Below are 50401 nucleotides of genomic sequence, written 5' to 3' on the forward strand. Positions count from 1 at the left end.
GCGGGGGCCAGCCGGGGGCGGGCGGCGGCGGGGGCGCGGGCGGCGGCCAGGGCGGCGCGGCCGATCGCGCGGGCGGTCAGGGCGCGGTCGCCGACCTCGGCGGCGGCGCACTCGTCGGCCCAGCGCTCCAGGTGGTAGCCGAGGGCGGGGCGCAGCGGCCGCAGTGCGGGGTGGCAGACGGCGGCGTACTCGGCGGCGGCCAGCAGCAGGTGGTGGCGTCCGGTCAGGTGGGCGCGCTCGTGGGCGAGCAGGGCGGCGCGTTCGGGGCCGGTGAGGGCGGCGAGCATGCCGGTGGTGGCGACGATCCGGGGCGGGCGGCCGGGCAGGGCGTACGCGTCGGCCCGGTCGTCGGTGAGGACGGTCAGGGCGGGGACGGCCGGGCCGGGGCAGCGGACCAGGGCGCGCAGCCCGGCCGGGCCGTCGCCGGTGGCGGCGCGGGCGCGGCGCAGGTCGGCGTACTGGTGGCGGGCGGTGCGGGCGGCCGCCGCGGCGACGGCCGGCAGGGCGGTCGCGGCGAGGACGGCGGTGGGCGCCCACTCCGGGCCGGAGAGGCCGCCGGGGTGCCAGTGCGCGGGGGAGAGGTGGGCCGCCGCGGCGCCGAGGGGCAGGTGCAGCAGGCCGGTGCCGGCGAGCAGGGCCAGCGAGGCCAGGGTGGCGGCGCCGAGCGCGACGGCGGTGGCGGCCAGGGTGAGGGCGGCGGCGCGCGGGGCGAGCTGCCCGGCGAGCCGGCGGGCGAGCGGGGCGGCCGGCAGCGGCAGCAGCAGCGGCGCCCAGACGGCGATCGTCACGCCTGCTCCCCGAGCAGGCCGCGCAGCAGGCGCTCGTCCTCGTCGGAGAGGTCGGAGACGAAGCGGGCCAGGACGGTGGAGCGGTCGCGGCCGCGTTCGAGCTCGGTGCGCATCCGGCGGGCGGCGAGGCCGTCGGCGTCCTGGACGGTGGGGGTGTAGGCGAAGGCGCGGCCCGCCCTGGTGCGGGCGAGGGTGCCCTTCTCGTGCAGCCTGGCGAGGATGGTGGCGACCGTGGTGCGGGCGAGGTCGGCGGTGATGGCCGGCTGCACCTGCTGCGGGGTGAGCGGGCGGTCGGCGGCCCAGAGGGCGGCCAGGACCTGGGCCTCCAGCTCCCCCGCGGGGCGGCGGCCGGGCGGGCCCGCCGTGCCGTCCGCCGCGCCGTCCGCGCCGTCCGCCGTGCCGTCCGCCGCGCTGTCCGCGCCGTCCGCCGCGCCCTCGGTGCTGTCGTCCGTGCTGTCGTCCGTCATGTCGCGCGGACCTCCGGGTTTCGTCTACAGTCCTGTCGACGTCTACAGCACTGTAGACGTTGGGGCGCGCCCCCGTGCGGACGCCCCAACGTAACGGGAGGTCCGCCAGCCTTGCCCCTGACCCCGCTCCCCGGAGCCGCGAGCGAACCGATCGCCTCGCCCGTTCTGGTACACGTTGTCCCTGTGATCCCGAATGTTCATCCCCCCGCCCGCCCGCTCGCCTACGACGGCAGCGGCATCGACGGCGGCCTCTACACCCGGGTCACCGGGTGGGCCGAGTCCGCCCCGCACTGGCTCGACCAGCTCGTCAAGGAGTGGTCCGCGTTCGGCCTCGCGGTGTTCGCGCTGCTGATGGTGTGGGCCTGGTGGCGGGCCCGGGCCGCCGACTCGGCGGTGATGGCCCGGGTGCTGGCCGCGCCGCTGGTCGTGGTGGCCGCGTACCTGGTCAACTCGGTGCTGAAGTCGCTGGTGGAGGAGGTCCGGCCGTGCCAGCAGCTCCCCGCCACGGTGCCGCTGGAGGCCTGCCCGCCGCCCGGCGACTGGTCGTTCCCGAGCAACCACACGGTGGCCGCGTTCGCCGCCGCCACCGCGCTCTGGTACGCCGACCGCAGGCTCGGCTGGATCGCGCTGCTCGCCGCCGTGCTGATGGGCGCCTCCCGGGTCTGGGTCGGCGCGCACTACCCGCACGACGTGCTGGCCGCCGCACTGGTCGGCGTCCTGGTCGCGGCCCCGCTCGCGCTGCTGGCCGGACGGGCCGCGCCGTTGGTCGACCGGCTGCGCACCGGGCCGCTCGGCCCCGTGCTGGGGGCCGGAACGGCCTGAGCGGGCGGGGCCGACCGGCCTCTTGTGCGGCCGCGCCGGGCAGGGGGAGCATGTGAGCCGGGCAGGGGTGGACCCCCGCCCGGCTCGCTTTTTCCTGCAGCTCCGCGGAGGGACGCGCCATGCCGTACCGACTCGACGTCATCCAGGGGAACTGGCCCGCGGACGAGCTCGGGAAGGGGGTGGAGGGCCTGCTCGCGGACAGCACGGTGCTCAGCCTCGCCACCGCCGGGCACGAGCGCGGACCGCACGCCAACCTGGCCTTCTACGCGTTCGACGCCGACCTGGTGCTGTACTTCGTCAGCGAGCGCTCCACCCGGCACAGCCTGCACCTGGCCGAGGAGGCCAGGGCCGCCGCCACCGTCCACCTGCCGCCGCCCGCGTACGGCGAGCAGCTGCGCGGCATCCAGCTCACCGGCAGCGCGGGCGAGGCCTGGGGACGGCAGGCCGAGGCGGCGCTGGAGGCCTACCGCGGCCGCTACCCGGCGTTCGCCGCGGACCCCGAGGTGGCCGCCCAGTTCCTGGCGGGGCGGGGTGCGGCCGCGCTGTACCGCTTTCAGGTGGAGGAGCTGACCGCGGTGGACGAGCCGCGGTTCGGGCGGCGCGAGTACCTGCACGCGCGCGTCCTGCGCTGAGGCGCGTCCTGCGCTGAGGCGCGCCCGGGGTGTCGGCGGCGCCGGGGCGGCCAGGTTGTATGGACAACTCTTGCGGGCGGTTCACCTCCGCGACGGGAGTCCGACGACCGGCGGCCACCTCGGCGCCCCAGCCTGTCCGCATGAGAGTCATCGTCGTAGGAGCGGGCGTGCTGGGCACCATGCACGCCTGGCAGGCCGTCGAACGCGGCCACGAGGTCGTCCACCTGGAGCGCGAGGGCGAGGCCCGCGGCGCCTCCGTCCGCAACTTCGGCCTGGTCTGGGTCGGCGGACGGGCCGCCGGGCCGGAACTGGACGTCGCCCTGCGCGCCCGCGAACTCTGGGAGCGGATCGGCGCCCGCGTCCCCGCCCTGGGCTTCCGGCCCAACGGCTCCCTCACCCTGGCCCGCACCGCCGCCGAACTCGCCGTCGCCGAGGCCGCGCTGAAGCTCCCCGACGCCGGGGCCCGCGGCTACCGGCTGCTCGACCCCGACGAGGTCCGCGCCCTCAACCCCGCCCTGCGCGGCAGCTACCTGGCCGGACTGCACTGCGCCCGCGACGCCGCCGTCGAACCCCGCACCGCCCAGCCCGCCCTGCGCGCCGCCCTGGAGGCCACCGGCCGCTACGCCTTCCTGCCCGGCCGCGAAGTCCGCGACCTGGTCGGCGGCCGCGCCGTCCGCGACGACCACGGGCAGCTGCACGAGGGCGACCTCGTCCTGCTGTGCACCGGCGCCTGGCTCGGCGGGCTCGTCCGCGAACTCGCCCCCGACCTGCCGGTGCGCCGCGTCCGCCTCCAGATGATGCAGACCGACCCGCTCGGCGAGACCCTCACCACCTCCGTCGCCGACAGCGACTCCTTCCGCTACTACCCCGCCTACGCCGGCCCCGAACTGGACGCCCTGCGGGCCGGGCAGCCGCAGCCGCCGACCGCCGAGCAGCACCGGATCCAACTGCTCATGGTGCAGCGGCGGGACGGCGGACTCACCCTCGGCGACACCCACGAGTACGACCAGCCCTTCGGCTTCGACGTGGTCGAGGACCCGTACGACCACCTCGCCGACGTCGCCGCGGGCCTGCTCGGCCGCCCGCTGCCCCGCGTCCGCCGCCGCTGGTCCGGCGTCTACGCCCAGTGCACCGACCCGGCGCTGGTCGTCCACCGGCAGCAACTCGCCGACGCCGCCTGGCTGGTGACCGGGCCGGGCGGGCGCGGGATGACCTGCGCGCCCGCGATCGCGGTGGACACGGCGGACGCCGCGGGGCTGTGAGACGGCTGCGGCCCGCCAGGGGCACGAAGCAGCACGGGCCCTCCGGCGGGTCCGACCGGCAGCGGCCCGGCCCCGCCGTTCCCCGGGCCCCCGACGGGGCCCACGACGCATTCCACTTCCACTGATCACGAGGACGGACATGACCACGCACGAGGTGACCCTGGTGGTGCTCGACATGGCGGGCACCACCGTCGTCGACGACGGGCTGGTGGAGCTGGCCTTCGCCGCCGCCGCCCGCTCGCAGGGAGTGGAGACCGGGAGCCCGGAGCACGCCGGGATGCTGGCGCACGTCCGGGCCACCATGGGGGAGTCGAAGATCTCGGTCTTCCGGCACCTGTTCGGGGACGAGGACCGCGCGCAGCGAGCCAACGCGGCCTTCGAGGCGGCGTACGAGGAGCAGGTCGACCAGGGGCGCTGCGCGGCGCTGCCCGGGGCGGCCGGGGCGATCGCCGAACTGCGCGGGCAGGGACGGAAGGTGGTGCTGACCACCGGGTTCGCGCGCAGCACGCAGGACCGGATCCTGGACGCGCTCGGCTGGCGGGACGTCGCCGACCTGACGCTCTGCCCCGCCGACGCGGGCCGCGGCCGCCCCTACCCCGACCTGGCGCTCACCGCGCTGCTGCGCACCGGAACCGACTCGGTGCGGCAGGTCGCGGTGGCCGGGGACACCGGCTACGACATGCTCACCGGCGTCCGGGCCGGGGCCTCGGTGGTGGCCGGGGTGCTGACCGGTGCGCACGACGAGGCCCGGCTGCGGGCGGACGGCGCGACCCACGTGCTGGCCTCGGTCGCCGAGCTGCCCGGACTGCTGTCCGCCCGCTGACCGGGCCCGTCCTGCGGCCCCGGCGACGCCCCGGGGCCGCAGGGTACTGGTCCGTGCGGCTTTTGCGTGCTTATCTGATGGCATGTTGCGGTCACTGCGTTCGCTCGGAGTGCTCACCCTCGGCCTGACGCTGCTCACCGGCTGCGGCTCCTCCGGCAACGGCGGCAGCGCCCCGTCCGGCACCGCCGGGACGACCGGCGGCAGCGCCGAGCCCGGCAGCCCGTCGCCGAGCCCGTCACCGAGCCCGTCGCCGACCCCCAGCCCCACGCCGACGCCGAGCCCCACCCCGACGCCCGCGCCGAGCAGCGCCACCCCGACCACCGGCCCGAGCGACGCCCAGCTCGCCGGGCAGCGGATCGTCTACTCGTACCCCGGCACCGCCGTCCCCGACGCGCTGCTCCAGCGGGTGCGCCAGGGGCGGGTCGCCGGGGTGATCTTCTTCGCCGACAACGTCGGCACCGACGCGACCGCGCTGCGCACCGCCGTCACCCGGCTGCGCGAGGCCGAGCAGCAGAGCCCCAGCCCGCGCCCGCTGCTGCTGATGACCGACCAGGAGGGCGGGCTCGTCCGGCGGGTGCCCGGCGGACCGGTGCAGTCCGCCAAGGACGTCGGCCGCTCCGCCGACCCGGTCGCCGCCGCGACCCGCACCGGCGGCGAGGCCGCCGCCGCGCTCCAGAAGTACGGCCTGAACCTCAACCTCGCGCCCGTGCTGGACGTCTACCGCACCCCCGGCGACTTCGCCGACTCCGCGCAGCGCTCCTACAGCACCGACCCCGCCGTCGTCGGCAAGCTCGGCTCCGCCTTCCTCAAGGCCCAGCAGGGCGCCGGGGTCGCCGCCACCGTCAAGCACTTCCCCGGCTTGGGCAGCGCCCCCGCGGGCGCCAACACCGACGAGCGGCCCGTCACCCTGGACATCTCCCTGGACAAGCTGCGCAGCATCGACGAACGCCCCTACCGGGACGCGATCGCCGCGGGCACCGACCTGGTGATGTTCTCGTGGGCGGTCTACCCCGCGCTCGACCCGGGCACCCCCGCCGGGATGTCCGGCAAGATCGTCCGCGACGAACTCCGCGCCCGCTTCGGCTACGACGGCGTCACCATCACCGACGCGCTGGAGGCCAAGGCGCTCGACCCCGTCGGCGGCACCGCGAAGCGCGCCCTCGCCGTCGCCCACGCGGGCGTCGACCTGGTGCTCTGCTCCGGCCGCGACGTCGCCCAGGGCGACACCGCCGCGGCGGCGCTCACCTCGGCGCTGGCCTCCGGCGAGCTCGACCGGGCGGACTTCACCGCCTCCGCGAACCGGGTCGACGCGCTGCGCGCCTCGCTCAAGTAGCTTCCGGCGCAGGCGAGTCGGGGCCCCGGCTCAGACGTTCCCGCAGTTCGGCGAGCGCCCGGTCCTCCTCCCAGGGGGAGCGCCCCTCCGGGCGCAGCCGCACCGCCGCGTCCCTGCGGTGCTCGGGCCAGTCGGGGGCGGTGCCGGTGGCCTCCCAGTACAGGCCGGCCAGGCGGCGGCGGGCCGTCCGGGTGGGCGGCGGGTTGTGCGCCGGGTCGGGCCAGAACAGCAGGGCCAGCCGCCGGGCCGGGTCGCGGAAGCACTGCTCGAAGGCCCCGAGTTCCCAGAAGCTCAGCGATTCGTCCAGGTAGTTCCAGCGCCCGGCCTGCTCCGGGTGCTGGATCCGCTGGTACGCGTCCGCGAAGCGGCGCCGGAGCGCCAGGTCGGTCGGGTGGCTCGACAGCAGGCCGCGCAGCCGCAGCCGGGCCTGCCGGTGCTGGTTCGCCCGCAGCTCCGCCGCGACCTTCGCCAGGGTGGACTCCACGCTCATGCGCCGGATCGTCGCCGCCCGGCCGACGGGGCGTCAAGTGGGCGGGCGCACCGCCGCCGCGAGCAGGGACGGCGCCCCGGAGAGCACCGGGGCGGGCCGCAACGCCGAGCGGTGCGCCGGGAGTTCGGGCGCGCGGCCGTAGCCGGGCCCGCGGGGCGGGCCGGGGCGGGGTCAGTGGGCCGTTCCGGCCGGGGCGGCCGCCAGGTGGGCGGTGAGGAAGCGGGCGGCGCGGTCCAGGGCGGCGTCGGCCTCGTCGAGGCGGCCGAACTGCTGCTGGAAGACGTGCGGGACGCCGGACTCCACTTCGAGGGTGACCGTGACGTCCTGCTCGGCCGCGCGGGCGGCCAGCCGGAGCGCGTCGTCGAGGAGCAGCTCGTTCGTCCCGACCTGGACGAGGAGCGGGGGCAGCCCGGCGAGGTCGGCGAACAGCGGGCTGGCCAGGGGGTTCGCCCGGTCGCCGGTGCCCAGGTAGTGGTCGGCGTAGGCGCGGATGTCGGCCTCGGTGAAGATCGGGTCGGCCTCCTTCCGGGAGCGGTAGCTCGCCCCGGTGAGGGTGAGGTCGACCCAGGGGGAGAAGACCGCCGCGGCGGCGGGCAGCGGCAGCCCGGCGGCCCGGGCGGCGAGCAGGGTGGCGAGGACCAGGCCGCCACCGGCGGAGTCGCCGGCCAGGACGAGGCGCCGCGGGTCGGTGCCCGACTCCAGCAGTTCGCGGTAGGCCGCGAGCCCGTCGTCGAGGGCGGCGGGGAAGGGGTGCTCGGGGGCCAGCCGGTAGTCCGGCGAGAGTGCGCGCAGCCCGGCGCGGCGGGCCAGTTCGCCGACCAGCCCGGCGTGGGTGTCCGGCGAGCCCACCAGGTAGCCGCCGCCGTGCAGGTAGAGCAGTCGGCCGTGCTCGGAGGCGTCGGCGGGCTCCAGCTCCAGGGCCGGGCGGCCGCCCATGACGGTCCGGCGGACGGCCACGCCCTCCGGGGCGGGGCGGCCGACGGCGGCGGCGAACCCGGTGCGCTGCTCCTCGGGGGTGGGCGGGGTCGCGGGGCGGGGGGCGGAACGGAGCTGGGCGTCCAGGGCTTCGCGCTGCTGACGGGACACGGGGGCCTCCACGGGTCGGTGTGCGAGGATGGATTCCTAGGAATGCATCTGTCCGGTCCCAACCGTATTCCAGGGAAGATGATTCCTGGGAATCAATTGGAGCACATGTGAGCCACGTCACCCCGGCCTTCGTCGACCTGGTCCGCGTCGAGACCCGGCTCTACGGCGCGGTGAACGCCCGCCTGCGCGCCGAACAGGGCCTCGGGCTCGGCCAGTTCGAGTTCCTGGAGATCATCGACCGGGTGCCCGAGTGCCGCGTCCTCGACCTCGTCGCCGAAGTCGCGATCACGGTGGGCGCCGTCAGCAAGGCGGTCGACCGGCTGGTGGAGGCGGGCTGGTGCCGACGGGTCGCGCACCCCGGGGACCGCCGCTCCTCGCTGCTCCGGCTCACGCCCGAGGGCGAGGCCCGACTGGCCGCGGCCCGCCCCGTCGTCGAGGCCGAACTCGCCGCCCTGACCGCGTCGGTGCCCCCCGAGGACCTGGCCCGCCTCGCCGCGACCCTGGCCACCCTCCGGGCCGACCTCGAAGCGGCGCAAGGGAGTTGAGCGCGCCGCGGGGCGGCGTCAGGGCGCGGGGCGGAAGTTGAGCAGCACCACGCCGACGATCACCAGCGCGATCCCGCACCACTGCGGGCGGCCCAGCGGCTCGCCGAAGAAGCGGGCGCCGATCGCCGCGACGGCCGCCGTGCCCGCGCCCGACCAGACCGCGTACGCGACCGACACCGGGATGTGCCGCAGGGCCCGGCCCAGCAGGGCGAAGGACAGCACGTAGCCGACCGCGACGGCCAGGCTCGGCCATGGCCGGGAGAAGCCGTCGGTGAGCTTGAGCAGGCTGGTCGCGCAGACCTCGGCGGCGATCGCCAGGGCCAGCAGGGCGTACGGCATCAGGGTGCGGTGAGCGCGGCGAGCAGGGGGAGGTCCGCGCGCTCCAGGCTGTCCAGCACGGTGGTGCCCGCGGCGGCCGGGATCGGGACGGCGGACGGCACCGCCAGCACCGGGCAGCCCGCGGCGCGGGCCGAGGCCACGCCGGTCGGGGTGTCCTCCACGGCCACGCACGCCGCCGGGGCCAGGCCCAGGCGGGCGGCGGCGGCCAGGTACGGGTCCGGGGCGGGCTTGGTGCGGGGGGTGTCCTCGGCGGCGAGGGTGGTGGCGAACCGGTGCGGGCCCAGGGCGTCCAGGACGAGGTCCACCACCCGGCGCGGGGACGCCGAGACCAGGGCGGTCGGGACGTCCGCGGCGCGCAGCGCGGCGAGCAGCGCCAGGGCGCCGGGGCGCGGGACGATCTGCGCCCCGACCTTCGCGGCGAAGGACTCGTTCAGGTGCGCCACCAGGTCGGCCTCGGGGCGCGGGGTGCGGCTGCTGCGGTGCAGGTGGGCGGCGGTGTGCTCGACGGCCCGGCCCAGGACGTCCGGGAGGTCCGCGTCGGTGAGGGCCAGGCCGAGTTCGGCGGCGAGTTCGGCCGCGGCCTGCCACCACAGGTGCTCGGTGTCGACCAGGGTGCCGTCCATGTCGAAGAGGACGGCGGCGGGGCGGGGTGCAGGCATGGCGGTACCTTACGGGGGTTTTCGGGCGTTCCGGGCGGGTGGACGGGCGGTGCAACTGACCGGCGGTGGGCGGGTTCCGGCTCGGCTCCTTCCGCTGCGCGCAGTTCCCCGCGCCCCTGGCGGGGCGGGGAGGTGGGGGATGGTACGTCCATTGGTGGGATGGCTGGTTGGAGGGCGGGGAAGTCACTTGGCGGGTAGTTCGGGGGGATCAGGGCTGCGGGGTGGGGGCCCGGTCGACGAGGACGGGGCGGTCGGGGAGGGTCAGGGCGGCGGGGGAGCCGAGGGGGAGGGCGGCGGCGGCCTCGGTGGGGAGGTCGGACTTGACCTCGGTGCCGTCGGGGAGGCGGACGGTGAGGCGGGTGACGGCGCCGAGGAAGGCGGCGGCGACGACCAGGGCGGGGCCCTCCGCGGCGGGGGCGAGCCGGACGTGCTCGGGGCGGACCAGGACGTGCAGCGGGCCGTCGGCGGGGAGGGCGCCGTCCACGGGGTGGCGGCGGCCGAGGACCTCGACGCCGCCGTCGGCGGTGCGGGTGCACGGGAGGCGGCTCATCGTGCCGACGAACTCGGCGACGAACGCGGTGGTCGGTCGGGAGTACAACTCCGAAGGGGCGGCGCACTGTTCGAGGCGCCCGGCACGCAGGACCGCGACCCGGTCGGCCATCGAGAGGGCCTCCTCCTGGTCGTGGGTGACGAACAGGGTGGTGATGCCGAGCTCCTGCTGCAGGCGGCGGATCTCCTCGCGCAGCGCGAGCCGGACCTTCGCGTCGAGCGCGGAGAGCGGCTCGTCCAGCAGCAGGACGCGCGGCTGCAGGGCCAGCGCGCGGGCCAGCGCGATGCGCTGCTGCTGGCCGCCGGAGAGCTGGTGCGGGTAGTGCGCGGCGCGCTGCGGCAGGCCGACGAGTTCCAGCAACTCCTGGGCGCGGCGCAGCCGTTCGGCCTTGCCGACGCCGCGCATCCGCAGGCCGAAGGCGACGTTGTCGGCGGCGGTCAGGTGCGGGAAGAGGCTGTAGGACTGGAATACCATGCCGGCGTCGCGGCGGTGCGCGGGGACGCGGGTGATGTCCTCGCCGTCGACCAGCACCTCGCCGGAGTCGTGGGTCTCGAACCCGGCGAGGATCCGCAGTGCGGTGGTCTTGCCGCAGCCGGACGGGCCGAGCAGGGCGAGCAGTTCGCCGGGCCGGACGGTCAGGTCGAGGCCGTCCAGGGCGGTGGTGGCGCCGAACTGCCGCCGCAGCGAACGGAATTCGACGGTGGCGCTGGTGCTGGGGGCGGTGTCCCCGGCGAGGGGGAGGGTGGCGGTGCTCATGGGTGGCGGTCTCCGGGAGGGCTCAGGAGGTGGCGGTGGTCCGGTGGCGGCGCTCGCGGCCGGCCGCGGCCAGCAGGAGCAGCAGCACCCAGGTGATCAGCAGGCTGAGCACGGACACCGCGACGGACATCTGGCCCCGGCTGTTGCCGACCGAGTAGATCCACACGGCGAAGGGCTGGTAGCCGAGGATCGAGGCGGTGGTGAACTCGCCCAGCACCAGGGCCAGGGTGAGGAACGCGGCGCTCAGCAGCGCGCCGCGCAGGTTCGGCACGACCACCGACAGCACGGCCCGCGGCCACCCCGCACCGCAGTTGCGGGCGGCCTCGACCAGGGTGCGCACGTCCACGGCGCGCAGCCCCGAGTCCAGCGCGCGGTGGGCGAGCGGCAGGGCCATCAGGACGTACGCGACGACCAGGACGAGCGGGAACCCCGGCTGCTGGACGAACACGAAGGTCTGGAAGAACGGCGTGTCCATCAGGTGGTCGGGGCCCCAGCGCAGCACGCCGATCAGCCCGGCGGTCAGCGCGACCGGCGGTACCACCAGCGGCAGGGTGCAGACCACTTCGAGCACCGGGCGCAGCCGCGACGCGCCGATCCGGACCGCGATCATCGCGGGCACCAGCAGGAGCAGCAGCACCACGACGGTGACGGCGGCGAGCTCCAGGGTCAGCACCAGGCTGTCGGTGAAGCCCGGGGCGGAGAGCAGGCCGGTGTAGGCGTCGAAGGAGATCCCGTCGACGTCGTCGATCGAGAACCAGACCGAGGCGGCCATCGGGACGAGGAAGTACAGGCCGGCCAGCAGCAGGACCGCGCCGCGCCAGACCCGCAGGCGGGAGATCAGCTGAGCCATCGGGCGCTCCGGCGCTGGAGGGGCAGGTGGACGGCCATCACCAGGGCGGCGACCAGGATCATGTCGAGGCTGAGCGCCAGCGCCAGGTTGCCCTGGCCGACCAGCACGTTGCCGGACAGCGCGTCGGCGATCTGCCGGCTGATCAGCGGGACGGTCGCGCCGACCATGGCGGCGGCGGTGGCGTACGCGGCGAACGCCGAGCCGAACAGCAGCACGAAGCCGCCGAGCAGCGAGGGGAACAGGACCGGCAGCGCGACGTACCGCCAGTACTGCAGGGCGGTGGCCCGGTTGTTGCGGGCGGCCTCGCGCCACTGCAGGCGCAGGCCCTCCAGGGCGGGGGTGATGGTCAGCACCATCAGCGGCACCAGGAAGTACAGGTAGGTGACGGTCAGGCCGGTGAAGCTGTACAGCGACCAGCCGTGGTCGGTCAGGTGGAACAGCTCGGTGAGCTCGCCCGCGTTGCCGAGCGTCGCGACGAAGGCGAACGCCAGCGGCAGGCCGCCGAAGTTGGCCAGCACGCCGGAGGCGGTCAGCACCGCCTCGCGCAGCAGCCGGAACCGGGAGGTCAGCACCGCCTGGGCGAGCGGGACGCCGAGCACGGTGCCGATCAGCGCGGTCAGCGCGGACAGCTTCAGGCTGGAGAACAGCGCCGTCCGGTACGCGCCCTGCACCGAGTCGGTCAGGTTGGCGGTGGTGAACGAGCCCGCGCCGGTCTCCGCGTCGCCGGAGACGGTGAACGCGCCGGTGAGGATCGCGACGGCGGGCAGGCCGAAGCCGACCAGGAAGAAGGCCAGCAGCGGCACGGTGGCCAGCCAGGCGCCGCCGCGCGGGCGGCGCTTCGCGCGGGGCGGGGCGGCGGGGGAGGCGGTGCCGGGGGCGGGGGCGGTACCGGGGGCGCCCGGGCCGCCGCCGGGGTCAGCGGCGGCCGGGGCCGGCACCGGGGTGGGGGCCGTGGTCATGTCGGTGATCAGCCCGCGATGGCCTTGGCCCAGTTGTCGGTCAGGACCTTCTTGGCCGCGTCGACCTGCTCCGAGCTCGGGAAGGCGGTGAACGGCTTCTCGACGGTCGGCAGCTTGGCCGCGGCGGTGGCGTCCAGGGTGCCGTCGGCCTTCATCGCGTCGAACAGCGCCGGGGTGGCGTAGCCGCCCAGGAAGCCGTTCTGGCCCTCGGCCGAGTACAGGTACTCCATCCACAGGCGGGCGGCCGCCGGGTGCGGGGCGTCCTTGTTGATCGCCTGGTTGTAGTACTGGGCGTAGGAGCCGTCGGAGGGGACGGCCACCTGCCAGTCGACGCCCTTGCCCTTGAACTCGTCGGTGTAGCCCGCGTTCAGGTACGACCAGTCGATCGAGATCGGCGTCTCGCCCTTCTCGATGGTCGCCGGGGTCGACTCGACCGGGTTGAAGTTGCCGGACCGCTTCAGCTTCGCGAAGAAGTCGATGCCGGGCCGGATGTCGTCCAGCGAACCGCCGTTGGCCAGCGCGGCCGCGTACACGCCGCCGAACGCCGAACCGGACTTGGTCGGGTTGCCGTTCAGCGCGACCTGGCCCTTGTACTCCGGCTTCAGCAGGTCCGCGAAGGTCTTCGGGCAGACGGCGACCTTCTTGGCGTCGCAGCCGATCGAGACGTAGCCGCCGTAGTCGTTGACCCGCAGGCCCTCCGGGTCCTTCATGGAGGCGGGGACCTTCTCGAAGGAGGCCACCTTGTACGGGGCGAGCAGGCCCTCCTTGGCGGCGGACAGCGCGAACGCCGAACCCAGGTCCAGGGTGTCAGGGGCGCGGTCCTGGCCCTTGCGGGACTTGACCGCGTTGATCTCGTCCTGGCTGGAGCCGTCCGGGTTCTCGTCCTCGATCTCGATGCCGTACTTCGCCGTGAAGCCGTCCATCAGCGCGCCGTAGTTGGCCCAGTCCCGCGGGAGGGTGATGACGTGCAGCCTGCCCTCCTTCTTCGCGGCGGCCACCAGGCCGTCCATGCCGCCGAAGTCGGCCAGCGAGGTCGCGGTCCGCGCGTTCACCGTGCCGCCGCCGGCCTTGGCGGCCTCACCGGACCCGGCGGACGAGCCGGCGGAGCCGCAGGCGGAGAGGGAGAGCGCGGCAGCGGTCAGCACGGCCGCGAGGGCGGCGGCGCGGTGGCGGTGCACGGTCACGGGAGGGTCTCCTGGAGGAAGGGGAGCTGGAGAGGTCACGAGGGGGTCAGGCAGGTGCCGCGCGGGGCCGCGCAGGCGTCACGCCGGACGCCGCACGGGACGCCGCGCGGGTGTCCGGTGCGCGGCGCGGCCGGTTGTCCGGCCAAGTTGGCCAGCCAACTTCCGGCGCCAGGAGCAAGTACGCCCGAGGCCGGTGACGGGAAGGTGAACGGACGGCCCAGGGCGGGGGGCGGCTGCGGGAACGGTCGCGGGAGCGGTCACGCCCGGGGCGGGGCCCTCCCGGGCAGCGGCTACAGTCAGCGGTGTACGCGCGGTCACGCGCCGGGCGGCAGCCCAACCTCCTTACCAGCCAAGGGAACTCGACGCACGTGGCACTCGACCAGGACCGCGCCGCCGGCTCGCTCTACCGCCAGGTGGCCGCCGACCTGCGCGAAGCGATCACCTCCGGCTCGTTCGGCGAGGCCGGACGCCTGCCGGCGGAGGGCGCCCTCGCCGAGCAGTACGGCGTCTCCCGCGGCACCGTCCGCCAGGCCCTCGCCCTGCTGCGCGCCGACGGGCTGGTCACCTCCCGCCGCGGCACCCGCCGGGTCGTCCTCGGCGGAGCCCGCGTCCAGTCCTTCTCCGAACTGCTCTCCTTCACCCACTGGGCCCGCTCCATGGGCGAGGAGCCCGGCGGCCGGCTCGAATCCCTGACCCGCCGCCCCGCCGACGCCGCCGAACGCGAACAGCTGCGCCTCGCACCCGGCACCGAGGTCTACGTCACCCTGCGGCTGCGCACCCTCTCCGGCACCCCCGTGATGGTCGAGCGCACCGTCTACCCGCCCCGGGTCGGCGAACTGGTCGCCCAGCTCCCGCCCGACGTGGTCTCGCACACCGAACCCCTGCGCGAGCACGGCATCCTGTTCACCGACGCCGACCACACCATCGACGTGGTCGCCGCCGACGCCGACGACGCCCGCCTGCTCTCCTGCCGCCGCGGCAGCCCGCTGCTGCGCGAGAAGCGCCGTACCACCGACCCCACTGGCACCCCCGTCGAGTGGTCCCAGGACCGCTACCTGCCCGGCACCGTCGCCTTCTCCATCCACAACTCGCTGGCCTCGTCCGCCCTTTCGCGGCACGCCCGGGACGAGGACTGAAAACCGGGTGCCGCCGGGGCCGTCCGCGGTGACAATCGCCGGATGAGCGACATCACGCGGATCGACCCGGCCGGGCTCCACCCCACCTCCGGGTACGCGCACGTCACGGTGGTGGAGGCCGGGCGCACCGCGCACCTGGCCGGGCAGTGTCCGTTGGACGCGGAGGAGAGGCTGGTGGGGGCGGGAGACCTGGACGCCCAGGTCGACCAGGTGGTGGCCAACGCGATGACGGCGCTGGCCGCGATCGGCGTCGGGCCGGAGCGGGTGGTGCGGTCGGTGGTCTACGTGGTCAGCGACCGCAGCGAGGTGCTCGCCGGGGTCTGGCACCGCCTGGCCGACTCGCCGCTCGGGCCCGCCCTCGGCACCGCCTCCACGCTGCTCGGCGTCACCGCCCTCGGGTACACCGGGCAGCTGGTCGAGGTCGACCTGACGGCGGCGCTGGAGTAGCCGGCCGCAGCAGCCCGCCGGAGTGGTCAGGGCTGCATCAACTCCCGCAGCAGCGGCCGGAATTCGGCGAAGGACGGGGTGGCGGCGGCCGGGTCCTTGGCGGCCTCGTCCCAGCGGCGGACGGCCACCGCGTCGGCGCCGAACGGGTGGGCGGCGAAGGCGGCGGCCTCGTCCGGGGCCATCGGGCCGCCCTGCGCGGCCAGGGTGCGGACGGAGGCGGGGGAGAGCAGGGCGGCGTAGCCGGGCTCGGTGGCGCACAGGTAGCGCTTGGCGTCGACGTGCAGGCGGACGGGCTCGGTGACGGCGGGCGGGAAGTGCGGGGCGAGCCGGGCGGCGGCGCCCTCGCCGTGGCGGTCGCCGGTACCCGCCGTCAACTCCGGCCCGCCGCCCCGGAAGTGGCCGATGTCGTGCAGCAGGGCGGCGGCCACCAGCGCGGGCGGGGCGTCCGCGGCGCGGGCCAGGGCGGCGGCCTGCAGCATGTGCGCGGCCAGGGTGACGGCCTCGCCCAGGTACTCGCGGGAGCCCTCGCCCTCGAACAGGGCCTCCAGCTCGTCCAGGACGGCGGCGGTGCGGCGCAGCACCGCCAGGGTGGAGGAGAGCGCGTCCAGGTCGGCGTAGCAGCCCTGGAGGTGCCGGTGGCCGTCGCCGGGCTCGAACGCGGTGCGGGCGTGCAGCAGGCGGGTGTTGTCGAGGAGCAGGCAGTCGCCGGGGGCGAGCCGGAGGTCCAGCCGCAGCTCCGGGCGCAGGACGGTCGCGGCGAAGCGGCGGTGGGCGGCGTAGAAGGCGTCCAGTTCGGCGGGGGCCGGGGCGGACAGCGCGGCGGTGTCGGTGGAGCGGTCGTTGAACCGCACCTCGCGGATCGCGCCCCGCGGGTCGAGCCCGATCAGCGGCTTCTCGGCGGAGAGTTCGACGCCCCGGTCGCGGTAGCGGAACGGCACCGGCGTGCGGGCCAGCAGGTCGAACGCGGCCGGGTCCTCCGCGCGCAGCAGCGCGGCCGCCTGGAACCCGTCCACCAGCCCCGAGTCGCCGCCCGCGCAGTCGTTGCGCAGGCAGTGCAGCAGTTGCAGGGTGGGCACCGGGTCGCGGTACGGGTTGTCGGTGTGCGGGGCGACGGCGAGGCAGGTGAACGCCAGGTTCGCCGGGTCGGGCTCCGCCCGGACGTCGAACAGCTCGCCGTAGTTCGTCTCCCGGACGTACCCGAAACTCCGTGCCACCCGCAGGACTTGGCCCGCCACGGCCGGGACGCCGCGCAGCACCGCGAACCCCGAGCGGCGGACGGCGGCCAGCACCGCGATCCGCTCCTCCGGATCGGCCAGGTACGTCGCCCAGTCGGCCTCGGGCAGGCCGCGGGCGAAGTCGGCGGCCTCCCACAGCCGTTTGGCGTGCTCGGTGCGCTCGTCGGGCCCGGCGGGCGCGTCCCACCCCGCCGGGTAGTGCGAGCGGTGGCCGTCGGACCAGCGCACCGCCAGCCTGGTGGCGTCCCGGGTCGCCTCGACGGCGGACAGGCCGTCCGGCAGGTCGCCGATCCGGAACAGCTTCTGCCCGCCGCGCGGGGCGCGGCACTCGGGGCACGGGCAGTTGTCGCGCAGCCAGTACGGGTGGGGCACGGACATCGGGGCAGCCTCCAGTTGTACAGCCAACTTCGCGGTGGCTGCCCAGCCAAGACCGCCCGGGCGTCCACCGCCCGCCCGCCCGGTGAACGGCGGGCCACCGGCGGCCGAACCCTGTCCGCGCCCGGGGCTACCATGCCCCGCATGACGCTCGACCTCGCCCGCGACCTGCCCGCCGCGCTCGCCGACCGCGCCGCCGCCTGGCGGCTGATCGCCGAGATCGCCGCCTTCTGGGGTGCCCCGCTGCGCCCCGAGGACGGCTGCACCGACGCCGAACTCGACGCCGCCGAGGCCAGGTTGGGCCTGCGCCTGCCCGCCGCGCTGTGCGAGGCGCACCGGCTGGTCGGCAACCGGCCGGACCTCACCGGCAACCAGGACACCCTGCTGCCGCCCGCCGAGCTGTACGTCGACCGGGGCTGCCTGGTGTACCGGGTGGAGAACCAGAGCTGCGCCTACTGGGGAATCCCGCTCGCCGCCCTCGGCCAGGACGACCCGCCGACCGTCGTCTGGCCGGACGCCGCCGACCCGGAGACCACCCCGTGGACGGCCAGGTTCTCCGTGGAGTGCCTGGCCGTCGTCCTCACCGAGCCGCTGCTCGACGAGGACGCGTACGTGGACGCGGGCGAGGTCGACCCGGCCGACCTGGTCGACTGGACCGAACTGCCCCAGCTGTACGAACCCGGCGTCGACACCCGTCTCTTCGCCCGCCCGGACGCCCTGCTGGCGCTCCAGGGCGGCTTCTGGACGGCGATGCGGGCGGTCAGCGAGGAGGTGCTCGAAGAGCTGTGCGAGGAGCTGCCGGTCAGCTGGAACAACTACTGACGCACCGTCAGATCGCTTGCTCCCAGGCCTCGGTGGCCGCCGCGACCGCCGCCGCGGCCGGGGCGCCGGTGGCCTCGGCGAGGAGCTCCAGGGCGGCGATGACGGTCTCCGGGTTGGCGGCCGGGCCGTAGTGGTTGAGGCGGAGCATGGTGGCGGCCAGTGCGCCGCCCGCCTGGACGGGCAACTGCGGGGCGCGGCGCCGCACTTCGGCGGCCAGCTCGGCCGCGTTCGTGCCCAGGGGGGTGCGCAGCGTGGTGGCGACCGGGGCGGCGTGCTCGGCGCGCAGGACGTACGGGGCGAGGGTGCCCAGGGCGAGGACGCCCGCGCGGGTGGCGGTGGCTGCGGCGCGGTGGCGGGCGATGACCGCGTCCAGCGTCTCGGACTCGATCGCGGCCAGGCACTCCTCCAGTGCGAGCATCTCCAACTGGGCCGGGGCGTGCGGGAGCTGGGTGCGACCGGCGTCGGTCCAGCGCTCCTTCCAGTCCAGCAGGGAGAGGTAGGAGCGGCGCGGCGCGGCCGGGTTCGCGGCGATCCGCTGCCAGGCCCGCTCGCTCACCGACACCGCCGAGACGCCCGCCGGGCCGCCCATCGCCTTCTGCCCGCCGATCACGCACAGGTCGACGCCCCACTCGTCGGTGAGCAGCGGCTCGGCGGCCACCGAGGCCACCGCGTCCAGCATCAGCAGCGCGCCGTGCTGCCGCACCACCTCGGCGACCGCCGCGACCGGGTTGGTGTTGCCGGTCGCCGCCTCGGCGTGCACCAGCGACACGAAGTCGATCTCCGGGTGCTCGTCCAGCGCCGCCGCGACCTGCTCGGCGCCCACCGCGGAGTCGTACGGCACCGTCAGGTCGACCACCTTCGCCCCGGCGTCGCGCAGCCAGCCGCCGAAGGTCTGCCCGTACGGGCCGGTGACCACGTTCAGCGCGGTCGAACCGGGGTGCGCCGCGCCCTTGATCGCCGCCTCCAGCGGCAGCAGCGCCTCGCCCTGGGTGACGATCACGTCGTTGCGGGTGCGCAGCAGCGCCGCCACCCCGTCCTCGATCGCGGCGAACCGGTCGGCGGTCATCGGGGGAAGGTCGAGCAGCATCCGGAAGGACCTTTCGGTACGGCGGGCGCCGGGCCGTCCCGGCGGGCGGAGGGTCGCCGCCGAACAGTCTGCCGCAGAACGCCCGGAGGTCCGTGGACGCGGTCGAACAGTCTGCCGCAGGACGCCCGGAGACCCGTGGACGGCGCCGAGTACAGTGCCAGGCATGACAGAGCGTGCGGTGCTGCACATCAAGGGCCGGGTGCTGGTCGGCCCCGACGACGTCCGGGACGAACTCTGGGCCGTGGACGGGCGGGTGACCTTCGAACGCCCCGCCGCCGAACCGTCCGCCACCCTCACCGGCTGGGCCCTGCCCGGCCTGGTCGACGCCCACTGCCACGTCGGCCTGGACGCGCACGGCGCCGTCGACCGCGACACCAGCGAGAAGCAGGCGCGCACCGACCGGGACGCCGGGACCCTGCTGATCCGCGACGCCGGGTCCGCCGCCGACACCCGCTGGATCGACGACCGCGACGACCTCCCGAAGATCATCCGGGCCGGTCGGCACATCGCCCGCACCCGCCGCTACATCCGCAACTACGCCCACGAGATCGAACCCGGCGACCTCGCCGCCTACGCCGCCGCCGAGGCCCGGCGCGGCGACGGCTGGGTCAAGCTCGTCGGCGACTGGATCGACCGCGACGCGGGCGACCTCACCGCCTGCTGGCCCGGCGACGCCCTCGCCGAAGCCATCGCCGCCGCCCACGCCGAAGGCGCCCGGGTCACCGCGCACTGCTTCGCCGCCGACTCCCTGCCCGACCTGCTCGCCGCCGGGATCGACTGCGTCGAGCACGCCACCGGCCTCACCGAGGACCTGATCCCCGCCTTCGTCGAACGCGGCGTCGCGATCGTCCCCACCCTCGTCAACATCGCCACCTTCCCCCGGCTCGCCCTCGGCGGCGAGGCCAAGTTCCCCGCCTGGTCCGCCCACATGCGACGGCTGCACGCCCGCCGCTACGAGACGGTGGGCGCCGCGCACGACGCGGGCATCCCGATCTACGTCGGCACCGACGCGGGCGGCTCGCTCGCCCACGGCCTGGTCGCCGAGGAGGCCCTCGAACTCACCAAGGCCGGGCTCACCCCCCTCGAAGCCCTCGCCGCCACCACCTGGTCCGCCCGCGCGTGGCTCGGCCGCCCCGGCCTCACCGAGGGCGCCCCCGCCGACCTCGTCCTCTACGAGGCCGACCCGCGCACCGACCTGCGGGTGCTCGCCGCGCCCGCGCACGTGGTGCTCAACGGGCGGGTGGTGTGAGGACGCCGTGGGTGGTGCGGTGGTGAGGACGCTGCTGGTGACGCCGTGGTGACGAGCGAGCCCGAGCGCGGCCCCGCGCCGGCGGCGGCCCTGACGGACGGGGCGGCGGCCCGCTGGGCGGCGCTGCCCGCCGAGGTGCGCGAGCGGGTCGACGCGGAGCTGGGCCAGGAGCGGTACGCCCGCGCGTTCGGGCTGCTGCGGGAGGCGGACAGCAGCATCGGCATCCCGCTGGGACGGGCAATCATCGAGGGGCGCCTGCCGCCCGCCCCGCCCGACCCCCTCGCGGACGCCGAGGCGCTCACCGGGCGGGTCGCCGGGGTGGACGGGCCGGTCCTCGCCGTCGAGGCGGTCCGCTCCGCGGAGGGCGTCGAACTGACGGTGACCGGCGCGGACGGCAGACAGGTGCTGACCGTCGTGGACGCCGGCACCGCCGCCCGCTACCTGCGCCCCGGCGAGCCCGCCGACGGCCGCCCACCCGCCGAGGCCGCCGCCGAGTGGCTCGGCCGGCAGGCCGCCGCCGCGCTCGGCGTGCCGTTCCGCGGCGTCGGCGGGGGCTGAACGGGGAACCATTGCGCCATGGCAGAACCCGGGGAGCACGACAGGGGCGGGCCGGTGGTCCTCCGGCTGGAGGTGGCCGCCGAGGGCGGCGCCGAGCAGGCGGCGGGGCTGACGGACGAGGAGGCGTTCGCCTGGTGGGAGACGCTGCCTGCCGAACTGCGCGAGCGGGTGGACGACTCGGTGCGGGGCGGCGGGAGCGGGGCGGTGGGCGTGCTGGCGGTCGCGGGAGGACGGTCCGGGGTGAGCCTGGCGCAGGCGGCGGCGATCGTCGCGGCGCGGGCCGCCGCGGTGCGCCCGCCCGCCGGGCTGGGGGTGGACCGGTGGACGATGGTCCGCCGGGTGGGCCTGTTCCGGCGGCCGGTCGTCGCCGTCGAGGCGCGCCGGGGCGGGTACGGCGCCCGGGGTCGGCTGGTCCGGGTGGTCGCGGTGGGGGAGGCAGAGGACGTCGAACTGGCCGTCGTGGACGCCGACACCGCCGACCGCTGCCTGCGCGACGACCCCCGGGCCGCGCACCGGCGGCCCGTCGAGGTGGCCGCCGAACTCCTCGGCCGGCAGGCCGCTGCCGCGCTCGGCGTGCCGTTCCGGTTCGGCGGGGACCGGTCCTGAGGGGCTCGCGAACTCCGGTTGTCAGTGCGGCCGATAGGCTTCCGTCATGGCTGCTCGACCCTTGCACGAAGTTGTTGAACCCGGCTGGGCCCAGGCCCTTGAGCCGGTCGCCGGACAGGTCGCCGCGATGGGTGACTTCCTGCGCGCCGAGATCGCGGCGGGCCGGTCCTACCTGCCGCCCGGCCCGCAGGTCCTGCGGGCGTTCCAGCAGCCGTTCGCGGACGTCCGGGTGCTGATCGTCGGGCAGGACCCGTACCCGACGCCGGGGCACGCCGTCGGCCTCAGCTTCTCCGTCGCGCCCGACGTCCGGCCGGTGCCGCCCAGCCTGGTCAACATCTACCAGGAGTACTGCCAGGACCTCGGCCTCCCGGCGCCCTCCAACGGCGACCTCACCCCGTGGGCGGACCAGGGCGTCCTGCTGCTCAACCGGGCCCTCACCACCCAGACCCGCAAGACCAACGGCCACCGCGGGAAGGGCTGGGAGGCCGTCACCGAACAGGCCATCAAGGCGCTCGCCGCCCGCGGCGGCCCGCTCGTCGCGATCCTGTGGGGGCGCGACGCCCGCGAGCTGCGGCCGTGGCTCGGCCAGGTGCCCAGCATCGAATCGCCGCACCCCAGCCCGTACTCGGCGAGCAGCGGCTTCTTCGGCTCCCGCCCGTTCAGCAAGGCCAACGACCTGCTGGTGCGCCAGGGCGGCCAGCCCGTCGACTGGCGGCTGCCCTAGCTCCTCGGGTCGACGCCGCATCCGGGTGGCCGCCGCGATCCGGGTGGCCGCCGCGTTCGGCCCCGCAGCCGTGCGGTGCACCGCCCCGCGCGGCTGCGGTGGGTGCGGTGGTTCCGGTGGTTCCGGTGGTTCCGATGTCGGGGGGAAGGGTTCCTCTGGGGCCGGATTGCTTCCGGAAATGGTCACTCCAGAGCGTCAACCTCACCCGAAGGAGTGAAATGACGCTGCGTGTTGCTGGAGTGACGCGCTGTTCGAAGAGACTGGCGGGAGTCGAGAGCGCGAGTCCCCTCCCCGTGCGGTGCGCCGGGTGAGGTCGTGGGTGCGCTCTGCCGTTCACCACGTGTGGGGGTTTCCTGTCATGTCTGTTCTGCGTTCGGTCGCCGCGTCGGCCCTGGTGGTGTCCGCCCTCGCGGTGGGGCTGCCGGTCTCCTCGGCCTCGGCCGCCGATGCCGCCGCCGGTACGCCCGCCAAGCCGGGGAGGGCGAGCGCGGTGACGGCCGGGCTGAGCCTGGACGTGACGCTGCTGAACGCGGTGGACGTGCCGGTCGACGTGTCGCTGAACCGGGTCGAGTCGCCCGCGCAGCGGGACGGCGCGATGCTGACCGCCAAGGTCGACGGGGTGGACGGCGGGCGGCCGGTGACGCTGGTGAAGGCGGAGGTGGGGCGGTCGGTCGCCAAGGCGGACGAGAAGCTGGCCTCGGCGTCCGTGAAGCTGGTGGACGCCGACGTGCACGTGCCGGGCCTGCCGCTGACCACGCTGCTCGGGCTGGAGGCGATGAGCGCCCAGGCGAACTGCCCGGTGGACGGGCAGCCGACGGCCGACGTCGTCGCCCCGGCGAAGCTGACGGTGCTGGGCAGGTCGGTGACGGTGGGCCTCAACTCGCCGACCCACGTGGACGTTCCGGCGATCGGTTCGGTGGACGTCGAGTTCGCGAAGAAGACGGTCACCAGCAGCAGGGCGGCGGCCTCCGCGCTGGAGGTCAAGATCGCGCTGAACCCGCTGAACCTGAACGTGGCGAAGGTGAACGGCACCGTGACGGTCGCCTCGGTGTCCTGCGAGAAGCCGGTCGCGGCGGTCGCCCCGGCCGCCGCGGTCTCCTCGCCCCCGGCCTCCTCCCCGGCGGCCCCGGCCCCGGCGTCCGCGCAGAACCGGGCGGTGCCGAAGGCGGAGGGGCAGGAGCTGGCGTACACCGGATCGAACGGGACGACGGTGCTGGCCGCGGGCGGCGGGACGCTGCTGGTGGCCGGTGGTGCCGCGGTGTGGATGACGCGGCGGCGGCGGGCGGCGCACGCCCGGCACCGCTGACGGACGCGCCGGGCGCCCGCGCGGGGCGCCCGGCGCGGTCGGCCGGCGCGGTGGTCGGCCCGCCCGCCCGTTCCGCACCTTCCGTCCCAGAACTGCGTTCGCATCGCGAGACGCGCCTTCTCCGAGGGTGAACGCACCGCTGCGGACCGTTGGTTCACATGGGCGTTACATAGGAGGAACAACCGGGAAACGGCGGCTTGCGACGCTACGCGGGCACCCACCACCCGAGCAGTGAGGATCACCGCGATGGCGATCAAGGCCGAGTACATCTGGATCGACGGAACCAAGCCCACCGCGAAGCTCCGCTCCAAGACTCGGGTGCTGCCGAACGCCGACAAGATCCCCACCTGGGGCTTCGACGGCTCGTCGACCAACCAGGCCGAGGGCCACGCCTCGGACCGCGTGCTGGAGCCGGTGAAGGTCGTCAAGGACCCGATCCGCGGCGGTGACAACATCCTCGTCCTGTGCGAGGTGTTCGAGACCAACGGTGAGGCGCACGTCACCAACACCCGCGCCGCGCTGCGCGAGGTCGCCGAGAAGTACGCCGCGCAGGAGGCGATCTTCGGCATCGAGCAGGAGTACACCTTCTTCAAGGGCTCCCGCCCGCTCGGCTTCCCGGAGGGCGGCTACCCGGCCCCGCAGGGCGGCTACTACTGCGGCGTCGGCGCCGAGGAGGTCTTCGGTCGCGAGATCGTCGAGCTGCACCTCGACCGCTGCATCGACGCCGGCCTGGCGATCTGCGGCATCAACGCCGAGGTCATGCCCGGTCAGTGGGAGTTCCAGATCGGCCCCGTCGACGCGCTGACCGTCTCGGACGACCTGTGGATCGCCCGCTACCTGCTCTACCGCACCTCCGAGGAGTTCGGCATCGACGCCACCCTCGACGCCAAGCCGGCCAGGGGCGACTGGAACGGCGCGGGTGCGCACACCAACTTCTCGACCAAGGCGATGCGCGAGGGCTACGACGCCATCATCACCGCCTGCGAGTCGCTCGGTGCCTCGCAGGAGAAGGTCATGGAGCACGTCAACCAGTACGGTGACGACATCCAGTCCCGCCTGACCGGCAAGCACGAGACCGCCCCGTGGAACGTCTACTCCTACGGCGTGTCCAACCGCGGCGCCTCGGTCCGCATCCCGTGGCAGGTCGAGGTGGAGCAGAAGGGCTACATCGAGGACCGCCGCCCGAACGCGAACATCGACCCGTACGTGGTCACCCGCCTGCTGGTCAACACCTGCTGCGAGGCCCTGGAGAAGGCCGGCCAGGTCTGATCCGCCCCGTACCCGCACGGCAGCGCCCGCCGGTCCCCGCGAGGGGGACGGCGGGCGTCGCCGTTCCCGGGCGGGGTTACCGGTGTTTGACGGCGGTGTGTCGTACGCCTCACAGCGGGCCGGTGTTTGACGGCGGTGTGTCGTACGCCTCACGGTCGGCGGCGGCCGGGTGTGCGGCGGGCGGGGTGTGGGGGCGGGTCCGCGGGGGCGCCCGGGCCTCACATCCGGACGAAGCCGTGCGTGCGGCCGACGGGGGTGAAGCCGCGCCGGGCGTACCACTGCTGGGGCCAGTCCTCGGCGTCGGCGACCAGGAAGCGCAGGCCGTCGGGGGAGCGGTCGGCGGCCAGTCGCAGGGCGGTGGCGAGGACGGCGTCGGCCAGGCCGCGGCGCTGGCGGTCCTCGGCGGTGGCCAGGTCCTCGATCTGGGCGGTGCCCGCGGCGTCCTGGTACAGGTCGGCCCAGGAGCCGAACTCGCCGTCGACGTCCCGGGCGGCGAGCGTCAGCACCCGTTCGGCGCCCGCGGCGCGCGCGGTGCGGCGGCCCACCAGCTGGGCGATCGACTCGTCCGCGGCCCACGGCAGCCAGCAGCGCCACTGCCGTTCCAGGGCCGGGGCCAGCTCGACCAGCGCGACCGGCCCGGCGCCGCCGCCGGGCGGGACCGGGCCGCGGTGGACCATCACCACCTCGGTCTCGTGCCGGTACCCGGCGGCTACCAGCCCCGGGGCGAGGGCCAGCGCGGACGCGTCGTCGAACACCGAGATCCGCCGGTGCCCCAGGTGTCCGAGCACCTCCTCGGCCAGCCCCGCCACGTCCGTCCCGCTCGGCGGCGCGTCCAGCACCAGCTGGTTGTGCTCGTGCGAGTACCCGAACTCCTTGCTCAACACCCCGAAGCCGCCCGGCAGTTCCACCACCTCGGCGGCCTGTCGGCGGGCGAAGGCGCGACGGAACTCCAGGGCGACCCGCAGGCTCTCCTCGACCATCGGGCCATCGTAGGCCGACCGCCCCGCCCGGTTCGAGTGGTTTGTCGCCCCGGCCCGTCGGGAGGAGGGAAAACCCTTTCGTGCCAAGGGCGTTGGACTCGCTACGATCCGGCCGCGCCGCCGGAGGGCCCGGGCGCACGCACCGGACGGGTGGAAGAACGACCTTGCGAGACCTGAAGGCGGCGGTCGCGGCCGCCGCGGTCACCCTGCTGCGGACCTCCTGCGTGCGGATGCCCGGGCCGACGGACGGGCGGCCGGCCAACGACGCGGCCCGGCGGCAGGTGATCCCGTACGACATCGGGATCCGGCGCGCGATGTTCGGGGAGGGGCGGGCGGGGACCCCGGTCCGCGAAGTGATCACGAACGTGGACGAATCCGGCGCCTGGGGGTACGGCAACCCGGAGGACGACTTCGCCGTGGGACCGGGTGAGAGCAGCGACCCCGGCAAGACGCTCCGACTGCGGATCGGATCGCCCCGCGGCGGGGCGGACGGCAGCGTGCGCCGCCCGCCCCGCCGCGGCTTGAGTCTCCCGCCGGGGGAGACGGCAGGGTGGCGGGCATGGACGACGACGGGCTGCTGACGATCGGCGCGCTGGCGCGGCGCACCGGGCTGACGGTGAAGACCATCAGGTACTACTCGGACACCGGCCTGGTGCCGTCCACCGACCGCACCGCCGCAGGCTACCGGCGCTACGGCGCCGAGGCCCTGGCCCGGCTCGAACTCGTCCGCACACTGCGCGAGTTGGGCCTCGGGCTGGACGCGGTGCGGCGGGTCCTGGAACGCGAGGAGAGCCTCGCCGAGGTGGCCCGGGCGCACGCCGATGCGCTGGACCTGCAGATCCGCACGCTGCGCCGGCAGCGCGCCGTGCTGCGCACCGTGGCCGCCCGCGGAACCGACCCCGAGGAGACCGCACTGATGCACCGACTGCTACGGCTGTCCGCCGACGAACGGCGGCAGCTGATCGAGGAGTTCCTCGACGACACCTTCGGCACCGCCGACGCCAACCCCGAACTCGTCGCGCTGCTGCGCGCGGCCGTGCCCGACCTCCCCGAGGACCCGAGCGCCGACCAGGTCACCGCCTGGGTCGAACTCGCCGAACTCACCCGCGACCGGGACTTCCGGGCCGCCGTCCGCCGGATGGCCGCCTACCAGGCCGAGCAGCGCGCCGAGGGCGACACCACCGGCCTGCACCACGAGCTCACCGAACGGGTGCGGGAGGCGGTCACCGCCGCGCTCGCCGCGGGCACCGCCCCCGACGCCCCCGCCGCGGCCGCGGTGGTGGCCGGTCTCACCGCCCGCTACGCCGAGGTGTTCGACCGCCCGGACGACGCCGCCCTGCGCGGGTGGATCCTGCGCCGCCTGGAGGTCGCCACCGACCCCCGGGTCGAGCGCTACTGGTCACTGCTGGCCCGGATCAACGGCTGGCCCGCCCCGCCCGAACTCGCCCCCGTGTCCGCCTGGTTCACGGCCGCGCTGCGGGCAGCCGGATAACCGGGTGCGGGGCGCCCTAGGCTGGGCCCATGGCTGACACCGCGTCCACCGACGCCGACTTCACCCCGCAGGAGCTGGCCCGCGGCCGCGCGCTGCGCCGGGCCCGGCTGCCGTGGGCGCTGGGCGGGCAGCTGGCCTCGCTCGTGCTGAGTGCCGTCCTCGGGTTCACCGCGGCCGGGGCGGGCCTGGTCGGCGCGGTCGGCGGCTGGTTCGGCGGCAGCTGGGCGGCCGAGGTGTTGGCGGGCGGTGCGGCGCTGGTGCTGCTCGGCCGGGCGGTGACGCTCCCGTTCTCGGCCCGGGTGCGGGCCGTCTCCGCCCGGTACGGCCTGGTCACCCAGGGCTGGTCCGGCTGGGCGGCGGACGTGCTGCGCGGCACCGCCGTCGCCCTCGCCCTGTTCCTGCCGCTCGCGCTCGGCCTGTACGCGCTGATCGGCCGCTCGCCCGACCGCTGGTGGATCCCGGCCGCGGCCGCCGCCGCGCTGCTGACCGTCGCCCTGTCCTTCCTGCACCCGCTGGTCTTCGAGCCGCTGTTCAACCGCTTCACCCCGCTGCCCGAAGGCGAACTGCGCACCGCCCTGCTGGAGTTGGCCCGCCGCGACGGCATCGCGGTGCGCGACGTGCTGGTCGCCGACGCCTCCCGCCGCACCACCGCGCTGAACGCCTACGTCTCCGGCTTCGGCCCGACCCGGCGGATCGTCGTCTACGACACCCTGCTCTCCACCGCCGAGCCGCGCGAGGTCGAGCTCGTCGCCGCCCACGAACTCGGCCACGTCAAGCACCGGGACGTCGCCACCGGCACCACCCTCGGCGCCCTCGGCGCGGCCCTGGTGGTCCCCGTCCTGGCCGCGCTCCTCGCCTGGCGGCCGCTGCTCGACGCGGCCGGCGCCACCGACGTCCAGGACCCGCGCTCCCTGCCGCTGCTCGCCGCCCTCGCCGCCCTGCTCGGCGCGCTCAGCACCCCCGTGCAGTGCGCCGCCAGCCGCCGCGTCGAAGCCCGTGCCGACCGGCACGCGCTCGAACTCACCGGCGACGCGCGGCAGTTCATCGCCATGCAGCGCCGCCTCGCGGTCGCCAACGTCGCCGACCCCTACCCGCCGCGCGCCGTCGAACTGCTCCTCGCCACCCACCCCAGCACCGGCCGCCGGATCGCCGCCGCCCGCAGCTGGCTCGCCGCCCGGGAGGCCCGGTGACCCGCCCCCTGCTGATGCTCGACGTCGACGGCCCGCTCGCCCCGTACGTCGGCCGCCCCCACCGCCGCCCCGAGGGCTACCTCACCCACCGCCTCCCCGTGCGGAGCTGGCAGCAGCGCCAACGCGCCGCGGGCATCCGAAACCCCGGGCCGCTGCGGGTCTGGCTCCACCCCGGGCACGGGCCCGCGCTGCGCGCCCTGCCCTACGAACTGGTCTGGGCCACCACCTGGAAGGACGAGGCCAACCAGCACCTCGCCCCGCTCCTCGGCCTGCCCGAACTCCCGTACGTCGACTGGCCGTCCATGCACCACGGCGACCCCGACGACCTGCACTGGAAGACCCGCCACCTGGTCGCCTGGGCCGCCGGGCGCCCCTTCGCCTGGGTCGACGACGAGACCTCCCCGCGGGACGCCGCCTGGATCGCCGCCCACCACCCCGCCCCCGCGCTCACCCTGACCGTCGACCACCGGTGCGGCCTGCAGCCCGCCGACTTCGCCGTACTCACCGACTGGGCCGAGGAGAACGCGAGTTGATCGTCACCGCCCTGCACCGCCACCCCGTCAAATCGCTGCTGGGGGAGGAGGCCACCCGAGCCCGGATCGACGGGCGCGGCCTCGACGGGGACCGGCGGTACGCCCTGCTCGACCTCGTCGACGGCCGGATCGCCAGCGCGAAGGAGCCCCGGGCCTGGCGCCGCCTGCTCACGCTCCGCGCGCGGACGGTCGGCGGCGGCGTGCGGATCACCGGACCGGACGGGGCCGTGCTCGACGACGCCGGGATCTCCGCACTGCTCGGCCGCCCCGTCCGGCTGATCGACGAACGGCCGCCGGGCGCGGTGCTGCGCCGCTCGGTGCCCGAGCAGGTGCTCGCCGCCGGGATCGACGCCGAAGTCGACTCCCCGGAACAGGAGTTCGGCTCCGCGGCGGAACCCGGCAGCTTCTTCGACTTCGCCCCGCTGCACCTGGTCACCACCGCGAGCCTGGCCGGCGCCCCCGCCGCCCGCTACCGTCCCAACCTGGTGATCGGCCACGACGGCGAGCCGTACGCGGAGAACGCCTGGACCGGCCGCGAACTCGCCGTCGGGCCCGACCTGCGGCTGCGCGTCATCGCCGCCACCCCCCGCTGCGCGGTCCCCACCCTCCCGCACGGCACCCTCCCCGCCGACCCGGAGGCCCTGCGCCGCCCCGCCCGGGAGAACCGGGTCCGGCCGCTGCCCGGGATGCCGCCCCTGCCGTGCCTGGGCGCCTACGCGCAGGTCCTCAGCCCGGGGGTGGTGGAGGTGGGGGACACGGTCACGCTCCACTGAGACGGAGCACCATCCGGGGGCCCCTTCAGGGGTCCGGGGAACGGCGGGCTCGGGGCTGCCGGCGGTTCACCGCTCGTGCGTGCGGTGGCTCCGGGTTCCGTTCAGGCGTCCCGAAGCAGCACGGACACACCGATGGGCTCCGGCCGGCAGCAGCTCGGACCCGCCGTTCCCCGAGCCCCTGATGGCGCATCCCGCCGTTCTCCCCGAGCCCCTGAACGCGCGCCCCGGTTCAGAGGGCCTTGTGCAGGGCGGCCAGGAAGGCGTCCGTGGTGGCCGGGTCGCGCACGGCGAGGCGGAGCCAGTCGGGGCCGAGGCCGGGGAAGGTGTCGCCGCGGCGGACGGCGTAGCCGGCTTCGCGGAGGCGGGCGCGGACGGCGGCGGCGCCGGGGAGGTGGACGAGGACGAAGGACGTGGCGGGGGCGCCGTGGACGCGCAGCCCGGGGACGGTGGCGAGGCCGGCCAGCAGGTGGGCGCGGTGGGCGGCGGTGGTGCGGGCGGCCCGGTCGGCCTCGGCGAGGGCGGCGGGGGCCGAGCAGACCTCGGCGGCGGCGAGGGCGGGGGTCGAGACGGGCCACAGCGGCTGGGCGGCGGCGAGGTCGGCGACCAGGGGTGCGGGGGCGAGCAGGTAGCCGATGCGCAGCCCGGCCAGGCCCCAGGTCTTGGTGAGGCTGCGCAGGACGACGACGTCGCCGGGCAGGTCGCGGACGGCGGCCAGGCTCTGGCTCTCGCCCGGGTCGGTGTCGATGAAGGCCTCGTCGACGACCAGGGTGCGGCCGGGCCGGGCCAGGTCGGCGAGCGCGGCGGCGGGGTGCAGGATGGAGGTGGGGTTGGTGGGGTTGCCGACCACCACCAGGTCGGCGTCCTCGGGCACGGCCCCGGGCGGCAGGCGGAAGCCCTGCTCCGGGGTGAGGAGGACGCGGTGGACGGGGTGTCCGGCGTCGCGCAGGGCCGCTTCGGGCTCGGTGAACTGGGGGTGCACGACGGTCGCGCGGCGCGGCCGCAGGACGCGGGCGAGCAGGACGAAGGCCTCGGCGGCGCCCGCGGTGAGCAGGACCTCGTCGGCGGGGCGGCCGTGCCGGGCGGCGACGGCGGCGCGGGCGGCGGTGCCGTCGGGGTAGGCGGCGAGGTCGGCGAGGGTGGCGGCGAGGTGGGCGTGCAGCCAGGGCGGCGGGGTGCCGGTGCGGACGTTGACGGCGAGGTCGACCAGCCCGGCGGAGCGCACTTCGGCGTCGCCGTGATGGCGCAGATCGGGCTGCTGGTTCACCTGTTGTCCTCCTGGAGGTGGGGCGGCGAGCGCCGCGGTGGCCGCGGCGGTGGCGGTGCGCGGCGCGAGCAGGCGTGCGCCGGGCCCGGCCGAGGCGAGGGCGGCGGCCTCGGCGACGCTGGGGGTGCCGACGGCGGCGGCGACCCGGGCGGAGCCGCCGGGGGCCCCGGCGGCGGCCAGCACGGCGGCCGGGTGGCCGGTCAGCGGGACGCCCAACTCCCGGGCGGCGGCGTGCAGTCCGGGTTCGAACAGTTTGCTGTCGAGGGTGGCGACCAGGGCGACGGCGGTGCGGTCGAGACCGTGCGCGGCGAGGGCCGCGTCGGCGGCGCGGAGCAGTTCGGCGGCGGGGGTGCCGCGGCGCAGTCCGAGGCCGAGCACCAGGCGGGGGGCGCGTGCCGGGGTGCGGGGTGCGCCGTCCACGTGATGCCCGGCCCTCCCTGTCCGCTGTGCTCCGTGCGGGCCCGTGCCGGGGCTGCCGCCGGGCCGTGGGAATCCCACCATGTCCGTCCGAGCAGGGTCAATCGGGACAGGTGTGAGAAGCGTCGCCCGGCTGGCCGAAAAGCGCCGGCGGGCCGGAGTTGCACAGCCAACCGTTCGCCTTTTCTTCATGTCGCGCAGCACTCGGCGGCCACGGACCCCGCCCTAGCGTTTCGGGCGCTCCACCACCCCTGTCCGGCACTCCCCCCGCTCCGGAGGACCTTCCGCCATGTCCGTTCAGCTCAGCAGCCGCGCCAAGCGCCGGCTGACCGCGATCGGCAGCACCGTCGCCCTGACCGCCGCCTCCCTCGGCCTGTGGGCCGCCACCGGTTCGACCGCGCAGGCCGCCGGCCTGCCGGCCCCCGACCACGTGGTCGTCGTGGTGATGGAGAACCACGCGTACAGCCAGGTCGTCGGCAGCTCCAGCGCCCCGTACCTGAACAACACGCTCAAGGCGGGCGGCGCCAACCTGACCCAGTCCTACGGCCTGACCCACCCGTCGGAGCCGAACTACTACATGCTGTTCTCCGGCTCCAACCAGGGCCGCACGGACGACAGTTGCGTGGGCGTCGGCTCGAAGGGGGCCGCCAACCTGGCCTCCGAGCTGATCGCCGCGGGCAAGACCTGGGGCTCGTACAACGAGGGCCTGCCCAGCCAGGGCTCCACCGTCTGCTCCAACTCCAGCACCAAGTACGCGCAGAAGCACAACCCGTGGTTCGGCTTCTCCAACGTGCCGACCAACACCGCGTACACGATGGCGCAGTTCCCGACCGACTACACCCAGCTGCCGAAGGTCTCCTTCGTGGTGCCGAACCTGTGCAACGACATGCACGACTGCTCGGTGACCACCGGCGACAACTGGATCAAGAACAACCTGGGCGCCTACGCGACCTGGGCGCAGACCCACAACAGCATCCTGGTCGTCACCTTCGACGAGGACAACAGCCTCTCCGGCAACCGGATCCCGACCGTGTTCTACGGCCAGCACGTCACCCCGGGCTCCAGCACCTCCACCACCTACAACCACTACAACGTGCTGCGCACCCTGGAGGACCTGGCGGGCCTGACCACCCACGCGGGCAACGCCGCCTCCGCCTCCGACATCACCGGCATCTGGAACTGACGCCCGATGTACCTCGCGGACGCCCGCTCCACGAAGAGTGACCGCGCCGCGGACGCCGCCCCGGACTCCGGTCCGGGGCGGCGGGCCGCCGCCGTCCCGGGCACCGTGTTCGCGCTCGGCGCGGTCAGCCTGGTCACCGACGTCTCCTCCGAGATGGTCGGCGCGGTCCTGCCCCTGTACGTGGTCAGCGCGCTGGGCCTGTCCCCGCTCGGCTTCGGCCTGCTCGACGGCATCAACAACGGCGTCGGCGCGCTGGTGCGGCTGCTCGGCGGCCACGCCGCCGACCGCGGCGGCCGCGGCCACAAGCTGGTCGCCGGGCTCGGCTACGGCCTGTCGGCGCTGTGCAAGCCGCTGCTGCTGCTCGTCCACACCCTGCCGATGATCGGCGCCGTCCTGGCGGTCGACCGCACCGGCAAGGGCCTGCGCACCGCCCCGCGGGACGCGATGATCTCGCTGGCGACCGCGCCCGAGCACCGCGGCCGGGCGTTCGGCGTGCACCGCGCGATGGACACCACCGGCGCGCTGATCGGCCCGCTGCTGGCCTTCGCGGTGCTGCGGATCACCGACGACCGGGCCGAACGGGCCGGCTACGGCGCGGTGTTCACGGTCTCCGGCTGCGTCGCGGTGCTCGGCGTGCTGCTGCTGGTGCTGTTCGTCCCCGGCCGGATCACCCGGGCCGGCCTCCCGGCAGCCGACCCGGCCGCGCCCGGGCCCACGCTGCGCGACGCCCTGGCGCTGCTGCGCCGGCCCGCGCTGCGCCGGCTCGCCCTGGCGGCCGTGCTGCTCGGCCTGACCACCGTCAGCGACTCCTTCCTCTACCTGCTGCTGCAGCGCGAACTCGACCTGCCCGCACACCTGTTCCCGCTGCTGCCGCTGGGCACCGCCGCGGTGTTCCTGCTGCTCGCCGTCCCGCTCGGCCTGGTCGCCGACCGGATCGGCCGCCGCACCCTGTTCCTGCTCGGCCACGCCGCCCTGCTGGGCGGCTACGCCGTCGTGCTGTCCCCGCTGCACGGGGTGCCCGCCGCCGCGGCCGTCCTGCTGCTGCACGGCACCTTCTACGCCGCCACCGACGGCGTCCTGGCCGCCGCCACCGCCGCGACCGTCCCCGACGGGCAGCAGGGCGCCGGACAGGCCCTGGTCGGCACCGGGCAGGCCCTGGCCCGCTTCGCCTGCTCGCTGGCCTTCGGCGCCGCCTGGTCGCTGTGGGGCCCCCGCCCCGCGCTCGCCGCCACCGCGGCGGCCCTCGCCGTGACCGCCCTCGCCGCCACCCTGCTGCTCCGCCCCGCGACCCCCGCGACCCCCGCCGCCACCCGCTGAACACCCACCCGGAGGGCCCCCGATGACCGCTCCCGCCCCCGCCGCCCCCGTCTCCGAGGAGGCGCCCGCCCCGGACGGGCCCTCCCCGCTGCGCCGCAAGCTCCTCGTGCTGCTGGCCGCCGTGCTGCTGCTGGCCGGGGTCGGCACCGCCGCCGTCCGGTACGCCGCGGACCGCTCCGACCGGCGCGACCGGGAACAGGCGGGCGGGCCGCCGGTCCACGAGGGCACGCTCACGCTGGACGCGGGCGTGGCGGGCGGCCGCCGCCTGCTGCTGCGCAACCTCGCCTGGGGGCCGCACCGCGACGAGATCGCCGCGGTGCCCGCCGACGACCCGGACGGCCCGCGCACCGCGTCCGGCGTCAAGTGCCTGCGCTTCCACGCCGCCGCGGGCACCGGCATCTGCCTGCAGGCCGAGCACGGCGCCCTGGACGACACGTACCACGCCTCGGTGCTGGACGCCTCGCTGCACGAGGTCGAGCGCTTCCCCGCGCCGGGCATCCCGACCCGGGCCCGGGTCTCCCCGTCCGGGCACCTGGTCGGCTGGACGGTGTTCGTCAGCGGCGACTCGTACGCGGGCACGGACTTCTCCACCCGCACCGCGATCGTCGACACCCGCAACCGGCAGTTCTACGACAACCTGGAGGACTTCCGGGTGCTCAGGGACGGGCACCAGGTGCAGGCCTCCGACGTCAACGTCTGGGGCGTCACCTTCGCCGACGACAGCAGCTTCTACGCGACGGTCGCCACCGGCGGCCGGACCTACCTGGTCCGGGGCGACCTCGCCGCCCGCACCCTCACCACCCTGCACCAGAACGTCGAGTGCCCCTCGCTCTCCCCGGACGGCACCCGCGTCGCCTACAAGAAGCGGGTGGACGGCGCCGACCCGGCCGCGCCCTGGCGGCTGTACGTGCTCGACCTCGCCACCATGACCGAGACCGCGACCGCCGAGCAGCGCAACATCGACGACCAGGCGCTGTGGGCCGACGACCGCACCCTGCTCTACTCGATGCCCGGCGACTACGGCTCCGACCTGTGGACGGTGCCCGCCGACGGCACCGGCACCCCCGCCGTCCTGGTGCGCTCCGCGGTCGCCCCCGCCTACCTGGGGTGACATCCCGATCATGACGGGAGTGCCGTGCGCGGTCGAACTCCCGTTCCAGGGGCGGAAGAGGGGAGGCGACCCGGCCCGGCAGGCACCCGCCCGCGGGCACCGGCGCCGGACGCCCCACCCGCTGCCGGTGCTGCTCGGCGGCCGCCTGGCGGGCGGCGCGGTGGCCCGGCGGCCGGCAGGTTCGACTTCCGCACCACGCCCGGCCGGGTCGGGGCCGGGCTCGCCGTCGCGCTGACGCCGGGGCTCGGCCCCGCCGGGTCCGACGCGGTCCGCGCCACCGTCCTGGAGCGGGACGGAAACCGGCGTACGCGGTGGTCGGCAGAACCCGGTCGAGGGCGCCCCCGACCCCGGCGCCGCCCGGCACTGGGCCGTGGGCCGCCAGGTGTGCCTGCCCGGCAGGGGAGTTGACGGAGCGTCAGGCGCGCCGGGCGCGCCAGCGCTCCATCAGCTGCGGCAGCTCCTCCCGCAGGAAGGCGAAGAACTCCAGCGACTCGGCGAGCCGCTGCCCGGCCGGGGTGTCCGGGCCGAGCGCCGCGATGCCCTCGGTCAGGCCGGTCTCCCAGCGGGCCAGGGTGCGGTCCCGGTTGGCGGTGGCCTCGTACCAGACGTGGTCGTGGACGCGGTAGCGGTCGCGGCGGGAGCCGGGCTCGCGCTCCCGGCCGACCAGGTCGACGTGCACCAGGTAGCGGACCGCGCCGGACACCGCGGCGGGGGAGACCTGCAGCAGTTCGCCCAGCTCGGCGGAGGTGAGCCGCCCGGAGTCGGAGGTCAGCAGGGCGGTGAACACCCGGGCGGGCATCCGCGGGAACCCGGCGTCCACCAGTACGGCGGCGAACCGCTCCACGAACTCGGCCACCACCGCCGGATCCCGCCGCCCGGCCCCGTCGTCCGCCCCGTCCGCCTCGCCCACGCCGCCCGCCTTCCGCCGCCGCCCCGGCACCCCCGGCACCCGTGGAGATCCAGGGCTTTCAGTAACTTCACGAATCTGTGAAACCAGAGTAGCTTCGATCCCATGACAACCGCCATCTCGGTGTCCGGCCTGGTCAAGACCTTCGGCCGCACCCGCGCCCTGGACGGCTTGGACCTCACGGTCGAGCAGGGCGAGGTCCACGGGTTCCTGGGGCCCAACGGCTCCGGCAAGTCCACCACCATCCGCGTCCTGCTCGGCCTGCTGCGCGCCGACTCCGGCACCGCCGTCCTGCTCGGCGGCGACCCCTGGCGGGACGCGGTGCCGCTGCACCGCCGGCTCGCCTACGTCCCCGGCGACGTGACGCTGTGGCGCAACCTCTCCGGCGGGGAGGCGATCGACCTGCTCGGGCGGCTGCGCGGCGGACTGGACCCGGCCCGCCGGGCGGCGCTGCTGGAGCGCTTCGAGCTCGACCCGACCAAGAAGGGCCGCACCTACTCCAAGGGCAACCGGCAGAAGGTCGCCCTAGTCGCCGCGTTCGCCTCCGACGTCGACCTGCTGATCCTGGACGAGCCGACCTCCGGACTGGACCCGCTGATGGAGGAGGTCTTCCGCGACTGCGTCACCGAGGCCCGCGACCGCGGCGCCACCGTGCTGCTCTCCAGCCACATCCTGTCCGAGGTGGAGGCCCTCTGCGACCGGGTCTCGATCATCCGGGCCGGCCGCACCGTGGAGACCGGCACCCTCGCCGACCTGCGGCACCTCACCCGCACCTCGATCGACGCCGAACTCGCCGGACCCCCGCCCCGCCCCGACTACGTCCACGACCTGGCCGTCGACGGCCACCGGCTGCGCTGCCAGGTCGACACCGACCGGCTCGGCGAACTCCTCACCGCGCTCAACGCCGTCGGCCTGCGCACCCTCACCAGCCGCCCGCCCACCCTGGAGGAGCTCTTCCTCCGCCACTACGAGGGCGACGGCGGCGCCACCGAACCGTCGGCGGCGGCGGTCGTCCGATGAGCGGCCAGGCCCTGCGCGCCCCCGGCGGGCACGACCTCACCGGCACCGGCGTCCTCTACCGCCTCGCCCTGCGCCGCGACCGGATCGCCCTCCCGGTGTGGGTGTACATCGGCACCGCGATGGTCGCCTCCACCGTCTTCTCCTTCCGCACGCTGTACGCCGACGAGGCCTCCCGGCGGACCTTCGCGGCCGGCATCGACGGCAACGGCTCGCTGCGCGCCCTGTACGGCCCGGTCTTCGACGGCTCCACCACCGGCGGCCTGACCGCCTGGCGGATGGGCGTGTTCGGGGCGGTGCTGGCCGCCCTGATGTCGACCCTGCTGGTCGTCCGGCACACCCGCGCCGAGGAGGAGGACGGCCGCCTGGAGCTGGTCGGCGCGGGCGCCGTCGGCCGCCGGGCCCCGCTCACCGCCGCCCTCGCCGCCGCGCTCACCGCCAACGCCGCCCTGGCCGCCCTGGTCACCGCCGCCCTGCTGGCGGCCGGTCAGGGCGCCGCAGGATCCCTCGCGTTCGGCCTCGCGCTCGGCACCGCGGGCCTGTTCTTCGCCGCCCTGGCCGCCGTCGCCGCCCAGCTCGCCGAGACCGCCCGGGCCGCCAACGGCCTGGCCGGAGCGGCCGTCGGCGCCGCCTTCGTGCTGCGCGCGATCGGCGACGCGGGCACCGGCGCCTCCTGGATCAGCTGGCTCTCCCCGATCGGCTGGTCCGAGCAGGTCCGCGCGTTCGCCGACGACCGCTGGTGGGTGCTGCTGCTGCCGCTCGCCGGGGCCGCCCTGCTGACCGCCCTGGCCCGCACCCTGGTCGCCCGCCGCGACCTCGGCGCCGGGCTGCTCCCGCAGCGCCCCGGCCCCGCCGCCGCCCCGCCCGCGCTGGCGAGCGCCGCCGCCCTGGCCCGCCGCCTGCAGCGCGGCCCGCTGCTCGGCTGGGCGCTGGCCCTCGCCGCCGCCGGTGCGGTCTTCGGCGGCGTCGCCAAGGGCGTCGTCGACCTGATCGGCGACAACCGGCAGATGGCCGAGGTGCTGGCCCGGATGGGCGGGCAGCAGGGCGTGCTGGACGCCTACCTGTCCAGCATCGCCACCGTGTTCGGCATGGTCGCCGCCGTGTACGCCGTCCAGGCGGTGCTGCGGATGCGCGCCGAGGAGGTCTCCGGCCGGGCCGAGCCCGTCCTCGCGGGCGCCGTCTCCCGCCTGCGCTGGGCCGCCGGGCACCTGCTCTTCCCGCTGCTCGGCACCGCCCTGCTGCTGGCCGCCGCGGGCCTCACCGCGGGCCTGGCCGAGGGCCTGGCGCTGGGCCACGGCACCGGGACGGCGGTCGGCCGGATGCTCGGCGCGGCGCTCGTCCAACTGCCCGCGGTCTGGCTCACCGCGGCCGTCGCCCTCGCCGGGTACGCCCTGCTGCCGCACCTGGCGGCCGCTGGCTGGACCGGGTTCGGCGTGTTCGTGCTGGTCGCCTGGCTCGGCCCGATCCTCCGGCTCCCGCAGGGCGTCCTGGACCTGTCCCCGTTCAGCCACCTCCCGCACCTGCCCGGAGGCCGCCTCGACGCCGCGCCGCTGCTCTGGATCACCGCCCTGACCGCCCTCACCACGGCCGCCGCCCTCGCCGGGCTGCGCCGCCGCGACCTGGGCTGACGGAACGCCGGACGGCGGCGGACCCCCCGGGCCCGCCGCCGTCCGGTTCCGCTCTCCGGCTACTTGTAGATCCGCAGCACCCGGCCGATGGAGCGCACGTGCCCGAGGAGGCGCAGTTCGTCCAGCGCGCCGTTCAGCGCGCGCTCGGTCGCGGGGAAGGTGACGAAGACGACCCGCGCCTGCGACTCCGAGCCGTCCTGGTCCACCTGCTGGATGGACACGCCGTGCCGTCCGAACACCCCGGTCACCTCGGACAGCACACCGGGCGCCTCCACGACCTCGGTGCGGATGTAGAACGAGTAGACCAGGTCCTCCGTCGGCCGGATGGCGGCGGGGGCGCCCACCGGGACCTTGCGGTGGGTGCCGCGCTGCAGGTGGTCGGCGGCGGCTATGACGTCGCCCAGGATCGAGGAGGCCGACGGGCGGGGGCCCGCGCCGCGCCCGTAGAACATCAGCTCACCGGCGGCGTCGGTGTTGACGAACACCGCGTTGAAGCTGCCCCGGACGGTGGCCAGTGGGTGGTCGCGCTCGACCAGGGCGGGGAAGACCTGGACGCCCACCTGCCCGGGGCCGCCGTCCTCCGCCGGGAAGCGGTCGGCGACCGCCAGCAGCTTGATCACGTAGCCGAACTGCGCGGCCAGCTCGAAGTCCACCCGGTCGAGGTCGACGATGCCCTCGCGCGGGACGTCGTCGGCGGCCACCGACTGGTTGAACGCCAGGGAGGACAGGATCGCCAGCTTGGACGCGGCGTCGGCGCCGGTCACGTCGGCGGTCGGGTCGGGCTCGGCGTACCCGAGGGCCTGGGCGTCGGCCAGCACCTCGTCGAAGGCCAGGTTCTCGCCCATCATCCGGGTGAGGATGTAGTTGGTGGTGCCGTTGACGATGCCGGCGACCCGGGTGATCTCCTCGCCGGCCAGCGACTCGCGGATCGGGCGCAGGATCGGCACCGCGGCGACCGCGGCGGCCTCGAAGAAGAAGTCGACGCCGCCCCGGTCCGCCGCCGCGTACAGCTCGGGACCGGCCGCCGCCACCAGCTCCTTGTTGGCGGTGACGACGGGCTTGCCCGCCTCCAGGGCGGTCAGGATCAGCTCGCGGGCCGGGGTGACACCGCCGATCAGCTCGACGACGATGTCGATGTCCTCGGCCTTGACGACGTCGTACGGGTCACCCGTGAACAGCTCCGCGGCGATGCCCGCCGACCGGGGCTTGCCCGGGTCGCGGACCGCGATCCGCGTGAGCTCCAGGGGGATTCCCGTCACGTCCTCGACGGCGGCGAGCCGTTCGACGAGCAATTCGGCGAACGCCTCCCCGACAGTTCCGCACCCCAGCAGTCCCACCCTGACAACATTTCCCATGGCGGACACCATACACACCTGCAATCTTTCAATAAACGGAATGCCGGAGGCTTCTCAGATTTCGAGACGAAAGGCCGGGCGGGCCTCCGGGTCGGGCAATGCGCGGTCAGCGGGGGTTCGGCCGGTGGGTCCCGAAACTCCTGCGGTAGTAGACCAGCGGGGGCTCGCTGCCGGACAGCTCCGCCGACTCCACCCGGCCCAGGATGATGACGTGGTCGCCGCCGTCGACCAGGTCGACCGCGGTGGCGGCGATCCAGGCCGGCGCCCGCACGATCCGCGGGAGGCCGCGGTCCGGCCGCCACTCCACCCCGGCGAACTTGTCGGTCGCCGACCTGGCCGCGAACGACAGTGCCAGCCCGTCCTGTTCGGCCCCGAGCACGTTGAGGCCGAAGCCGCCGCAGGCGCGGATCGCCTCCAGCGTGCGCGAGCGCCGGTCCAGCGCCACCAGGACCATCGGCGGATCGACCGACAGCGAGGAGAACGCGCTGACGGTCGCCCCGGAGGGCTCCCCGCCGGGGCCGGTGGCGGTCACCACCGACACCGGGGTGGCCACCCGCGCCATGACCTCCTTGAATGCGTCCCGCAACTCGGACCCGACGTTTTCCGCCGTCACCGAATTTCCGACAGCCATGAGCAAACCCCCGTTTTCAGCAGTCGAGCGGATCAGCTTTCCGAGACGAAACTTCGGTCCCGCGGATCCATTTCCAGGGAGAATCCGAGCCCGGGCAGCTCCCCGGCGAACCAGGTGTCGATCAGCGTCCGGTACCCGGGCGAGCCGAGGACGCCGGAGAGCGCCTCGTCGACCGCCCGCCGGAGCTCCCCGTCGTCCTGCCGCAGCAGGAACCCGTAGTCCTCGCCGCCGAGCCGCAGGTCCAGCAGCCGGACGTCGGGGCGGGCCGCCCCGGCCAGCAGGGAGCGGAGGATCACCTCGTCCGCCACCATCGCGTCGACCCCGTCGTCGGACAGGAACGCGTCGCGGGCGGCGCCGATCGACGGCACGCCGGTGAAGGCGTACCCGAACCCGGGGTCCGGCTCGGACTCCAGCGCGGCCTGGCTGGTCGAACCCCGGATGCCGACCACCCGCAGGAGCCCCGGGCCGGGGTCGCCCTTCACCGCGATCCGGTGCGAGGTGCGGAAGATCGGCCGGCTGAAGGCGAAGTGCCGACGGCGCTCGTCCGTGATGGTGGTCGACCCGCACTCCAGGTCGATCCGGCCCGCGGCGAGCAGGCCCTCCCGGGTGGTGGAGGTGACCTCGACCGCCTCCACCGGCGGCACCCGGTCGGCGCCGCCGTGGATCCGGGCGAGGACCAGGTCCGCCAGGTCCACCGAGTAGCCGATCGGCCGGAACCCGGCGGTCGGCGAGTAGGAGAACGGCGGCGTGTTCCGCTGGAACCCGATCCGGATGCTTCCGCCCGCGAGACTAGCGAACACCGCTCCCCCCTCCGTCCGTCGAACCGTGGAACCGCCCCGTCGGGAGGCCCGGCAGCGTGACCTCCCGCACCCCGGTGCGGTAGGTGTCGGCGAGCTCGCGGTACTCGGCCGCGGTCTCGTCGAGCACCGCGACGTCGCTGTCGCTGAGCGTCATGAGGACGGTCGCCGGGTTGCCCGCGATCAGGCTGCGCGGGCCGAACCGCGGCCCGGCGCTGAGCACCACGCCCGCCGAGACGCGCGAACTCTCCCCGACCGAAACGCCGTTGAGCACGATCGCGCCGATCCCGACCACCGTGCCGGAACCGATGGTGCAGCCGTGCAGCAGCGCGCCGTGCGCCACCGTGACGTCGGTGCCGAGCACCAGCGGGTACGCCGGGTCGGAGTGCAGCATGGCGTGGTCCTGCACGTTCGACCCCCGGCCGATCCGGACCGGGCCCTTGTCGCCCCGGACGGTCACCCCGGGCCAGAGGCTGACGTCCGCGTCGATCTCGACGTCGCCGATCACCACCACGTCGTCGAAGGCGTAGACGCTCGGGTGGATCCTGGGCCGGACGCCCTGGAAGCTGTACGTCCGCACGGTTCAGACCTCCTGGGGGATCAGGGTGGCGAGGCGGGCGAGACTGCCCAGCACCTCGTCCTTGGGCAGGCCGAAGTCGACCAGGCAGGCGACCTCGTCGACGCCCATCGACCGGAAGTCCTCCAGCACGGTGCGCGCGCTGTCGGTGTCGCCGATCAGCGAGCTGGTGGAGACGTAGCGCTGGAACACCATCTCCACGAAGGCGTCCCGGTCGTCGCCGAGGTTCTGCAGGGTGTCCGACTTGTCCTTCAGCTCGGCCTGGCCGGAGCCGGCGTGCTGGCCGACGAACGAACCCAGGTACTCGGTCATCGCGGGCCGCACCAGTTCCACCGCCCGGGCCCGGTCGGTGCCGACGTAGGTGTGCAGCATCAGCGAGACCACGCCCCCCGCGGGGTCGAGGCCCGCCCCGGCGCGGGCCTCCCGGTAGATCTCGATCCGCCGGCGCAGCTCCGGCGGGCCGAAGTTGATCAGCGCGGAGAGCACGTTGAGGCCGTTCTCGCCCGCGAACCGCCAGGCGTCCTCGTTCTTCGAGGTGGTCAGCCAGACCGGCAGCTCCGGCTGGACCGGCCGGGGGAAGGTGAGGACGTCGTGGACCTCGCCCGCCGGGTCCCGCCGCTGCAGGGGGGTGCCGCGCCACAGGCCCTGCAACTGCTCGCGGGCCTCGTTGAGCAGCAGCGACCTCTTCTCGTACCCCTCGGGGTTGAGCACGAAGTCGCGGGCGTGCCAGCCGGGCGCCAGCGCGAGGTCCACCCGGCCGCCGGAGAGGTTGTCGACCAGCGCCCACTCCTCGGCGGCGCGCAGCACGTCGTGCAGCGGCAGGTTGACGCTGCCCGCCCGGATGCGGACCCGCTCGGTGACGGTGGCCAGGGCGGCGCCGAGCACGGCCGGGTTGGGGTAGGCGCCGCCGACCTCGGTGAAGTGCCGCTCGGGCGTCCAGATCGCGGTGAATCCGGCGCGGTCGATGTACCGGGAGACGTCCAGCAGCAGGTCGTAGGGGTCGGTGCCGTCGATCAGCCCGGAGAAGAAGATCACCCCGAGACCGGGCACCGCCGACCGGGCCGGGCCGGCCGGTGCGGGGGCCGCGGGTGCGGGGGCTGCCGGGGCTGCCGGTGCCCCGGTGGCCGGGGCGGCGGCGGGGTCGGACCTGAGCCGGGCCCGCAGCCCGGCCAGCCGGTCGGCGTCCAGGAAGGTGCTGTCAGACATGGGCCGGCTCCTCGATGAGCATGGCGGTGATCACGCAGGAGGTCTCGTCGATCGAACTGTTCTCGTAGAAGTCCCGCACGGAGAGGTCCAGTTGGAAGGTCTCCCGGAGCTTGTTGATGAGCTGGATGGCCATCAGCGAGTTCCCGCCGAGCTCGAAGAAGCCCAGGTCGGCGGAGGTGGCGGAGCCGCCGAGGAAGTTCTCGAAGATCTGCGCCACGATGTGCCGGACCTCCTCGTCGGCGCCCTCCGGGGGCCCGGCCGGTGCGGCGGCCGGGGTGGGGGCCGCAGTAGGCGCGGGGGCCGCGGCGGTCGCGGCGGGCGCGGCGGGCACCGGCCCGGCCGCGGTGCCGGTCGCGAAGCCGGTCGCGGGCTCCACCCAGTGGATCCGCTTCTCGAACGCGTACGTGGGCAGGGCGGTCATCCGCGGCGCGGCGGTGTGGTCCGCGATGGCGACCTGCGGGTCGGTGGCCCAGCCGAGCGCGAGCGCGTCGGCGAAGGACTCGGCCTCGGCCTCCGGCTCGCCCAGGGTCTGCGCCAGCAGCGGGGCGGGCGCGCCGGCGGCGGCGAAGTTGGCGCGCACCAGGTTGCTCATCGACCGCCCCGCGCCGATCTCGACGAACCGGGTGACGCCCGCCTCCCGGAGGGTGTCCACCGATCCGCCGAACTCCACCGGGCGCACCAGGTGCTCCGCCCAGTAGCGCGGGTTGCGCGCCTCGTACTCGGAGAGCACCCGGCCGGTGATGTTGGAGACCACCGGGATCCTCGGCGCGTGCAGCTCGCGGGTCGCCAGGAAGGCCAGGAACTCCTCGGCGGCGCCCTGCATGAGCGGCGAGTGGAAGGCGTGGGAGGTCGCCAGGCGCTGGTGCACCACTCCGGCCTCGACGGCCAGCGCGGCGGCCCGGTCGACGGCCGCGTGACTGCCGGAGAGGACTTGCTGCCGGGGCGAGTTGACCGAGGCGACGACCAGCGAGCCGTCGGCGACCAGCTCGGCGAACGGGGCGGGATCGGAGACCGCCAGCATGGCTCCGCCGGGGCAGGCCGCCATCGCCCGGGCCCGGACCGCGACCAGTTCGGCGGCCGTGGCCAGGTCGAAGACGCCGGCGACGCTCGCGGCGACGACCTCGCCGAGGCTGTGCCCGAACAGGTAGCGCGGGGTGAGCCCGGAGTCCAGCAGGGTCTGCGCCAGGGCGTACTCGACCGCGAACAGCAGCGGCTGCGCCACCTCCGTGGCGGCGGTGTCCCGCTCCCGGCCGTCCTCCGGCAGGGCCAGCGGGTCGAACCCGGTGTGCGCGCCCACCGCCGCGCCCGCCTCGGCCAGGTGGCGGGCGAAGACGGCGTTCCCGGCGGCGAGCCCGGCCCCCATGGCGGGGCGCTGGGTGCCCTGTCCGGCGAAGACGAACGCGATCGCGTCCGAGTCCGAGTCGGTCCCGGCGCTGGTGTGGTACCGCTCGGCCCGGAGCCGGGCGACCGCCTCGGCGGGGCGCGTGGCGGCCAGCGCGGCCCGGTGGGGGTGCCGGGTGCGTCCCTCGTGCAGGGTGTGCGCGTACTCGGCCAGCACGGCGTCGGGGTCGGCGGCGAGCCGGTCGGCGAGTGCGGCCGCCTGGCCGCGCAGCGCGGCCCGGGAACGGGCCGAGAAGGCCAGGACGCTCGGCCGGCCGTCCTCGGCGGCCCGCTCGGCCGGGGCGCCCCCGGGCCGGTGGCTGCGCAGCAGGACGTGTCCGTTGGTGCCGCCCATGCCGAAGGCGCTGACCCCGGCCCAGTGGGTGGCGGTGCGGTCGAGCTCCAGGCTCTCGGTGGTCACGAAGTAGCGCGAACCGTCGAGCTCCAGCGCCGGGTTGATCTCGCTGACGTTCACCGTCGGCGGCACGAACCCGTGCTCCAGCACCAGGGCGGCCTTGATCAGCCCGACGATGCCGGCCGCGATGTTGAGGTGCCCGAAGTTGCCCTTCAGCGAGCCGATGCCGCAGGGCACGCCCGTGCTGCCGTACGCCTGCTTGATCGCCTCGACCTCGATCGGGTCGCCGAGCGCGGTGCCGGTGCCGTGCGCCTCCAGGTAGCCGACGTCGGCCGGGTCGGCGCCGGAGATCTCCAGCGCGTCGCGCAGCACCGCCACCTGTCCGGAGACGCTGGGCGCCGTGAAGCTGACCTTCTGCGCGCCGTCGTTGTTCACCGCCGACCCGGCGATCACGGCGTGCACCCGGTCGCCGTCCGCGACCGCGTCGGCGAGCCGCTTCAGCAGCACCAGGCCGAGCCCGTTGGTGAACAGCGTGCCGTTGGCCCGGGCGTCGAACGGCCGGCACACCCCGTCCGGCGAGAGCACCCCGCCGACCTGGTACCGGTACCCGGCCTCCTGCGGCACCCGCACGTACACGGCGCCCGCGATCGCGGCGTCGCACTCGTTCAGCAGCAGGCTCTGGACGGCCGAGTGGACGGCGACCAGGCCGGTCGAGCAGGCGGTCTGCACGTTCACGCTGGGGCCGTGCAGGTTCAGCTTGTACGAGATCCTGGTGGCGAGGAAGTCCTTGTCGTTGCCGTGCCGGACCATCATCTCGCCCAGCGAGTCCATCAGGTCCGGGCGCTGGAGCGGCCCGGTCACGTAGGTGCTCATGCCGGAGCCGGCGAACACGCCGATCCGCTGGGCGGTGCGCTGCGGGTCGATGTTGGCGCGCTCCAGCAGCGCCACAGACTTCTCCAGCATCAGGCGCTGCTGGACGTCGAGGATGTCCGCCTCGCGCTCCGAGTAGCCGAAGTACCCGGAGTCGAACTCGGCCACGCCCTCCAGCACCCCGGCCCGCTTGACGTGGTCGGGGCGCGCGCGCTGCTCGGCGGGCACGCCGGCCGTCGCGAGCTGCTCGTCGGTCAGGTCGGAGACGGCCGTGCGGCCCTCGACCAGCCGGGCCCAGAACTCGTCCACATCGGCGGCCTGCGGCAGCCGGCACTCCATCGCGACGATCGCGATCAGGTCGTCATCGTTCTGCATGTTCATCCCAAGTCCGGTGTCGAAAGACCCCGACTGCGGCGGGTTCGCCGGGCCGTCAGGACGCGTCGGCGGGAGGCGGCGCCGGTGGTGGAGGCGGTGCTTCCCGGTCGCCGGCCTCCCGGTTCGTTCAGTAGCTGTTCGAGGAAGGAGAGTTGGGCGTTGAAGGAGGCGTGCTCGAAGAGCCGCACCAGCGGGAAGGCGACGCCGAACTCAGCCTGGACCTGCGCGTGCAGGACGACGATCGTCAGCGAAGTACCGGACGCGTCGAAGAAGGTGACGTCACGGTCGGCGAGCCGCCCCGCCCCGCCGCCGGTCACCGACCGCCAGAGGGCGGCCAGCCGGTCGGCGACCGCGCCGGAGGCCGCGGGCCCGGCCGCCCGCCGCCCGCGCTCCCGCAGGTGCTCGGCCGCGACGGCGGCGAGCGCCTTGCGGTCGATCTTCCCGTTGGGGAGCTTCGGCAGCGTCGGCAGGTAGACGAAGGCGGACGGCACCATGACGCTCATCAGCCGCTCGCCCAGGTGCGCCCTGAGCTGCGGCTCGGCCTCGGCGTCACCCTCCAGCACGGCCACGACGACCTTGGTGAAGCGCTCCTCCTGGGCGCAGACGAAGACCTCCCGGACGCTCGGGTGGGCCTGGATCACCGCCCGGACCTCTTGCAGCTCGATCCGCACGCCCGCGATCTTGACCTGCTCGTCGGCCCGGCCCAGGACCTCCAGCTCCCCGCCGGCCGCGCGGCGTCCCCGGTCGCCGGTCGGGTAGGCGCTGATCCGCTCCCCGTCCACGTCGATCCCGACGAAGGGCGCGACGATGCGGCCGTCCACCAGGTAGCCGTGCGCGGGGTGCTCGGCCGCGATGTGGATCTCGCCCACGACGCCCGGGCCGCACACCCGGCGCTCCTCGTCCAGCACGAAGCTGCGGGAGCCGGGCAGGTTCCGGCCGACCGGCTGGATGCCGGGCCCGGGGTCCGCGGGGACGCGGTGGAAGTGCTGGGCGAGCGTGGTCTCGGTCGGGCCGTAGAGGTTGACCACCTCGCAGCCCGGGAAGTACTCCCGCCACTGGCGCACCAGCTCGGAGTCCAGCGGCTCGCCCGCGAAGAACGCGTGCCGGACGGAGGGGACGGGCGCGGCGCCGGCCGCCGCGGCGGTCCACACCTTGCCGAGCGAGGGGACCAGGTGGAGCGCGGTGATCCGCTGCTCGCGCAGGAAGTCCAGGGCCCCGGCGGCGTCCAGGTGCAGCTGGTCCGGGACGCACAGGGTCGCGCCGGAGACCAGCGGCGTCAGCGCGTCGCGGAACCACACGTCGAAGGAGGGGTTGGTGAGGTGGGCGAACCGGTCCTGCGGCCCCACCCCGAACTCCTCGGACTGCCAGCGCAGGAACGACGACAGCCCGGTGTGGCTGCCGACGATGGCCTTCGGCGTGCCGGTGGAGCCGGAGGTGAAGGCCACGTAGGCGTGGTCCCGGTCGTCGAGGACCCCCGGGGCGCCGGCCGCGTGCCGCGCCGAGAGGCGGATGCGCGGGGCGTCCGTGCAGTCCGCGACCGCCCGGACCGGGCCGGTGCCGAGCATGGTCTCCCGGCGCACGTCGGGCAGCGCCTCGTCGACCAGCATGACCGCCGCCCCGGACATCCAGGTGCCGATCACCGCCGCGATCACCGCGGCGCTGCGACGGCCGACGATTCCGACGGCGTCGCCATTTCCGACGCCCATTTCCTGGAGTTCCGAAGCCACCCCCAGGGAACGGTCGAGCAATTGCGAATAAGTGACGGTCTCGACCGTCGAAGAAACAGCGGTGGCGTCGGCGAATTTCTCGCACGCCCGCCGCAGGATATTGTCTACCGCCTGCACAGCGAATCTCCATGTGAGGACAGGTTGAGGCGGCCCCTGGGCCGCACGGGGGAAAACCACCCGGGCCCGGGGCGCGATTCGGCCGCAGATCGGCCAGGAAGGCGCTGGTGCGCGAAGAGGAGAGAGGGGGGCCCGGAATGCGGGGAGTCGGGTGACCGGACCGCACGGGGCCGCACGGGGCCGCGCAGGAGCGCGCGGCCCGGGGAGGGCTACCGGGTCTGCTGGAACGTCGCGAGCACCACGGCCGCGAGCATGAAGAGCGAGCCGAACACCTTGTTGAGGATCGACGCCTGCCGCTCGGTCTTCAGCTTCAGCGCGACCCGGGCGGCCAGGCCGGTGTAGCCGGCCATCACCACCAGGTCGGTGAAGGCCATGGTCAGGGCCACCGCGAAGTACTGGGGGACCAGGGCGTGGCCTGCGACGATGAACTGAGGGATCACCGCGAGCATGAAGATGTAGCCCTTGGGGTTGATCAGGTTGAGCGAGATCCCCTTGCCGATGATCTCCATGACCCCGATGCGGGGCTTGTCGCCCTCACGCAGCGAGATGGGCGAGCCCTTGGAGAGGATCTGGGACAGGCCCAGGTAGAAGAGGTACGCGACGCCGGCCCACTTGAGCACGTTGAAGGCGATCGGCGAGGCCTGGATGATCACACCGAGGCCCACCACGACGACCAGGAATACCGTCCAGAGCCCGATAACCAGGCCGACCGCACCGAGGTATCCGCGCCGGAAGCCGTAGTTCAGGCCGTTCGACATGGAGAAAACCGAGCCCGAGCCCGGCGAAAGAGAGAAGATCCACGAAGCCGCAAAACAAGTGATCCATGCATCGAATGGCACGGTCGCCTCCCCCGAGGAATAGCCGCTGATGGGATTTCGGCAATGTGGGGCGCCGGAATCGAGCGGAGCATAGCACGGGGGCTTGAGGGCGCCCGCAAAGCCGTCCATCATGTGGACGTCAAATTTGGTTGGGATGCGTCCTGAATCGTTTCGCCGGGCCTTCGAAATTGAAAGATCCACTGGTCACAGCGGTGCGGCCCGACATCCGGCCCGCCGGGGCGGGCGCGCGGCGGTGGCGGCGGGGGCCGTCGGCGCCGCGCGCCCGGGTGGCGCCGACGGCCCTGAAGTCTGCATACGCTCCGCCGCCCGCCCGGGGAGCCGGACCGTCCGGGGCGGGCCTCCGCTGCCTCAACTAGGCTGTGGAGGGCGGGAGTTGACGGTTCGTGGGGGCGCGGGTGAGAGTCGGCGCCCCGTCAGCCCGCGGTGCGGACCGTCACCACCGGCTCGTGGTGCACCGGGAAGTTCACCGAGGAGGCGATGAAGCAGTCCCGGGACGCCGGGCCGTGCAGGGCCACGGCCTGCTCCCGCATCGACTCCTCGGCGATCTCGATCCGCGGCCGCAGCAGCGCCGAGGTGAACCTGCCGCCGTTGCCCTCGGTCTCCATGGTGCCCTCGGCCTCGTCCGCGTAGGACAGCACGACCACGCCGTTCACCGCGCAGTGGTGCAGGTAGGACAGCATGTGGCACTGGGTGAGCGCGGCCAGCAGCAGCTGCTCCGGGTTCCACCGGGAGCGGTCGCCGCGGAAGGTCGGGTCGGAGCTGCCCAGGACGTCCGGCACGCCCTCCGCCGAGACCGTGTGGTCCCGGGCGTAGGAGCGGTAGTGGTCGGTGCCGGTGCCGAGGTTGCCGGTCCACTCGATCCGGACGGCGTAGTGGTGGGAACGGGAGAAGGCCATGCGGGTCGCTCCTAGTCGTGGCTACGGCTGTCGTTGCTGCGGCTGTCGTTGTCGCTGTCGTCGTTGCTGTCGCTGTCGTCCGCGGCGCAGGTGTCCAGGACGTGGCGGCGGGCGGCCGCCGCGGCGGCTTCCGGGTTCCCGGCGGCGATCGCGTCGAGCAGGGCGCGGTGCTGGGCGTCCACCAGGCCGGTGCGGGCGGGCGGGCGCAGGGAGCGCAGGGTGGAGACCTGGATCTGGTCCCACAGCCGGTCCAGGGCGTGCAGTGCGACCGGGTTGGCGGCCAGCTCGGCGATCCGCCGGTGGAACGCCCGGTTCAGCCGTACGCCCTCGGTCAACTCCCCGTCCGCGGTGGCCCGGTGGGTACGGTCGGCGAGCGCCGCCAGGTCCGCCAGCTCGGCGGGGGCGAGTCGCCCGGCCCGCTGTCGCTCCGCCGCCAGCTCGGCCGTCAGTGCCTCCAGTGCGGCCCGCACCCGGTAGACCTGCGCCAGCTCCGCCGCGTCCAGCCGCACCACCCGCAGCCCCCGCCCGGACGCCGCCAGCAGCCCGTCCGCGGTCAGCGCCCGGAACGCCTCCCGCACCGGCGTGCGGCTCACCCCCAGCGTCCCGGCGACCTCCACCTCGCCCAGTCGGGACCCGGGTGGGTAGTGGCCGTCCAGGATCAGTTCCCGCAGGCGGTGGCGGGCGTTCTCGGTCTGCACGGCGCCAGGCTACAGCTCTGCATGCATTGCATGCAATCGACATGTGCATGATGCATATGTGCAGGTCGAGAACTCGTTGGGACCCGGACGGTGCGGTCCGCTATATTCGCGCAGCCTCGACCCGTACCCATTCGCAGGGGGGAACACCCAATGTCGTTCGACCAGGAGCGCACCGGGAAGGACGAACCGGACGCCGCTCGGGACGACACCCCGACCGCCCCGCCCGCCCTCTCCCTGGAGAAGACCGCCCCGAACGCTGACGCGCCCGAGGTCGAGGCCGAGGCCGCGCAGGCGCCCGCCAACCCGTGGGCGCGGCCCACCGGTGCGACGCCGTCCGAGGCGCCCCCGGCCGCCGCTGTTCCCGCTCCCGCCCAGGCCCCTGCCCCCATCCCCGCCCAGGCCCCCAC

51 protein-coding genes and 1 pseudogene are annotated in these 50401 nt (G+C 75.2%); 27 read left to right on the forward strand and 25 right to left on the reverse strand.

Translation table 11 applies throughout. From position 1 onward, the window contains the following. Positions 1-788 (reverse strand): M56 family metallopeptidase (locus tag OO57_RS22535; RefSeq protein ID WP_033254415.1); only part of this gene is annotated, 788 nt, incomplete at its 3' end. Next, on the reverse strand, positions 785-1255 hold the full coding sequence (locus OO57_RS22540) for a BlaI/MecI/CopY family transcriptional regulator (RefSeq protein WP_033254416.1): 471 nt from the start codon (positions 1253-1255) through the stop codon (positions 785-787). The genes OO57_RS22540 and OO57_RS22535, both read right to left, overlap by 4 nt. Positions 1256-1438: 183 nt before the next feature. Here OO57_RS22540 and OO57_RS22545 point away from each other — a divergent pair, with 183 nt between their 5' ends. The 5 genes from OO57_RS22545 (at position 1439) to OO57_RS22565 (ending at position 6127) form a co-directional block, all read left to right on the forward strand. Continuing rightward, positions 1439-2077, forward strand: coding sequence for a phosphatase PAP2 family protein (locus OO57_RS22545; RefSeq protein ID WP_033254417.1), 639 nt, complete (start codon positions 1439-1441; stop codon positions 2075-2077). A 119-nt stretch (positions 2078-2196) separates the two neighbouring features. After that, positions 2197-2709: a pyridoxamine 5'-phosphate oxidase family protein gene (locus OO57_RS39695; protein WP_051778097.1), complete on the forward strand. Its 513-nt coding sequence runs from the start codon at positions 2197-2199 to the stop codon at positions 2707-2709. Between the two features lie 140 nt (positions 2710-2849). Next, positions 2850-3971, forward strand: a complete 1122-nt coding sequence (locus tag OO57_RS22555; RefSeq protein ID WP_033254418.1) for a TIGR03364 family FAD-dependent oxidoreductase — start codon at positions 2850-2852, stop codon at positions 3969-3971. Between the two features lie 139 nt (positions 3972-4110). Next, positions 4111-4794 carry a phosphonatase-like hydrolase gene (locus OO57_RS22560; protein ID WP_033254419.1) on the forward strand — a complete coding sequence of 228 codons (684 nt, stop codon included), beginning with the start codon at positions 4111-4113 and terminating at the stop codon, positions 4792-4794. Between the two features lie 82 nt (positions 4795-4876). Beyond that, complete coding sequence (locus tag OO57_RS22565; protein WP_033254420.1) at positions 4877-6127, forward strand: glycoside hydrolase family 3 N-terminal domain-containing protein; 1251 nt, start codon at positions 4877-4879, stop codon at positions 6125-6127. Here the strand turns inward: OO57_RS22565 and OO57_RS39700 are convergent. Continuing rightward, positions 6120-6617 (reverse strand): DUF6584 family protein, encoded by a 498-nt coding sequence (locus OO57_RS39700; RefSeq protein WP_051778098.1) that lies wholly within the window; start codon positions 6615-6617, stop codon positions 6120-6122. The two genes, OO57_RS22565 and OO57_RS39700, sit on opposite strands and share 8 nt — an antisense overlap. Here OO57_RS39700 and OO57_RS44035 point away from each other — a divergent pair. Beyond that, entirely contained in the window at positions 6601-6759 is a 159-nt protein-coding gene (locus tag OO57_RS44035; protein WP_158715191.1) for a hypothetical protein, read from the forward strand. The two genes, OO57_RS39700 and OO57_RS44035, sit on opposite strands and share 17 nt — an antisense overlap. Positions 6760-6788: 29 nt before the next feature. On the opposite strand, the gene OO57_RS22575 is transcribed toward OO57_RS44035, so the two are convergent. After that, the gene (locus OO57_RS22575) at positions 6789-7703 is read right to left on the reverse strand and encodes an alpha/beta hydrolase (protein WP_033254421.1); all 915 of its coding nucleotides are present in this window, start codon (positions 7701-7703) and stop codon (positions 6789-6791) included. Between the two features lie 107 nt (positions 7704-7810). Between OO57_RS22575 and OO57_RS22580 the strand changes: the two genes are divergently transcribed. After that, on the forward strand, positions 7811-8248 hold the full coding sequence (locus OO57_RS22580; protein WP_033254422.1) for a MarR family winged helix-turn-helix transcriptional regulator: 438 nt from the start codon (positions 7811-7813) through the stop codon (positions 8246-8248). 18 nt (positions 8249-8266) lie between these two features. On the opposite strand, the gene OO57_RS22585 is transcribed toward OO57_RS22580, so the two are convergent. The 6 genes from OO57_RS22585 to OO57_RS22610 form a co-directional block, all read right to left on the reverse strand. Next, a complete protein-coding gene (locus OO57_RS22585; RefSeq protein ID WP_033254423.1) occupies positions 8267-8587 on the reverse strand; it encodes a DMT family transporter in 321 nt (106 codons plus the stop codon). After that, positions 8587-9246: an HAD family hydrolase gene (locus tag OO57_RS22590; protein ID WP_033254424.1), complete on the reverse strand. Its 660-nt coding sequence runs from the start codon at positions 9244-9246 to the stop codon at positions 8587-8589. The genes OO57_RS22585 and OO57_RS22590 overlap by 1 nt, the downstream gene beginning before the upstream one ends. 208 nt (positions 9247-9454) lie before the next feature. Next, positions 9455-10552: an ABC transporter ATP-binding protein gene (locus OO57_RS22595; protein WP_033254425.1), complete on the reverse strand. Its 1098-nt coding sequence runs from the start codon at positions 10550-10552 to the stop codon at positions 9455-9457. Between the two features lie 22 nt (positions 10553-10574). Continuing rightward, positions 10575-11402, reverse strand: a complete 828-nt coding sequence (locus tag OO57_RS22600; RefSeq protein WP_199811305.1) for an ABC transporter permease — start codon at positions 11400-11402, stop codon at positions 10575-10577. After that, positions 11390-12361, reverse strand: coding sequence for an ABC transporter permease (locus OO57_RS22605; RefSeq protein WP_033254426.1), 972 nt, complete (start codon positions 12359-12361; stop codon positions 11390-11392). Before OO57_RS22605 ends, OO57_RS22600 begins: the two co-directional genes overlap by 13 nt. An 8-nt stretch (positions 12362-12369) precedes the next feature. After that, positions 12370-13545, reverse strand: coding sequence for an ABC transporter substrate-binding protein (locus OO57_RS22610; RefSeq protein ID WP_033254427.1), 1176 nt, complete (start codon positions 13543-13545; stop codon positions 12370-12372). A gap of 368 nt (positions 13546-13913) precedes the next feature. On the opposite strand from OO57_RS22610, the gene OO57_RS22615 reads away from it, so the two are divergent. Further along, positions 13914-14681: a GntR family transcriptional regulator gene (locus tag OO57_RS22615; RefSeq protein WP_033254428.1), complete on the forward strand. Its 768-nt coding sequence runs from the start codon at positions 13914-13916 to the stop codon at positions 14679-14681. A 42-nt stretch (positions 14682-14723) separates the two neighbouring features. Continuing rightward, on the forward strand, positions 14724-15128 hold the full coding sequence (locus OO57_RS22620) for a RidA family protein (RefSeq protein WP_033254429.1): 405 nt from the start codon (positions 14724-14726) through the stop codon (positions 15126-15128). Between the two features lie 26 nt (positions 15129-15154). Here OO57_RS22620 and OO57_RS22625 read toward each other — a convergent pair whose 3' ends face one another. After that, a complete protein-coding gene (locus tag OO57_RS22625; RefSeq protein WP_033254430.1) occupies positions 15155-16741 on the reverse strand; it encodes a TauD/TfdA family dioxygenase in 1587 nt (528 codons plus the stop codon). A gap of 141 nt (positions 16742-16882) precedes the next feature. On the opposite strand from OO57_RS22625, the gene OO57_RS22630 reads away from it, so the two are divergent. Beyond that, positions 16883-17560, forward strand: coding sequence for an SMI1/KNR4 family protein (locus OO57_RS22630; protein WP_051778099.1), 678 nt, complete (start codon positions 16883-16885; stop codon positions 17558-17560). A 7-nt stretch (positions 17561-17567) separates the two neighbouring features. Here OO57_RS22630 and OO57_RS22635 read toward each other — a convergent pair whose 3' ends face one another. Then, positions 17568-18647, reverse strand: a complete 1080-nt coding sequence (locus OO57_RS22635; RefSeq protein WP_033254432.1) for a pyridoxal-phosphate-dependent aminotransferase family protein — start codon at positions 18645-18647, stop codon at positions 17568-17570. Between the two features lie 163 nt (positions 18648-18810). Here OO57_RS22635 and OO57_RS22640 point away from each other — a divergent pair, with 163 nt between their 5' ends. The 6 genes from OO57_RS22640 (at position 18811) to glnII (ending at position 24359) form a co-directional block, all read left to right on the forward strand. After that, positions 18811-19896, forward strand: a complete 1086-nt coding sequence (locus tag OO57_RS22640; RefSeq protein WP_033254433.1) for an amidohydrolase family protein — start codon at positions 18811-18813, stop codon at positions 19894-19896. A gap of 48 nt (positions 19897-19944) precedes the next feature. Further along, positions 19945-20454 carry a hypothetical protein gene (locus tag OO57_RS22645; protein WP_158715192.1) on the forward strand — a complete coding sequence of 170 codons (510 nt, stop codon included), beginning with the start codon at positions 19945-19947 and terminating at the stop codon, positions 20452-20454. 18 nt (positions 20455-20472) lie between these two features. Next, positions 20473-21060, forward strand: coding sequence for a hypothetical protein (locus tag OO57_RS22650; RefSeq protein ID WP_158715193.1), 588 nt, complete (start codon positions 20473-20475; stop codon positions 21058-21060). 46 nt (positions 21061-21106) lie between these two features. Beyond that, positions 21107-21784, forward strand: coding sequence for a uracil-DNA glycosylase (locus OO57_RS22655; protein WP_051778100.1), 678 nt, complete (start codon positions 21107-21109; stop codon positions 21782-21784). A gap of 358 nt (positions 21785-22142) precedes the next feature. After that, entirely contained in the window at positions 22143-23090 is a 948-nt protein-coding gene (locus OO57_RS22660; RefSeq protein ID WP_033254437.1) for an SCO1860 family LAETG-anchored protein, read from the forward strand. A gap of 246 nt (positions 23091-23336) precedes the next feature. Further along, positions 23337-24359, forward strand: a complete 1023-nt coding sequence (gene glnII, locus OO57_RS22665; protein WP_033254438.1) for a glutamine synthetase GlnII — start codon at positions 23337-23339, stop codon at positions 24357-24359. 218 nt (positions 24360-24577) lie between these two features. Here glnII and OO57_RS22670 read toward each other — a convergent pair whose 3' ends face one another. Next, the gene (locus tag OO57_RS22670; protein WP_033254439.1) at positions 24578-25339 is read right to left on the reverse strand and encodes a GNAT family N-acetyltransferase; all 762 of its coding nucleotides are present in this window, start codon (positions 25337-25339) and stop codon (positions 24578-24580) included. Between the two features lie 164 nt (positions 25340-25503). On the opposite strand from OO57_RS22670, the gene OO57_RS22675 reads away from it, so the two are divergent. Genes OO57_RS22675 through OO57_RS22695 form a run of 5 tightly spaced genes read left to right on the forward strand, consistent with a single transcriptional unit; the run spans position 25504 to position 29327 of the window. Next, on the forward strand, positions 25504-25920 hold the full coding sequence (locus OO57_RS22675) for a hypothetical protein (RefSeq protein WP_033254440.1): 417 nt from the start codon (positions 25504-25506) through the stop codon (positions 25918-25920). Continuing rightward, positions 25899-26831, forward strand: a complete 933-nt coding sequence (locus OO57_RS22680; RefSeq protein WP_033254459.1) for a MerR family transcriptional regulator — start codon at positions 25899-25901, stop codon at positions 26829-26831. The genes OO57_RS22675 and OO57_RS22680 overlap by 22 nt, the downstream gene beginning before the upstream one ends. A 29-nt stretch (positions 26832-26860) precedes the next feature. Continuing rightward, positions 26861-28021, forward strand: a complete 1161-nt coding sequence (locus OO57_RS22685) for a M48 family metalloprotease (protein ID WP_033254441.1) — start codon at positions 26861-26863, stop codon at positions 28019-28021. Further along, complete coding sequence (locus OO57_RS22690; protein ID WP_081973879.1) at positions 28018-28554, forward strand: hypothetical protein; 537 nt, start codon at positions 28018-28020, stop codon at positions 28552-28554. The genes OO57_RS22685 and OO57_RS22690 overlap by 4 nt, the downstream gene beginning before the upstream one ends. Then, a complete protein-coding gene (locus OO57_RS22695; protein ID WP_033254442.1) occupies positions 28551-29327 on the forward strand; it encodes an MOSC domain-containing protein in 777 nt (258 codons plus the stop codon). Before OO57_RS22690 ends, OO57_RS22695 begins: the two co-directional genes overlap by 4 nt. Before the next feature lie 229 nt (positions 29328-29556). On the opposite strand, the gene cobC is transcribed toward OO57_RS22695, so the two are convergent. Next, on the reverse strand, positions 29557-31092 hold the full coding sequence (gene cobC, locus OO57_RS22700; protein WP_418909907.1) for an Rv2231c family pyridoxal phosphate-dependent protein CobC: 1536 nt from the start codon (positions 31090-31092) through the stop codon (positions 29557-29559). 205 nt (positions 31093-31297) lie between these two features. Between cobC and OO57_RS22705 the strand changes: the two genes are divergently transcribed. The 3 genes from OO57_RS22705 to OO57_RS22715 are packed head-to-tail and all read left to right on the forward strand — an operon-like array spanning position 31298 to position 34619. Further along, a complete protein-coding gene (locus OO57_RS22705) occupies positions 31298-32191 on the forward strand; it encodes an alkaline phosphatase family protein (RefSeq protein ID WP_033254443.1) in 894 nt (297 codons plus the stop codon). Positions 32192-32197: 6 nt separating this feature from the next. Then, positions 32198-33508 (forward strand): MFS transporter, encoded by a 1311-nt coding sequence (locus OO57_RS22710; RefSeq protein ID WP_033254444.1) that lies wholly within the window; start codon positions 32198-32200, stop codon positions 33506-33508. A gap of 22 nt (positions 33509-33530) precedes the next feature. Next, the gene (locus OO57_RS22715; RefSeq protein ID WP_234337461.1) at positions 33531-34619 is read left to right on the forward strand and encodes a TolB family protein; all 1089 of its coding nucleotides are present in this window, start codon (positions 33531-33533) and stop codon (positions 34617-34619) included. Between the two features lie 415 nt (positions 34620-35034). Here the strand turns inward: OO57_RS22715 and OO57_RS22720 are convergent, their stop codons facing one another. Beyond that, positions 35035-35529 carry a GbsR/MarR family transcriptional regulator gene (locus tag OO57_RS22720; protein ID WP_033254445.1) on the reverse strand — a complete coding sequence of 165 codons (495 nt, stop codon included), beginning with the start codon at positions 35527-35529 and terminating at the stop codon, positions 35035-35037. Between the two features lie 102 nt (positions 35530-35631). Here OO57_RS22720 and OO57_RS22725 point away from each other — a divergent pair, with 102 nt between their 5' ends. Both OO57_RS22725 and OO57_RS22730 read left to right on the forward strand, forming a co-directional pair. Continuing rightward, positions 35632-36546, forward strand: a complete 915-nt coding sequence (locus OO57_RS22725) for an ABC transporter ATP-binding protein (protein WP_033254446.1) — start codon at positions 35632-35634, stop codon at positions 36544-36546. Next, the gene (locus OO57_RS22730) at positions 36543-38171 is read left to right on the forward strand and encodes an ABC transporter permease (RefSeq protein WP_033254447.1); all 1629 of its coding nucleotides are present in this window, start codon (positions 36543-36545) and stop codon (positions 38169-38171) included. Before OO57_RS22725 ends, OO57_RS22730 begins: the two co-directional genes overlap by 4 nt. Positions 38172-38230: 59 nt before the next feature. On the opposite strand, the gene OO57_RS22735 is transcribed toward OO57_RS22730, so the two are convergent. The 10 genes from OO57_RS22735 to OO57_RS22780 form a co-directional block, all read right to left on the reverse strand. Then, the gene (locus tag OO57_RS22735) at positions 38231-39526 is read right to left on the reverse strand and encodes a homoserine dehydrogenase (RefSeq protein ID WP_081973884.1); all 1296 of its coding nucleotides are present in this window, start codon (positions 39524-39526) and stop codon (positions 38231-38233) included. 106 nt (positions 39527-39632) lie between these two features. After that, the gene (locus OO57_RS22740; RefSeq protein ID WP_234337462.1) at positions 39633-40088 is read right to left on the reverse strand and encodes a flavin reductase family protein; all 456 of its coding nucleotides are present in this window, start codon (positions 40086-40088) and stop codon (positions 39633-39635) included. Positions 40089-40189: 101 nt separating this feature from the next. After that, on the reverse strand, positions 40190-40957 hold the full coding sequence (locus OO57_RS22745; RefSeq protein ID WP_033254450.1) for a transporter substrate-binding domain-containing protein: 768 nt from the start codon (positions 40955-40957) through the stop codon (positions 40190-40192). Then, on the reverse strand, positions 40947-41534 hold the full coding sequence (locus tag OO57_RS22750; protein ID WP_051778102.1) for a gamma carbonic anhydrase family protein: 588 nt from the start codon (positions 41532-41534) through the stop codon (positions 40947-40949). The genes OO57_RS22745 and OO57_RS22750 overlap by 11 nt, the downstream gene beginning before the upstream one ends. A gap of 3 nt (positions 41535-41537) precedes the next feature. Continuing rightward, positions 41538-42737 (reverse strand): MupA/Atu3671 family FMN-dependent luciferase-like monooxygenase, encoded by a 1200-nt coding sequence (locus OO57_RS22755; protein WP_051778103.1) that lies wholly within the window; start codon positions 42735-42737, stop codon positions 41538-41540. Continuing rightward, entirely contained in the window at positions 42730-45717 is a 2988-nt protein-coding gene (locus OO57_RS22760; protein ID WP_051778104.1) for a type I polyketide synthase, read from the reverse strand. The genes OO57_RS22755 and OO57_RS22760 overlap by 8 nt, the downstream gene beginning before the upstream one ends. Positions 45718-45719: 2 nt before the next feature. Continuing rightward, complete coding sequence (locus OO57_RS22765) at positions 45720-47621, reverse strand: non-ribosomal peptide synthetase (RefSeq protein ID WP_081973881.1); 1902 nt, start codon at positions 47619-47621, stop codon at positions 45720-45722. Positions 47622-47770: 149 nt separating this feature from the next. Beyond that, the gene (locus OO57_RS22770; protein ID WP_033254452.1) at positions 47771-48400 is read right to left on the reverse strand and encodes a LysE family transporter; all 630 of its coding nucleotides are present in this window, start codon (positions 48398-48400) and stop codon (positions 47771-47773) included. Positions 48401-48813: 413 nt separating this feature from the next. After that, positions 48814-49296, reverse strand: a complete 483-nt coding sequence (locus tag OO57_RS22775) for an OsmC family protein (RefSeq protein ID WP_033254453.1) — start codon at positions 49294-49296, stop codon at positions 48814-48816. Positions 49297-49307: 11 nt separating this feature from the next. Beyond that, positions 49308-49994 carry a GntR family transcriptional regulator gene (locus tag OO57_RS22780; RefSeq protein ID WP_033254454.1) on the reverse strand — a complete coding sequence of 229 codons (687 nt, stop codon included), beginning with the start codon at positions 49992-49994 and terminating at the stop codon, positions 49308-49310. 150 nt (positions 49995-50144) lie between these two features. Between OO57_RS22780 and OO57_RS22785 the strand changes: the two are divergent. Continuing rightward, positions 50145-50401, forward strand: a pseudogene (locus OO57_RS22785) (hypothetical protein); the annotation flags it as partial.

It is taken from the genome of Kitasatospora phosalacinea, assembly GCF_000717185.1.
Classification (GTDB): Bacteria; Actinomycetota; Actinomycetes; order Streptomycetales; family Streptomycetaceae; genus Kitasatospora; species Kitasatospora phosalacinea_A.

Bases quoted from the DNA above. Each gene is read 5' to 3' on its own strand.
- OO57_RS22640 (WP_033254433.1), top strand. From the start codon at position 18,811: ATGACAGAGCGTGCGGTGCTGCACATCAAGGGCCGGGTGCTGGTCGGC.
- OO57_RS22630 (WP_051778099.1), top strand. From the start codon at position 16,883: ATGACGCTCGACCTCGCCCGCGACCTGCCCGCCGCGCTCGCCGACCGC.
- OO57_RS22650 (WP_158715193.1), top strand. From the start codon at position 20,473: ATGGCAGAACCCGGGGAGCACGACAGGGGCGGGCCGGTGGTCCTCCGG.
- OO57_RS22605 (WP_033254426.1), bottom strand. From the start codon at position 12,361: ATGACCACGGCCCCCACCCCGGTGCCGGCCCCGGCCGCCGCTGACCCC.
- OO57_RS22775 (WP_033254453.1), bottom strand. From the start codon at position 49,296: ATGGCCTTCTCCCGTTCCCACCACTACGCCGTCCGGATCGAGTGGACC.
- cobC (WP_418909907.1), bottom strand. From the start codon at position 31,092: ATGGTGGGATTCCCACGGCCCGGCGGCAGCCCCGGCACGGGCCCGCAC.
- OO57_RS22595 (WP_033254425.1), bottom strand. From the start codon at position 10,552: ATGAGCACCGCCACCCTCCCCCTCGCCGGGGACACCGCCCCCAGCACC.
- OO57_RS22655 (WP_051778100.1), top strand. From the start codon at position 21,107: ATGGCTGCTCGACCCTTGCACGAAGTTGTTGAACCCGGCTGGGCCCAG.
- OO57_RS22735 (WP_081973884.1), bottom strand. From the start codon at position 39,526: ATGGGAAATGTTGTCAGGGTGGGACTGCTGGGGTGCGGAACTGTCGGG.
- OO57_RS22660 (WP_033254437.1), top strand. From the start codon at position 22,143: ATGTCTGTTCTGCGTTCGGTCGCCGCGTCGGCCCTGGTGGTGTCCGCC.
- OO57_RS22680 (WP_033254459.1), top strand. From the start codon at position 25,899: ATGGACGACGACGGGCTGCTGACGATCGGCGCGCTGGCGCGGCGCACC.
- OO57_RS22760 (WP_051778104.1), bottom strand. From the start codon at position 45,717: ATGCAGAACGATGACGACCTGATCGCGATCGTCGCGATGGAGTGCCGG.
- OO57_RS22590 (WP_033254424.1), bottom strand. From the start codon at position 9,246: ATGCCTGCACCCCGCCCCGCCGCCGTCCTCTTCGACATGGACGGCACC.
- OO57_RS22555 (WP_033254418.1), top strand. From the start codon at position 2,850: ATGAGAGTCATCGTCGTAGGAGCGGGCGTGCTGGGCACCATGCACGCC.
- OO57_RS22670 (WP_033254439.1), bottom strand. From the start codon at position 25,339: ATGGTCGAGGAGAGCCTGCGGGTCGCCCTGGAGTTCCGTCGCGCCTTC.
- OO57_RS22755 (WP_051778103.1), bottom strand. From the start codon at position 42,737: ATGTCTGACAGCACCTTCCTGGACGCCGACCGGCTGGCCGGGCTGCGG.
- OO57_RS22540 (WP_033254416.1), bottom strand. From the start codon at position 1,255: ATGACGGACGACAGCACGGACGACAGCACCGAGGGCGCGGCGGACGGC.
- OO57_RS22705 (WP_033254443.1), top strand. From the start codon at position 31,298: ATGTCCGTTCAGCTCAGCAGCCGCGCCAAGCGCCGGCTGACCGCGATC.
- OO57_RS39695 (WP_051778097.1), top strand. From the start codon at position 2,197: ATGCCGTACCGACTCGACGTCATCCAGGGGAACTGGCCCGCGGACGAG.
- OO57_RS39700 (WP_051778098.1), bottom strand. From the start codon at position 6,617: ATGAGCGTGGAGTCCACCCTGGCGAAGGTCGCGGCGGAGCTGCGGGCG.
- OO57_RS22565 (WP_033254420.1), top strand. From the start codon at position 4,877: ATGTTGCGGTCACTGCGTTCGCTCGGAGTGCTCACCCTCGGCCTGACG.
- OO57_RS22620 (WP_033254429.1), top strand. From the start codon at position 14,724: ATGAGCGACATCACGCGGATCGACCCGGCCGGGCTCCACCCCACCTCC.
- OO57_RS22715 (WP_234337461.1), top strand. From the start codon at position 33,531: ATGACCGCTCCCGCCCCCGCCGCCCCCGTCTCCGAGGAGGCGCCCGCC.
- OO57_RS22600 (WP_199811305.1), bottom strand. From the start codon at position 11,402: ATGGCTCAGCTGATCTCCCGCCTGCGGGTCTGGCGCGGCGCGGTCCTG.
- OO57_RS22710 (WP_033254444.1), top strand. From the start codon at position 32,198: ATGTACCTCGCGGACGCCCGCTCCACGAAGAGTGACCGCGCCGCGGAC.
- OO57_RS22730 (WP_033254447.1), top strand. From the start codon at position 36,543: ATGAGCGGCCAGGCCCTGCGCGCCCCCGGCGGGCACGACCTCACCGGC.
- OO57_RS22725 (WP_033254446.1), top strand. From the start codon at position 35,632: ATGACAACCGCCATCTCGGTGTCCGGCCTGGTCAAGACCTTCGGCCGC.
- glnII (WP_033254438.1), top strand. From the start codon at position 23,337: ATGGCGATCAAGGCCGAGTACATCTGGATCGACGGAACCAAGCCCACC.
- OO57_RS22635 (WP_033254432.1), bottom strand. From the start codon at position 18,647: ATGCTGCTCGACCTTCCCCCGATGACCGCCGACCGGTTCGCCGCGATC.
- OO57_RS22560 (WP_033254419.1), top strand. From the start codon at position 4,111: ATGACCACGCACGAGGTGACCCTGGTGGTGCTCGACATGGCGGGCACC.
- OO57_RS22685 (WP_033254441.1), top strand. From the start codon at position 26,861: ATGGCTGACACCGCGTCCACCGACGCCGACTTCACCCCGCAGGAGCTG.
- OO57_RS22585 (WP_033254423.1), bottom strand. From the start codon at position 8,587: ATGCCGTACGCCCTGCTGGCCCTGGCGATCGCCGCCGAGGTCTGCGCG.
- OO57_RS22625 (WP_033254430.1), bottom strand. From the start codon at position 16,741: ATGTCCGTGCCCCACCCGTACTGGCTGCGCGACAACTGCCCGTGCCCC.
- OO57_RS22740 (WP_234337462.1), bottom strand. From the start codon at position 40,088: ATGGCGCGGGTGGCCACCCCGGTGTCGGTGGTGACCGCCACCGGCCCC.